The 43,694-nt window shown below is 62.1% G+C and carries 35 protein-coding genes; 15 read left to right on the forward strand and 20 right to left on the reverse strand.

The genetic code is table 11. The annotated features are described in order from the left end of the window. Positions 1–70 precede the first annotated feature (70 nt). The 4 genes from KBB36_RS13555 to KBB36_RS13570 all read left to right on the forward strand — a co-directional run bounded on the left by KBB36_RS13555 (position 71) and on the right by KBB36_RS13570 (position 6,540). A complete protein-coding gene (locus KBB36_RS13555) occupies positions 71–1,864 on the forward strand; it encodes an acyl-CoA dehydrogenase C-terminal domain-containing protein (protein ID WP_290981712.1) in 1,794 nt (597 codons plus the stop codon). Between the two features lie 55 nt (positions 1,865–1,919). Then, positions 1,920–3,068 (forward strand): acyl-CoA dehydrogenase family protein, encoded by a 1,149-nt coding sequence (locus KBB36_RS13560; RefSeq protein WP_290981715.1) that lies wholly within the window; start codon positions 1,920–1,922, stop codon positions 3,066–3,068. 129 nt (positions 3,069–3,197) lie between these two features. Further along, complete coding sequence (locus tag KBB36_RS13565) at positions 3,198–4,406, forward strand: acetyl-CoA C-acetyltransferase (protein ID WP_290981718.1); 1,209 nt, start codon at positions 3,198–3,200, stop codon at positions 4,404–4,406. 10 nt (positions 4,407–4,416) lie between these two features. Next, complete coding sequence (locus tag KBB36_RS13570) at positions 4,417–6,540, forward strand: 3-hydroxyacyl-CoA dehydrogenase NAD-binding domain-containing protein (protein ID WP_290981721.1); 2,124 nt, start codon at positions 4,417–4,419, stop codon at positions 6,538–6,540. A gap of 50 nt (positions 6,541–6,590) precedes the next feature. On the opposite strand, the gene KBB36_RS13575 is transcribed toward KBB36_RS13570, so the two are convergent. The 13 genes from KBB36_RS13575 to KBB36_RS13635 form a co-directional block, all read right to left on the reverse strand. Continuing rightward, the gene (locus KBB36_RS13575) at positions 6,591–7,934 is read right to left on the reverse strand and encodes a HAMP domain-containing sensor histidine kinase (protein ID WP_290981724.1); all 1,344 of its coding nucleotides are present in this window, start codon (positions 7,932–7,934) and stop codon (positions 6,591–6,593) included. After that, positions 7,927–8,607 carry a response regulator transcription factor gene (locus KBB36_RS13580; RefSeq protein WP_290981727.1) on the reverse strand — a complete coding sequence of 227 codons (681 nt, stop codon included), beginning with the start codon at positions 8,605–8,607 and terminating at the stop codon, positions 7,927–7,929. Before KBB36_RS13580 ends, KBB36_RS13575 begins: the two co-directional genes overlap by 8 nt. A 50-nt stretch (positions 8,608–8,657) precedes the next feature. Next, positions 8,658–10,136, reverse strand: a complete 1,479-nt coding sequence (locus KBB36_RS13585; protein WP_290981730.1) for a DegQ family serine endoprotease — start codon at positions 10,134–10,136, stop codon at positions 8,658–8,660. 84 nt (positions 10,137–10,220) lie between these two features. Then, positions 10,221–11,711, reverse strand: a complete 1,491-nt coding sequence (locus KBB36_RS13590; protein WP_290981733.1) for a TRAP transporter large permease subunit — start codon at positions 11,709–11,711, stop codon at positions 10,221–10,223. Then, entirely contained in the window at positions 11,708–12,319 is a 612-nt protein-coding gene (locus KBB36_RS13595) for a TRAP transporter small permease subunit (protein WP_290981736.1), read from the reverse strand. Before KBB36_RS13595 ends, KBB36_RS13590 begins: the two co-directional genes overlap by 4 nt. 98 nt (positions 12,320–12,417) lie before the next feature. Next, positions 12,418–13,578 (reverse strand): TRAP transporter substrate-binding protein, encoded by a 1,161-nt coding sequence (locus KBB36_RS13600; RefSeq protein WP_290981740.1) that lies wholly within the window; start codon positions 13,576–13,578, stop codon positions 12,418–12,420. A gap of 162 nt (positions 13,579–13,740) precedes the next feature. Further along, complete coding sequence (locus KBB36_RS13605; RefSeq protein ID WP_290981743.1) at positions 13,741–14,682, reverse strand: AEC family transporter; 942 nt, start codon at positions 14,680–14,682, stop codon at positions 13,741–13,743. A gap of 26 nt (positions 14,683–14,708) precedes the next feature. Continuing rightward, positions 14,709–16,064, reverse strand: a complete 1,356-nt coding sequence (locus tag KBB36_RS13610) for a thioesterase family protein (protein ID WP_290981746.1) — start codon at positions 16,062–16,064, stop codon at positions 14,709–14,711. 52 nt (positions 16,065–16,116) lie between these two features. After that, the gene (locus KBB36_RS13615) at positions 16,117–16,716 is read right to left on the reverse strand and encodes a TetR/AcrR family transcriptional regulator (protein ID WP_290981749.1); all 600 of its coding nucleotides are present in this window, start codon (positions 16,714–16,716) and stop codon (positions 16,117–16,119) included. A 46-nt stretch (positions 16,717–16,762) separates the two neighbouring features. Next, entirely contained in the window at positions 16,763–17,617 is an 855-nt protein-coding gene (locus KBB36_RS13620) for a crotonase/enoyl-CoA hydratase family protein (RefSeq protein ID WP_290981752.1), read from the reverse strand. A gap of 59 nt (positions 17,618–17,676) precedes the next feature. Further along, positions 17,677–18,153, reverse strand: a complete 477-nt coding sequence (locus KBB36_RS13625) for a GNAT family N-acetyltransferase (RefSeq protein WP_290981755.1) — start codon at positions 18,151–18,153, stop codon at positions 17,677–17,679. Positions 18,154–18,270: 117 nt separating this feature from the next. Continuing rightward, positions 18,271–19,071, reverse strand: a complete 801-nt coding sequence (locus KBB36_RS13630; protein WP_290981757.1) for a PhzF family phenazine biosynthesis protein — start codon at positions 19,069–19,071, stop codon at positions 18,271–18,273. 25 nt (positions 19,072–19,096) lie between these two features. Continuing rightward, on the reverse strand, positions 19,097–19,363 hold the full coding sequence (locus tag KBB36_RS13635; RefSeq protein WP_290981759.1) for a DUF1127 domain-containing protein: 267 nt from the start codon (positions 19,361–19,363) through the stop codon (positions 19,097–19,099). Positions 19,364–19,467: 104 nt separating this feature from the next. On the opposite strand from KBB36_RS13635, the gene KBB36_RS13640 reads away from it, so the two are divergent. Both KBB36_RS13640 and KBB36_RS13645 read left to right on the forward strand, forming a co-directional pair. Further along, the gene (locus KBB36_RS13640) at positions 19,468–20,880 is read left to right on the forward strand and encodes a PLP-dependent aminotransferase family protein (protein WP_290981762.1); all 1,413 of its coding nucleotides are present in this window, start codon (positions 19,468–19,470) and stop codon (positions 20,878–20,880) included. A gap of 6 nt (positions 20,881–20,886) precedes the next feature. Further along, a complete protein-coding gene (locus KBB36_RS13645) occupies positions 20,887–22,320 on the forward strand; it encodes an L-lactate permease (RefSeq protein WP_290981765.1) in 1,434 nt (477 codons plus the stop codon). Here KBB36_RS13645 and thiD read toward each other — a convergent pair. The 3 genes from thiD to folP form a co-directional block, all read right to left on the reverse strand. Beyond that, positions 22,317–23,126: a bifunctional hydroxymethylpyrimidine kinase/phosphomethylpyrimidine kinase gene (thiD, locus tag KBB36_RS13650; RefSeq protein WP_290981768.1), complete on the reverse strand. Its 810-nt coding sequence runs from the start codon at positions 23,124–23,126 to the stop codon at positions 22,317–22,319. The two genes, KBB36_RS13645 and thiD, sit on opposite strands and share 4 nt — an antisense overlap. Next, positions 23,123–24,472 carry a phosphoglucosamine mutase gene (glmM, locus tag KBB36_RS13655; RefSeq protein ID WP_290981771.1) on the reverse strand — a complete coding sequence of 450 codons (1,350 nt, stop codon included), beginning with the start codon at positions 24,470–24,472 and terminating at the stop codon, positions 23,123–23,125. The genes thiD and glmM overlap by 4 nt, the downstream gene beginning before the upstream one ends. A gap of 74 nt (positions 24,473–24,546) precedes the next feature. Next, on the reverse strand, positions 24,547–25,410 hold the full coding sequence (gene folP / locus KBB36_RS13660; protein ID WP_290981774.1) for a dihydropteroate synthase: 864 nt from the start codon (positions 25,408–25,410) through the stop codon (positions 24,547–24,549). A 382-nt stretch (positions 25,411–25,792) separates the two neighbouring features. Between folP and KBB36_RS13665 the strand changes: the two genes are divergently transcribed. The 7 genes from KBB36_RS13665 to KBB36_RS13695 all read left to right on the forward strand — a co-directional run bounded on the left by KBB36_RS13665 (position 25,793) and on the right by KBB36_RS13695 (position 34,531). Further along, positions 25,793–28,954, forward strand: coding sequence for a CHAT domain-containing protein (locus KBB36_RS13665; RefSeq protein ID WP_290981777.1), 3,162 nt, complete (start codon positions 25,793–25,795; stop codon positions 28,952–28,954). A gap of 11 nt (positions 28,955–28,965) precedes the next feature. After that, on the forward strand, positions 28,966–29,622 hold the full coding sequence (locus KBB36_RS13670; RefSeq protein WP_290981779.1) for a hypothetical protein: 657 nt from the start codon (positions 28,966–28,968) through the stop codon (positions 29,620–29,622). 101 nt (positions 29,623–29,723) lie between these two features. Beyond that, positions 29,724–30,992: an MFS transporter gene (locus tag KBB36_RS13675; protein ID WP_290981782.1), complete on the forward strand. Its 1,269-nt coding sequence runs from the start codon at positions 29,724–29,726 to the stop codon at positions 30,990–30,992. Positions 30,993–31,049: 57 nt separating this feature from the next. Continuing rightward, positions 31,050–32,180, forward strand: coding sequence for a bifunctional DNA-binding transcriptional regulator/O6-methylguanine-DNA methyltransferase Ada (gene ada / locus KBB36_RS13680; RefSeq protein ID WP_290981785.1), 1,131 nt, complete (start codon positions 31,050–31,052; stop codon positions 32,178–32,180). Between the two features lie 159 nt (positions 32,181–32,339). Then, the gene (locus KBB36_RS13685; protein WP_290981788.1) at positions 32,340–32,810 is read left to right on the forward strand and encodes a Dps family protein; all 471 of its coding nucleotides are present in this window, start codon (positions 32,340–32,342) and stop codon (positions 32,808–32,810) included. Positions 32,811–32,892: 82 nt separating this feature from the next. After that, a complete protein-coding gene (gene msrP, locus KBB36_RS13690; protein WP_290981791.1) occupies positions 32,893–33,873 on the forward strand; it encodes a protein-methionine-sulfoxide reductase catalytic subunit MsrP in 981 nt (326 codons plus the stop codon). Positions 33,874–33,877: 4 nt separating this feature from the next. After that, entirely contained in the window at positions 33,878–34,531 is a 654-nt protein-coding gene (locus KBB36_RS13695) for an HAD family hydrolase (RefSeq protein ID WP_290981794.1), read from the forward strand. A gap of 279 nt (positions 34,532–34,810) precedes the next feature. On the opposite strand, the gene KBB36_RS13700 is transcribed toward KBB36_RS13695, so the two are convergent. The 4 genes from KBB36_RS13700 to KBB36_RS13715 form a co-directional block, all read right to left on the reverse strand. Beyond that, complete coding sequence (locus tag KBB36_RS13700) at positions 34,811–37,012, reverse strand: ATP-binding protein (RefSeq protein WP_290981797.1); 2,202 nt, start codon at positions 37,010–37,012, stop codon at positions 34,811–34,813. Between the two features lie 6 nt (positions 37,013–37,018). Then, positions 37,019–37,906 (reverse strand): LysR family transcriptional regulator, encoded by an 888-nt coding sequence (locus tag KBB36_RS13705; protein WP_290981812.1) that lies wholly within the window; start codon positions 37,904–37,906, stop codon positions 37,019–37,021. Positions 37,907–37,948: 42 nt separating this feature from the next. After that, the gene (gene trxB, locus KBB36_RS13710) at positions 37,949–38,914 is read right to left on the reverse strand and encodes a thioredoxin-disulfide reductase (RefSeq protein WP_290981800.1); all 966 of its coding nucleotides are present in this window, start codon (positions 38,912–38,914) and stop codon (positions 37,949–37,951) included. A 98-nt stretch (positions 38,915–39,012) separates the two neighbouring features. Then, the gene (locus KBB36_RS13715) at positions 39,013–41,028 is read right to left on the reverse strand and encodes a hypothetical protein (protein ID WP_290981803.1); all 2,016 of its coding nucleotides are present in this window, start codon (positions 41,026–41,028) and stop codon (positions 39,013–39,015) included. Between the two features lie 158 nt (positions 41,029–41,186). On the opposite strand from KBB36_RS13715, the gene KBB36_RS13720 reads away from it, so the two are divergent. After that, positions 41,187–41,684, forward strand: a complete 498-nt coding sequence (locus KBB36_RS13720) for an Lrp/AsnC family transcriptional regulator (RefSeq protein ID WP_290981806.1) — start codon at positions 41,187–41,189, stop codon at positions 41,682–41,684. A 382-nt stretch (positions 41,685–42,066) separates the two neighbouring features. Then, on the forward strand, positions 42,067–43,694 hold a 1,628-nt coding region (locus KBB36_RS13725), incomplete at its 3' end, for a DUF4118 domain-containing protein (protein ID WP_290981809.1).

Genomic DNA, 43,694 nt, shown 5'->3' on the forward strand with positions numbered 1-43,694 from the left:
GTATCGAACACATGCTGACCAAGGGCAAGCCGCTCCGCAATTGATCGAGCGAAGCTGAGGAGAGACAGCCATGCCGACCTATACCGCTCCGGTTAAGGACTTCCAGTTTGTTCTGCATGATGTGCTGAAGCTGGAAAGCTACCAGTCCATGCCCGGCTTCGAGGAAGCCAGCCGCGACACCATCGACGCCATCCTGGAGGAAGGCGGCAAATTCATGAGCGAGGTGTTGCAGCCGCTCAACCAGGTGGGCGACCGCGAGGGCTGCCGGCTGGAAAATGGCGTGGTCTACACGCCGACCGGCTTCAAGGAAGCCTATCAGCAATATTGTGAAGCCGGCTGGGGCGCGCTGACCGGCGATCCGGAATATGGCGGCCAGGGCCTGCCGCATGTGATGGGTTTTGCCATGGCCGAGATGCAATCGGCCGCCAACATGGCCTTTGCCATGTATCCCGGCCTGACCCATGGCGCCTATGAGGCACTGCATCGTTATGGCACCGAGGAGCAGAAGCGCACCTATCTGCCCAAGATGCTGAGCGGCGAATGGACCGGCACCATGAACCTGACCGAGCCGCATTGTGGCACCGATCTGGGTCTGATGCGCACCAAGGCCGAGCCGCAGGGCGATGGCAGCTATCTGATCTCCGGCACCAAGATTTTCATCTCGGCCGGCGAACATGATATGTCGCAAAACATCATCCATCTGGTGCTGGCCAAGATTCCCGGCGGCCCGGAAGGCATCAAGGGCGTCAGCCTGTTTGTGGTGCCGAAATTCCTGGTCAATGCCGATGGCTCCCTCGGCCAGCGCAACGGCGTGGCGGTTGGCTCCATCGAGCACAAGATGGGTATCCACGGCAATTCCACCTGCGTGCTGAATTACGATCAGGCCAAGGGCTGGCTGGTCGGCGAGAAGCACAAGGGCATGCAGGCGATGTTCGTGATGATGAACGCCGCCCGCCTCGGCGTTGGCGTGCAGGGCCTGGCCCAGGCCGAAGTGGCCTACCAGAATGCCGTCACCTATGCCAATGACCGCCTGCAAGGCCGCTCGATCACCGGCACCAAGGCGCCCGACAAGCCGGCCGATCCGCTGATCGTGCATCCGGATATCCGGCGCATGCTGATGAGCATCAAGGCCTTCACCGAGGGCGCCCGCGCCCTGGCCTTGTGGACCGGCCTGGAAATCGACTTTGCCGGCAAACATCCCGATCCGGAACAGCGCCAGGCTTCCGACGATCTGGTGGCCTTCCTCACCCCGATGGTGAAAGCCTATCTGACCGAATATGGCTATCAGAGCTGCACCATGGCGCAGCAGGTTTATGGCGGCCATGGCTATATCGCCGAATGGGGCATGGAGCAGTTTGTGCGCGATGCCCGCATCGCCATGATCTATGAAGGCGCCAACGGCATCCAGGCGCTGGATCTGGTGGGCCGCAAGCTGCCAACCGGCATCGGCCGGCTGGCCCGCCGCTTTTTCCATCAGGTGGACAGCTTTGTGCAGGCCAATATGGCCGACCCGAAGATCGGCAAGGATTATGTGCTGCCGCTGGCGAAATCCTTTGCCCGCTTGCAGACCGCCACCGGTTTCATCAGCGAAAAGGGCATGAAGAATCCCGACGAGGCCGGCGCCGCTTCCTGGGATTACCTCTGCATGTTCGGCCTGGTCGCCATCGGCCTGATGTGGTGCCGCATGGCGCAGACCGCGCATGAAAAGCTGGCGGCGAATGACGGCGACAAGAGCTTCATGGAGAACAAGCTGGCCACCGGCAAATTCTTCATGGACCGCATATTGCCCGACACGGCGGCACAACTGGCAAAAATTCAGGCCGGCGCAGGCTCGACTATGGCATTGGAGGCGGCTAATTTCTAACATACGTTAGGCGACTAGGGTTGAGGCCCGAGTCTAGGGAGCAGGGAAATAAAAAATGACTGAATTTGCCATTCCGCGCACAATTTTCAGCGACGAGCATAACCAGTTCCGCGAATCGGCGCGGCGCTTCTTTGAGCGCGAAATCGCCCCGCACCATGCCAAATGGGAAGAGGACGGCATCGTGCCGCGTTCAGCCTGGCTCAAGGCTGGTGAGGCCGGTTTCCTCTGCCCCACCATGCCGGAGGAATATGGCGGCGTTGGCGCCGACCGGCTCTATTCCACCATCCTGATGGAAGAACAGGGGTATATCGGCGCCACCGGCCCGGGCTTTTCGCTGCATTCCGATATCGTGGCGCCGTATATCCTGAATTACGGCACCGAGGAGCAGAAGAAGAAGTGGCTGCCCAAGATGGCCACCGGCGAAGTGATCGGCGCCATCGCCATGACCGAACCCGGCACCGGCTCGGATTTGCAGGGCGTGCGCACCACTGCGGTGCGCCAGGGCAATGAATTTGTCATCAACGGCCAGAAGACCTTCATCACCAACGGCCAGAATGCCGATCTGGTGATCGTGGTGACCAAGACCAATCCGAAGGAAGGCGCCAAGGGCATGTCGCTGTTCCTGGTGGAAGCCGGCCGCGAGGGCTTCACCAAGGGCCGCAACCTGGAAAAGCTCGGCCTGCGCGCCCAGGATACCTCGGAGCTGTTTTTCAACGACGTGCATGTGCCGCCGGAAAACATGCTGGGCGGCGAAGGCCAGGGTTTCTACATGCTGATGCAGGAACTGGCCTGGGAGCGCCTGCAAATCGCCATCATGTCGGTGGCCGGCTGCGAAGCGGTGCTGAAATGGACCGTCGATTACACCCGGAACCGCAAGGCTTTCGGCAAATCCATCCTGGATTTCCAGAATACCCGCTTTGAACTGGCCGAGGTGAAAACCGAGACCCAGGTGGCGCGCGTCTTTGTTGATAAATGCATTGAGCTGGTGGCACAGAACAAGCTGGATGTGGCCACCGCCGCAATGGCGAAATACTGGTGCAGCGACCTGCAAAACAAGCTGATCGACAAATGCCTGCAATTGCATGGCGGCTATGGCTTCATGTGGGAATACCCGATTGCCCGCGCCTATGCCGATGCCCGTGTGCAGCGCATTTATGGCGGCACCAACGAGATCATGAAGGAACTGATCAGCCGTACGCTGTGATCGGTTCACTTCCGTTACGGCAAGGCAGTTCGCCCCTCCATTGAGCGCGTTCCGCCTTGCCGCCAAACGTTTGTTAGGTTTTAATCGCTCAGTTAAATTCGGTAGCCAATTCGATCCCGGGAGAGAAACATGACCGAAGCCTTCGTCTACGACACCGTGCGCACGCCGCGCGGCAAGGGCCGCGCCAGCGGCAGCCTGCATGAAGTGACCCCGATGCGCCTGGCCACCACGGTGCTGGAAGCCATGCGTGATCGCAACGAGCTGGATACCAGCCTGGTGGATGATGTGGTGCTGGGCTGCGTCGAGCCGGTGGGCGAACAAGGCGCCGATATCGCCCGCGTGGCGGTGATCCAGTCGGGCTATGCCGAAAGCGTGGCCGGCGTGCAGATCAACCGCTTCTGCGCCTCGGGCCTGGAAGCCTGCAACATGGCGGCGGCGCAGGTGATGAGCGGCCAGAGCCAGATGGCGATTGGCGGCGGCGTGGAAAGCATGAGCCGCGTGCCGATGGGCATGTCGGGCGGCGCCTGGGCGCTTGATCCGGCGGTGGCGATCCCGACTTATTTCATCCCGCAAGGCATCTCGGCCGATCTGATCGCCACCAAATACGGCATGAGCCGCGCCGATGTGGATGCCTATGCAGTGGAAAGCCAGAACCGCGCCAAACGCGCCTGGGATGAAGGCCGCTTCAAAAAATCCATCGTGCCGGTGAAGGATATCAATGGCCTCACCATCCTGGGCCATGACGAGCATATGCGCCCGGAAACCACGATGCAGACCCTGGCGCAGCTTGACCCGGCCTTCACCGTGCCGGGCGAGCAATTCGGCTTCAACAGCGTGGCCTTGCAGCGTTATCCGGAAGTGGAGCGCATCGAACATGTGCACCATGCCGGCAATTCATCCGGCATCGTGGATGGTGCCGCCGCCGTGCTGATCGGCAATGAGGAAGCCGGCAAGAAAGCCGGCCTGAAGCCGCGCGCCCGCATCCGCAGCTTTGCCTCCATCGGTTCGGAACCCACCATCATGTTGACCGGGCCGTCCTTTGCCGCCGAAAAGGCGCTGAAGCGGGCCGGCATGACGGCTGCCGATATCGACCTCTATGAACTGAACGAGGCTTTTGCCTCAGTGGTGCTGCGTTTCATGCAGGTGCTGAATATCCCGCATGACAAGATCAACGTGAATGGCGGCGCCATCGCCATGGGCCATCCGCTCGGCGCCACCGGCGCCATGATCCTGGGCACCGTGCTGGATGAGCTGGAGCGCACCGGCAAGAGCACCGCGCTGATCACGCTTTGCGTTGGCGCCGGAATGGGCACCGCCACCATCATCGAACGGGTCTGAGGCAAGCATCATGATCGATTACACTGTCGATGGCGACGGCGTCGCCACTATCACCTGGAACATGACCGACCGGTCGATGAACGTGCTGAATGACGGCTCGATCGCTGCCTTCAAAGAAGCGGTGACCAAGGCCATCGCCGACAAGGCGGTGAAGGGCGTGATCGTTGCCTCGGCCAAGCCCGATTTTGTTGCCGGCGCCGACCTGATCAACCTGTTCAAGGATGTTGAACCGGAAACCATGTTCGGCTTCTCGATGAACCTGCAGAAGCTGTTCCGCGACATCGAGAAGGCCGGCAAGCCGTTTGTGGCCGCCATCCCCGGCACGGCCTTGGGCGGCGGCCTGGAAATCTGCCTAGCCTGCCATCGCCGCATCGCCGCCGACAATCCCAAGGCGCTGATCGGCCTGCCGGAAGTGACCATCGGCCTGCTGCCGGGCGCCGGCGGCACGCAGCGCCTGCCGCGCCTGATTGGCGTGCGCAACGCATTACCGATGCTGCTGGAAGGCCGCAAGGTGGATGTGAAAACCGCGCTGGGCATGGGCATCCTGGATGAAGTGGTGCCAGCGGCCGAGCTGCTGAGCCGGGCCAAGGCCTGGATTCTGGCCGATGGCGCCGCCAATTGCGCCAAGCCATGGGACCAGAAGGGTTATCGCATGAAGGACGCGGCGATGACCCCGGCCGGTGCGCAAACCTTCACCGCCGGCAATGCCATGCTGCGCGCCAAGACCCAGGGTAATTATCCGGCGGCGCAGCACATCATGTCCTGCGTCTATGAAGGCAGCCTGGTGGATATCGACACCGCCTTGCGTATCGAGAGCCGCTATTTCATCGCCTGCGCCCGTTCGGATGCGGCGCGCAATATGATCCGCAGCCTGTTCGTTTCAGTGGGCGAGGCCAACAAGCTGGCCAACCGGCCCAAGGGCGTGCCAACCCAGAGCTACAGCAAGATCGGCATCCTCGGCGCCGGCATGATGGGGGCGGGCATCGCTTTTGCCGCCTCTGCTGCTGGCTTGCAGGTTGTGCTGCTGGATAGCAGCCAGGCCGCCGCCGACAAGGGCAAGAGCTACAGCGCCGGCCTGCTGGACAAGCGCGTGGCCGCCAAGAAGCTGAAGCCGGAGCTGCGCGATGCGCAACTGGCGCTGATCACGGCCACCACCGACTATGCCCTGCTGCAAGGCTGCGAGATGGTGATCGAGGCGGTGTTTGAGGATCGCAGCATCAAGGCCGATGTGACCAAAAAGGCCGAAGCGCAACTGGCTGAAAACGCCATTTTCGCTTCCAATACGTCCACCTTGCCGATCACCGGCCTGGCCGAAGCCAGCGCCCGGCCGGCCAATTTCATCGGCCTGCATTTCTTCTCGCCGGTAGACAAGATGCCGCTGGTGGAGATCATCCGTGGCAAGCAGACTTCGGACGAAACCCTGGCCCGCGCCATGGATTTTGTGAAGAAGATCCGCAAGACCCCGATCGTGGTCAACGACAGCCGTGGCTTCTACACCAGCCGCGTCTTCGCCACCTATGTCAATGAAGGCCTCACCCTGCTGGCCGAGGGCGTCAACCCCGCGCTGATCGAGAATGCCGGCAAGATGGCCGGCATGCCGGTGGGGCCGCTGGCATTGGCCGACGAAGTGTCGCTGGAACTGATGCATCGTGTGCGGCAGCAGACCAAGAAGGATCTGGGCGATGCCTACAAGGCCGATGGCTCGGAACCGGTGCTGACGCTGATGGTGGAAAAACTCGGCCGCCTGGGCAAGAAAGCCGGCAAGGGCTTTTATGACTACCCAAGCGACGGCAAGAAGCGGCTCTGGGCCGGCCTGGCCGAACAGTTTCCGCAAGCCGCCGAGCAGCCCGATGTGCAGGATGTGATCAAGCGGCTGGTTTTCATCCAGTCGGTCGAGACCGCACGCTGCCTGGAAGAAAATGTCGTGGTGGATGTGCGCGATGCCGATGTCGGCTCGATCATGGGCTGGGGCTTCCCGCCCTTCCGCGGCGGCACGGTGAGCAATATCGACACGGTTGGCGTGAAGCCTTTTGTTGCCGAATGCGACAAGCTGGCGCAGAAATTCGGCACCCGCTTCACCCCACCCAAGCTGCTGCGCGACATGGCTGAACAGGGCAAGCGCTTCTACGCCTGATCCTGACCCCAGAAAATGAAGAAGCCCCGGGCGCAAGCCCGGGGCTTTTTTCATGCCTGAAATTCCAGCGAAGCGCGCAGGCCGGGCGCATTATCTTCCAGCCGCAACACACCGCCATGCAGCCGGGCGATGGCTTGCACTAGGCTGAGGCCCAGGCCAAAGCCGGCGGTTGAGCGCGCCGTATCGCCGCGATAGAAGCGCTCGGCGGCACGCTCGCGCTCTGCCACATTCATACCTGGGCCGTTATCCGCCACAGTAACCCCATCCGGCCGCGCCAGCAGCAGGATACGGCCACCGGGCGGGGTGTATTTGATTGCATTGTCGAGCAGGTTGCCGATGGCCTGGGCCAACAGCTGACGATCACCGGTCAGCCGCAGGCCGGGCGGCGCATCACAATGCAGTTGGATACCCTTGGCCTCCGCACTCGGCGCATAAAGCTCTGCCGCCTCCTCCACCAATGCGGTCAGATCAAGTTCGGCAAAGCCGGCGCGGCGCAGGCCGGAATCCAGTTCAGCCAGCCGCAGCAGCGCATTGAACACGCCAATCAGCCGGTCGATATCGGCGATGGCAGCGGCGATCTGCTCCTGCGCAACACTGTCCGGCAGGTCGTGCAGCAAGCCCTCAAGCCGGAAGCGGGTTTCAGCCAGCGGCGTGCGCAGATCATGCGCGATGCTGTTGGAAACATGGCGCACACCATCCACCAACTGCTCAATCTGATCCAGCATGTGGTTGATGGTCACTTCAAGCTGATCAAATTCATCGCCGCCACGGCTTTGCGGCAGGCGCTGGCTCAAATCGCCCTGGCGGATTGCCGTAGCCGTGCGGTTGATACCCTCCACCCGATGCAGCAAGGCGCGGCGGATCAGCCAGCCGCCGAGCAAAGCCAGCAGCAGCACCAGCAACCCGGCCCAGAGCAGGCTGCGCAGCACCAGATTGCGGATTTGCGCCCGGTCCTGCACATCACGCCCCACCAGCAACTGGAAATTTCCCGGCAACACCACATGCAGCAGGCGGGTGGCATGCAGCTTGTCGTGCTGCACCAGTTCGATCTCATACCAGCCCGGCGCGGCACCGATACGCAACGGCCAAGCCGCCACATTGCCGGCCAGCGGGCGCAGGCGCGGATCGGCCAGCAGGTAGATGGCACGGCGGTCGGCATTGGGTGCGGCAGCGCTGCGCTCCTCGATCATCTGCACCGCCCCGGCCAGGCCAAAATCGCGCAGCCGGTCGCCGATGGCGCGGGTATCGGCGGCAATCACTGCATCGGTCTCGCGATCGAGATAGCCAGTGGTGTTCCACCAGATCAGGCCGGCCAGCAGCAGATTTGCCAGCACAAACAACGCGGCGAATAGCAGTGCCAGCCGCAGCGAGGTGGAGCGCCAGAGTTCAAGCATCGGGACCCAGGCGATAACCAGCGCCGCGCACGGTATGCAGCAATGGCCGCTCAAAGCCGGCATCGATCTTCTGGCGCAGATTGCTGATATGCACGTCGATCACATTGGTCTGCGGATCAAAATGATAATCCCACACCGTCTCCAGCAGCATGGTGCGGGTCACCACTTGGCCGGCATGTCGCATCAGATATTCCAGCAGCTTATATTCGCGCGGCTTGAGCTGGATCGGCTTGCCGGCGCGGCTGGCCTTGCGGCCAAGCAGGTCGAGCGTCAGATCGGCCACTTGCAGACTGGTTTCCTGGCCGCTTGACTGATGCCGCCGGGTCAAAGCCAGCAGGCGCGCTTCCAGTTCGCCATAGGCAAAGGGCTTGGTCAGGTAATCGTCGCCGCCGGCCTTGAGGCCACGAATACGTTCATCCACATCCGATAGCGCGCTCAGGATCAGGATCGGCGTGGCATTGCCGGTGCGGCGGAGGGCTTCGATGATGCCCAGGCCGTCAATGCCGCCGGGCAGCATACGATCAAGGATGATGGCGTCATAGGCTTCGCTGCTGGCCAGAAACAGGCCGTCGCGGCCATTATCGGCATGGTCCACCACATGGCCCGCCTCGCCCAGACCCTTGCGGACAAACTGCGCCACCTGTGGATTATCTTCAACGAGCAGGAATTTCATGGCCAATACGGAATTGCGGTCGGGGCGGCTTACGCCGCCCCGACAGGCGTTCAAGCAAGTTGCAGGGCAATATAATAGGTGGTGCCGCCGCGCATGACCAGCAAGGCCACCGCCTCGCGCTTTTCATGCTGGGCCTGGCGGATCGCCGCCACCGCTTCGCCGGGATTCGCCACCGGCTTGCCGGCCACACCCACGATCACATCGCCGCGCTGAACGCCGCTTTCATCGGCCTTGCTGCTTGGCGCCACGTCGGCCACCACTGCGCCGCGTGCATCACGCTCCAGGCCAAGCTGGCCGCGCGCGGCCGGATCAAGCGGCGCCAGTGCCAGGCCAACCTGTGCCTCGCCAGCTTCATCCTGGTTCAAGGCCGCATTCTGCTCGGCGGGCTGGCTGCCGATAGTGACGGCCAGCACCTTCTCCTTGCCGTCGCGCCAATAGGTCAGCTTGGCGGTATCGCCGGCCTTGAGCCCGGCTATCTGGGTCGCCAGATCGCGGCCATCGCGCAGCGGTCGACCATTCAGCGCCGTAATCACATCACCCTGGTGCAAGCCGCTCTCGGCCGCCGGGCCATCCGGCAACACACTGTTCACCAACACGCCTTCGGTATTGGGCCGGCCCATCGCCTTGGCCAACGGCTCGGTCAATGGCTGCAAGCTGACGCCGAGCCAGCCACGCTCCACCTTGCCGCTGGCCTTCAACTGCTCGGTCACGCTGGCGGCCAGGTTCGCCGGCACGCCAAAACCGATACCGATGCTGCCGCCATTGGGCGAATAGATCGCGGTGGCAATACCGATCACGCGGCCCTCGGCATCAAAGATCGGGCCACCGGAATTGCCCGGATTGATCGGCGCGTCGATCTGCAAAAAGCTGTCATACGGGCCGTTATTGAGATTACGCCCGCGCGCCGAAAGGATCCCTGCGCTGACACTGCCGCCAAGCCCAAAGGGGTTGCCCACCGCCACCACCGCATCACCGATGCGCGCCTTGTCGGAATCACCAAAGGCAACATAGGGCAACGGCTTGCCGGCCTCGATCTTGAGCAATGCTAGGTCTGTCTTGGGATCGCGGCCCTGCACAATGGCAGGATGTTCACTGCCATCTTCCAGCGTCACCACAATCTTGGCGGCGCCATCCACCACATGGTTGTTGGTGACGATATAGCCCGCCGGATCAATGATGAAGCCCGAACCCAGCGCATGCTGCGGGCTGCGGCCGCGCCCCTGGCCCTGCTGCTGCTCCATGAACTGGCGGAAAAATTCCTCCAGGCTGCCGGGCTGGGCATTGGGGCCACGTGGCCGGGCCTGCGGCTTTTCGGTGGTGGCAATATTCACCACAGCCGGCTTCACTTTCTCCACCAGATCGGCAAAGCCCGGGCGGGCGGTCAAAGCTTGCGCCTGGGGTGCCAGCACGGCCGGGGCATTGAGCGGGGCGGTATTGGCGGCAAAGGCCCGGGCGGCCAGATAGCCGCCGCCGGCCGATAGAATCGTACTCGCCAGTAACATGGCGGCAAGGCTGCGTTTGAAGGTCATGGCTCTGCTCCTGTTTGCAGGTTGGGTTGCCCGCAGAATAGGAAGCCACCGCTTCAGCCAGCCTGAACGCCGGATTAAATCTTTTTAATCTTCCTCATCCGGCAATGGCACCTCGCCATTCTCCTCTTCCTCGCTGGAAAAGCCGTCAGTGCCGGTATTGTCCTGTTCCGGCACTTGCAGGTTGGTCGCCGGTTCGCTGTCAAATCCGGCCGGCAGGCCATCCACAGGAATCACATTCTCACTGGCACCGCCGCCGCCGCCATAAAGCTGATCGGGCAGCCACAGCGCGATTTCCGGGAACCAGTAGAGCAGCGCCATCGACAACAGCACGATGCCGACAAACGGATAGATACCCTGGAAAATCTGGGTGATGGTGATGTGTTTAGGTGCCACACCCTTGCAGTAGAAAGCCGCCATCGCCACTGGCGGGGTGAGGAACGAGGTTTGCAGGTTGAGCGCCACCATGATGCCGAAGAAAAGCGGGTCAACGCCATAATGTTGCAACAGCGGCAGGAAGATCGGCACGAAGATGATAATGATCTCAGTCCATTCCAGCGGCCAGCCGAGCAGGAAGATCAGGAATTGGGCCAGAAGCATGAATTGTGTGCCGGAAAGATCGAGATAGTCGATCAGCTGGCGCACCACTTCATGGCCGTTGAGATAGGCAAACACTGCCGAGAAAGTGGCCGAGCCGACAAACAGCCAGCACACCATCGCCGCCGAACGCGCAGTGAGATACACCGACTCACTGAGCTTGGCCCAACTGAAACTGCGATAGGCCACCGCCAGCACCACCGCGCCGGCAGCACCTACCGCCGCCGCCTCGGTCGGCGTGGCGAGGCCGGCGAGAATCGACCCCAGAACGGAAACGATCAGCAAGGCCAGCGGCAGGAAGGAAGTGGCCAAAGCCCATAAAACCTGGGCAAACGGCACGTCGAGGATTTCCTTCGGCGGCTTGGGCGCAATCTGCGGATTGATGATGGCGCGGCCCACCACATACGCCACATAAAAACCTGCCAGCATCAGGCCGGGAAAAAAGGCGCCGGCATAGAGCTTGACCACCGACACGCCGGCCGTGGCGCCATAGAGGATCAGCAACACGCTGGGCGGAATCAGGATGCCGAGGCAGCCGCCGGCACAGACCACGCCAGTGGCCAGCTTCGGATCATAGCCGGCGCGCAGCATCGAGGGCAAAGCCAGCAGGCTCATCAGCGTCACCACGGCGCCAACGATGCCGGTGGCAGTGGCAAACATGGCGCAGGTCAGCAAGGTTGCCACGGCCAGCGAGCCCGGCACATTCTTGGCCGCCAGTTCGATACTGAGGAATAATCGGTCGAGGATATTGGCACGCTCGACGATATAGCCCATGAACAGGAAAAGCGGCACCGAGATCAGCACGTCATTCGACATCACGCTGAATGTGCGCTGTACAAAAAGCTGGAAGATATGATCGCCCATGGCGTAATAGCCAAAGCCGACACCCATCGCCATAAGAGTGAAGGCGATGGGAAAACCAAGCGCGATGGCGAACAGAAACGCCACCAGCATCAGAATGCCAACCTGCGGGTCAGTCATCGGCCGGCCTCCACGCTTTCGGCCTCGGCAGCGCCATACTGCTTCTGCAACACCTGCTCCAATTCCTCCACATCGCCGAGGCGCGGCGGCCAGGCATTATTGCGGATGCAATACAGGCAGCGCAGAACTTCAGCCACGCCTTGCAGCAGCAGCAGCACACCGGTGATCGGGATGATGGTTTTGAAATGATAGATCGGCGGGCCGTTTGGCGTGAACAGGCTGCGTTCCTTCATCACCCAGGATTGCGCCGCATAATCCCAGCCGGAATAAATCAGCGTGATGATGCCGGGAAAGAAAAACAGGAAATACAGCAGCAGATCCCAGCGCGCCTGAATACGTGGCTGCCAGCTACGATAGAGCCAGTCGCCCCGCACATGGCCGTTGCGCGCCAGGGCATAGGCACCAGCCATCATGAACAGGATACCATATAGGATATAGGCCGCGTCAAAGGCCCAATCGGTGGGTGCCTTGAGCACATAGCGGGAGAACACTTCGTAGCTGGTGGCAAGGGTTAGAAACACGATGCTCCAGCCGAAGAATTTACCGACCCAGGTATTCAGGCTGTCGATCCAGAATACCAGCCGGCCATCAAAACTCTGCCTGTCCATACGCGCTCCCTGTTTTACGCTTTTGTTATATGCCGTCCCCCCGGCAGCAGAACGGGAACCGCCAGTCCCCAGCGGTTCCCGTCCCGATACGCTTTGCCTTAACCCTTCTTCTTGGCGGCGAAGAAGTGGTTGTAGGCCATCTGCTTGCTCGGCGTGTTGAGCAATTCATACCGCACCGTGCGGCGCACCCAATCAAGCTGCGACTTGATCACCTTCTCGAAGAACGGCTCGGCCCGCTGCGCCTTCAACACGGTATCCCAGGCATTGAGCTGGGCCTGCTGCACCGCGCGCGGCGTGGTGTAGACCTTAACCTTGTCCTTGGTCTGCAATTCCTGCAAATCGCGGGAATAGCGGTCCAGGGCCTTCCAAGACATATCCGACGATGCCGCCTCGGCGGAGTATTTCAGGATCGCCTTCTGCTCGGTGGAGAGGCTGTCAAACTTGGTCTTGTTGAAGATGATCTCGAAGCATTCCGCTGCCTGGTGCCAACTTTGCAGCATGAACACCTTCGACACATCAGGGAAGCCAAGCAGCCGGTCGGAAGACGGGTTGTTGAATTCCGCCGCGTCCAGCAGGCCACGATCCATCGCCGGCACGATTTCGCCACCGGCAACGATGGTGACCGCCGCACCCATTTCCTTGAACACATCGGCCGAGAGGCCAACAGTGCGGTATTTCAGATTCTTGAGATCGTCGGCGGTTTTGACTTCCTTCTTGAACCAGCCGAGCGGCTGGCACGGCATCGGGCCGGAAACAAAGCCGACGATGTTGAGCTTGAGGATGTCGTTGACCAGTTCGTTATAGAGCTTGTTGCCGCCACCATAGGCCATCCAGGCCAGCACGCCATTGGCATCCCAGCCAAAAGGCGGCACGGTGCCAAACAGCGAGAAGGCCTTGTGCTTGCCATACCAATAGGCGGTCACGCCATGGCCGGCATCCAGCACACCGCTATGCACGGCATCCTGCATGCCAAATGCCGGCACAACCGAACCGGCAGCCAGCACATCCAGCTTCAGCCGGCCGCCTGACATCTCGTTGACCCGGGTGGCGAAATCCGCCGCCATCTCATGGAAGATGTCTTTGGTCGGCCAGGTGCTCTGGTATTTCAGTGTCACGGTCTGGGCGCGGCTGACATTGGGCATCGCCACCGTGGCCACAGCAGCACCGGCTGCCAGGCCTGCGCCGCCAAGAAAGCCACGACGACTGCTCTTTTTCGACACGACCGCGCCTTTGGCGGCCGAGCTGTTATGCTCGCTCATTGTTTCCTCCGTTGCGCCGGCTGCCCTGGCAACCGGATTCTTATTATTGTTGACTCGAAGCGAATACTTGAGTGCAGGAATGATTACGGACGCACCGGGAGACTGGCAAGCGTAAATGTTCGCCTGCTCAATAAATTCCTGCCTTCGCAGATGCGAACAGGATCAATAAGCCGTGAATAGCACCATGAAGGCGGAAACCGTTATCGTTGCAATCACCGTGGTCACCAGGATGGTGCTGGAACTGCGCTCGACATAGGTATTCTGCGTGCTGGCTAAAATATAGACATTGGCGGCAGTGGGCATGGAAGCCTGAATAACCGCCACCGCAGTGAGGAACGGATCAAGTTTGAGCACCAGGCTTGCCAGCATCCACACCGCCAGCGGATGCAACGCCAGCTTGCCGATGGTGGTGAGGGTCACCTCCTCCAATCCGTCGGAAAGCGGCCGGCCCACCAGGGTGAGGCCGAGCGAAAACAATGCGCAGGGCGCCGAGGCGGCGGCAAGCAGACTGCCGAAGGCATCCACCGGCGCCGGCAGGCTCCAGCCGGTGAAGCCCCAGAGCAGACCGGCGAAGGTGGCAATAATCAGTGGGTTGCGTGCCATGCCAAACAGCACACGCTTGAAGATGGCCGGCAGCGAGGCGTGTCGCCCGCCCGTCCCCTCGATGATCGCGGTGGTGAGTGGGATCAGGATCACATGGTCAAACACGATCACCAGCACTGCCGGCAGCACGGCGGCATCGCCGAACAGTGCAATCAGGATCGGCAGCCCCATATAGCCGACATTGCCAAAACCAGCGCCCATGCCCTGCACCGCGCGCTCGCCCCAGGTCAGGCGTGGCAGCAGCAAGCGGCTGAGCAGCATCACACTGCCATAGGCGATCAGGCCGCCACCGGTATAGGCGGCGACAAAGCGCGGATCAAAGGCTTCCACCACCGGTGCTTCTGCCATCTTCATGAACAGCATCATCGGCAGCGCAAACCAGATCACAAAGGCATTCAAGCCAACATGGGCGCTGGCCGTGATGAGGCGGAAATGCCCGGCGGCATAGCCGGTGAAGATCAGGCCGAAGAATGGCAGCGAAACCGTCAGCAGTGTTTCCATGGCTTCGTCCCCTCTCGGCCTGCGGCTCAGACCGGCGGCAGCAGATGCCGGGTGAAACCGGCGCGCACCGGTTCCGGCATGGTGATCGCCTTGCGCGTCTTGAGATCAAAAAACACCGCCACCACTTCGGCGGTGGCCAGTGTTTCGCCGCTATTGCTATCCAGCAGCAGATGGCCGAAGCGCCAGGTCTTGTCGCGCAGTTCCAGCACCCCGGTCTGGCAGTGGAAAGCCTGACCAACCCGCATCATCTGCTTGATGTCGATGATATAATCCAGCGCCGCCGAACCCAGCCCGGCCTCACGCATACGCGATGTGTCAAAATCCGCCGCCACAAACACATTCATCGCCGCAGATGAAAAGCGCGCCATATAGAAGCGCGTCGCCATACGGCCATTCTCGTCGCATTCCCATTGATCAACGCCACCCCGGCAGGTTTCATACATGCCATCGCGCAGGCTTAACGGCGGCGGCGGCGAACCGGCGGGCGGCAAGGGCGGACCACCGGGAAAGGCCGCAACCCATGGCTCGGCCAGGCGCTGCGCCGCAGCCGGCAATGCCGCCTGACGCCCGCTGGCCAGCTCTTCCACCGTCAGCCGCGCTTCCACCACGGCGGAGAGCACACCGGTTTCAAAATCGTGCAATTCATGCAGCAGGGTGACGCCCTCGGCATCGGCGCTGCGGATCGCACTGCGCATCACGGTGATGGCGGCATTATGCAATTCGCGGCGGAACTGGATACGGTAACGCTGTGGCCGCAGCGCCAGGCCAAGCGCTGCCAGGGCGCGTGGCCCCAGCCCCAGGGCGGTGAAAACATGGCGATCAGCATCGGCAGCGCGGGCGAGATAAAACTGCACATTGAGATGGCCCATGCGATCGCATTCCCAGGCATTCACCGGGCTGCGATGCGACATCATCCAGCCCGGCTCGGCCTCGGGCACAGCCTGCTGCACCAGAGCTTCTTCACCGTTGAGCAGCAGGCCGGCAAAGCCTTGGCGCAGATCGTCCGGCAGCGGCACGGATTTCCGCGCCTCCAGATCAAAACACAGGCCCAGCACATCGGCGCGCATGGCCAGTTCGCCGCTTTCGGCATCGAACAACCGATGATGCAGTACCAGCTTGCGGCCCTCCACCGCCTTGATCGCGCTTTCCATGCGGATCACACTGCCGGCGCGCAATTCACGCAGATAGTCGATATTCTGGTTCACCGCCACGATGCCCAGCCGGCGCTGTTCCAGCCCGATGCGGCCCAGGCCGCCGGCATGCAGCAGGCTGGCGGCGGCATCACTGATGCGGCCAACATAGAATTGCACATTGTAATGGCCGTATTGGTCGCATTCCCAGGCTGCGACCGAGCCGCGATAGGTTTCGCGAAACGCTGGCACGATATTCTCTTTGTTTTATGGCTGCGCAAAGGCGGGCGACCATGTTCGCCGCTTATCGCGGCGCGTGCAAGCGCTCGACTAGATGGCCGACCTGGCGCTGTATCACCGCCTCGCCGTCATCGCCCAGCATCCGCAGCCGGCCGGTGGCCTGCAACAGCAGCGTGCCGCAGATGCTGCCCACCAGATCAACGGTTTCGCGCCGCACCTGCTCCGGATCATTCAAACCACTGGCCTGGATCGCCTCGCCCAGCAGGGCAAAACACTGGATCAGGCGGCCATTCAGCATGCGGTCCAGTGCCGGGCTGAGGCCGGTCGGCTTCAGCCCCTGGGCCAGATACAGGCCCAGATGCAGATCCTCTGGCCGGTGCTGGTAGAAGCGGTAGAAACCAAGCGCGCCGGCCAGCAGGCGCTCAGCGGGCGGCATGGCGGGCGCCACCGCTTCGCGCAGGCTTTTCAGCAGGTCGGCCAATGAAGCGGTCAGCATCTCGGCATAGATCGCCTCCTTGCTGTCGAATTGCAGATACACCGTGCCGGGCGCGATGCCGGCGGCTTCGGCAATGGCCCGGATGGTGGCGCCTTCCAGGCCCTGGGCGGCAAAAACCTGGCGCGCGGCCGTGATGATCGCATCACGCTTGAAGGTCGCCAGTGCCAAGCGGCGTTCACCCTTGGGGCTAGCCTTCGTGGCGCCACGCCCAGGATCAGCGGGCATTTTTCCACGATAACGGATCGCCGCCATCGCGCTCCTTCACCGCTGCCTTGAAGCCCACTTGCTCGCAGCGCGCCTTGAAGGCCACACCTTCCGGGCTATGCCGGGTGATGCCGTCAAACACCGTGGCCAGGGTCTGGGTCGAAGTCAGGCCCATATTATCAAGCGCCTGATTCACCATCAGCTTCTGCATCATCAACTGGTTCTTCGGCACACTGGCGATGCGGCCGAGCAGGTCTTCCACATAATCGTCCAGTTGCGCCTCCGGCACTGCATCGATCACCAAACCATATTCCTTGGCGGTGCGGCCATCGATCAGATCGCCGGTCAGCAGCATGCGCTTGGCACGTTCAGCACCCAGGCGATAAACCCACATCGCCGTGGTGGGGCAACCCCAGATGCGCGCCGGCGGATAACCGATGCGGGCATCATCCGCCATCACCACCAGATCAGAGCAGAGCGCGATATCGCTGCCGCCGGCCACGGCAAAGCCGCGCACCTTGGTCACCACCGGCTTGAGCGAACGCCACAGGCTGAAATAACAATCGGTGCAATGGCGCATCCACTGGTAATCCACCATTGGGTCCCAGGGCATGTCCTGGCTGCCCTTCACCGGGCGCGGCGCCTCGGCATAGGCCTTCAGGTCATAACCGGCGCAGAAGGCCCGGCCGGCGCCGGTCAGCGCGATGACATGCACCTCGTCATCCCAATTGGCACGCTCCACGGCGGCCTTCAGCGCATCGGGCAGTTCATCATTGATGGCGTTGAGATGCTCGGGGCGGTTCAGGGTGATGCGGGCGATGCGGCCATCACGCTCGTAAAGCACCACTGGATTGCTGTCGGTCATGGTTTCCTCCCAGTTTCTGGTGAGGCCACTTTATCATCGTTCATTAGAATGAACAGTGTTCATAATTTTAACTCGCGGTAGCGGATATCCGGCATCGGATTATTATAATATGGCGCAATATCGCCGAAGCCGAGGCGGTCATAGAGCCGGTTGGCGGCCTGCATGCGCTGTAGGCTATCCAGCCGCATATAGGCATAACCAAGCCGGCGCGCCTCAGCGATCACCGCCTCGGCCAGCAGCCGGCCAAGCCCGCTGCCGCGCCCCTCGGGGCCAACATAGAGCCGCTTCATTTCGCAGATACCCGGTTCCAGCGGCCGCAAGGCCACCACGCCGGCGGCATTGCCGCCAAGCAGGCCGAGCAGCAGCGCACCGCCGGCCGCTTCGGCATATTTTCCCGGCAGGCCGGCCAATTCAGCCGCAAAATCCTGAAAACTGAGGCTGAAATCCAGCGAATCGGCATAGGCCTGAAACAGCCGCCGAGCGGTTAGCATGTCGGCCGCGCCGCTGGCTGGCCGAATCAGGATGGCATTGGTCATGCCGCTATCGAAAAGGGTTTGGGCGGGATGCGCAACAGGGACAGCGCACCCCGCCCTGACGGTCGCATCCTTCGGGGACATCGATGCGACCGGGTCCAAAGCCATATCAGGCGTTGTTTACAGGTGGACAACACCTTCCAGAAACAGCACGGCCTTGCCGGCCATGCGCACCCGCTCGCCTTCATGGCGGCAATAAAGCAGCCCGCCGCGCGCCGAAGCCTGATAGGCGGTTATCTCCGGGCGGCCGAGCCGAGCCGCCCAATAAGGTACGATGGTGCAATGCGCCGAGCCGGTGACCGGGTCTTCCGGCACACCGACACGCGGCGCGAAAAAGCGCGACACGCAATCGATACCGGGTTTGTCGCCCGGTGCTGTGGCAATGATGCCATAGCGCTCAATGGCAGCCAGCGCAGCCATATCCGGCCGCAAGGCGCGCACAGCTTCGGCGCTGTCATATACCGCCAGATAGGCTTGTGCGTTCAACACCTCGCGCGGCGCAGCACCCAATGCCGCCACCAGATCGGCAGGCGGCGCCACCGGCTGGGCAATACGGGCCGGAAAATCCATCGTCAGCCGGCCCGATTCACCATCCAGTGCCACGCGCAACGCGCCGCTACGGGTATCAAACACCACATCGGTCAGGCTTGGCGCCAGCTTGTTGAACACCACCCAGGCGCTGGCCAACGTGGCATGGCCGCACAGATCAACTTCCACCAATGGCGTGAACCAGCGCAGGCCATAACGGCCCGCTTGCTGATCCGATGGCACCAGGAAGGCGGTCTCCGCCAGATTATTCTCGGCGGCGATCGCCTGTAAGGTGGCATCGGGCAGCCAATGCGCCAGCGGCATTACGGCAGCGGGATTGCCACCAAACACCGCATCGGCGAAAGCATCAACCTGATAGATCGGCAAGCCCATAGCCGGTTTCCTTGCTGCCTAAAACTTATCGAAGCCAGAACGGCTTGCCGGCCTCGCCAGCGATATCCGCCCGGCTCAGACCCACATCCCGCAGCATCTCATCAGACAACGTCTGCAACGTCGCCCGTTCATCGGCCCGCCGCTGCCATTCCAGCAGCCCGAGCACCATCGCCACCATACCCTCGGCGGCGGACTTGCCGATCCGATCCACGGCCCGACCGAGCGAGCCGAACAGCCGCTCCGCCGGACCTAAATAGGGTGACTGTCCAATTGTATCGATACATTCTGCCATGACACTGCCTCATTCTCCTTGGATTGCGTTACATTGAAGGGCTTCAATGTGTGAGGCGCATTTGACATTGACACATTGATGCAGTCAATGTAAATATTGTCACCATGACAATATGGACGCCCAACCTCGAACAATTCCCCGGCCCGCGCTACCAGGCACTGGCCACGGCCATTGAAACTGCGGTTCGCTCTGGCGAATTGCCGCCGGGCAGCCGATTGCCGCCGCAACGCGATCTGGCCTGGAAGCTGGGCGTCACTGTGGGCACGGTCAGCCGTGGCTACATGTTGGCGGAGCAGAAGGGCCTGCTATCAGGCGAAGTCGGCCGCGGCACCTTTGTACGCACCAGCAATGACGATGCACCCTCGGCGGAACCGCTGGGTGATCTGGTGCCGATCCAGAATCTGCGTGTGCCGGGCCTGATCGAATTGTCGCATAACGAGCCGGTGCTGCCGAATTACGATGCCATCATGCGGCGTTCGCTGCGCACTTTGGCTGCGCGCGGCGGGCTGGAGCACCTGCTCGGCTATAGCCGCTCGCTGGGCGATCCGGCGCATCGTGCTGCCGCGGCACAATGGATCGGCCGCACCGGGCTGAAACTGTCGCCGGAACAGGTGATTGCCACCGCCGGCGCACAGCAGGCCATCGCCATCGTGATGGCGGCGCTGGTGGATGACGGCGAAACCGTGCTGGTGGAATCGCTCACCTATGGCGGCATCCACGAGAATGCACAATTACGCTCGGCCACGCTGCATGCCGTGGCGATGGATGATCACGGCATGCTGCCGGAAGCGCTGGACGAAGCCGTGCGGCAGACCGGCGCACGCACTGTGATGCTGCAACCAACAATCCATAACCCGACCAATGCCAGCATGCCGCTGGAGCGGCGTCAGGCCATCGTGGATGTGGCGCGGCGGCATGATCTCACCATCGTTGAGGATGATGTATATGGCTTCATCGTGGCGGAGCGGCCTGTGCCGATTGCCACGCTGGCACCGGAGCGCACCATCTACATCACCAGCGCCTCAAAATGTATGGCGCCAGGCCTGCGCGTTGGCTGGCTGGCGGCACCGTTGGCGCTGATCGAGCGCTTTGCCGATGCCCAGCATGCCATCGCGGTGAATAACCCGCGGCTCAACCAGGAAATTGTGCGGCAATGGATCGAAGACGGCACCGCCGTTGAGATGCTGGAGCAATTGCGCGAGGAAACCGCTATACGGCAGCGCATGGCGGAAGAAATCTTCGCCGGCTATCGACTGAAAAGCCATCCCGCCAGCCTGCATTGTTTTGTTGAACTGCCCGAGCCATGGCAATCCAACGATTTCACCGCCCAGGCATTGATGCAGGGGGTGCGCATTGCCGGCTGCACATCGTTTGTGCCGGATCATCGCACCAACCCGGCGCCCTGGGTGCGTGTTTCGCTCGCCCCATCGCCCAGCCGCGAGGAATTGCTGGAAGGCCTGCGCCGGTTGCGCAGCCTGCTTGACCGCCGCCCCGAGGCGCGGCGCGGCATTGTCTGAGCCAGCTTGTTTGAGCTGATCGCCTATCTGGCGCCGATCCTGCTGGTTGGCGCGCTGGTGCTGGCAAGCCGGCTGCCGCTGCTGCATGCCGGCGCCTGCGGCCTGGCCGCCACCTTATTGGCTGCCTTGCAGGCGCCTTTGCCCTATTGGCCGCTGGTGCTGACCGAAACCCTGAAAGGTGCCTGGCTGGCGCTATTCTCTGCCGGCGTGATGCTGGCCGGGCTGGTGTTTCACCATGCCTTGCAAGACAACACGGCCCAGCCTGAGGCAGACAGCACACCGCGCCGCCCGCATCTGGCCGCCTTCATCCTGTGTTTCATCGCCGGGCCACTGGTGGAATCGGCCATCGGCTTCGGCGTCGGCTTTGCCGTCAGTATCGCCGGCCTGCTGCGGCTGGGCTTCAAGCCACTGCCCGCCGCCCTGCTGAGCCTGATCAGCCAGATGCTGGTGCCATGGGGTGCGCTGGCCATCGGCACATTGATCGGCGCCGCCCTGGCGCAATTGCCGCTGAGCAGCTTTGGCCTGCATATCGCCTATGCCACAATCCCGGTGCCGCTGTTGCTGCTGGGCTGGTTCTGGCAGCGGCTGCGCCGCGCCGGCATCGCCGCAACCGGGCGGGAATATCTGATCGAACTGGCTTTGGTGCTGGCGCTGATCGGCCTGCTGATCCTGGGCAATGCCAGCGGCGCGGTGGATGCCGCCGGCCTGCTGGCCACGGCGCCGTTGCTGGCGCTGCTGTATTGGCGCGAAACCCTGGCCGGCCGGGTGCCGTGGCGCCTGGTGTTGCCCTATGGCCTGCTGATCGCGCTGCTGCTGCCGACCCGCCTGCTGCCCGGCCTGAGCGACACGCTACGCCCGCTGCTGGCCTGGCAGCCCTGGCCCGACATGCCGGCCCTGCCGCCATTTTACTATACTGGCACGCTGCTGCTGCTCACCGCCCTGGCCACCCTGCTCGGTCGAGGCGAACTGCGCCAACTGCCGGATATCCTGCGCCGTTCCTGGCGCGGCGGCCGCATTGCCGTGCTATCGACGCTGATTTTTCTGGTGATGGCGCGGCTTTACACCGGCGGCGGCATGGCCGAAGCGCTGGCACGCGGCTGGGGCGAGCTGACCGGCGCGGCGGCACCGCTTGGCAGCCCGGCCTTTGCCGCCCTGGCCGGCTGGCTCACCGGCAGCAACACCGCCTCCAACAGCCTGCTGTTGCCGATCCAGGCCGCGCTGGCACAGCAGACCGGGCTACCGCTGGCCTGGCTGGCCGGCCTGCAAAGCAGCACCGCCAGCCTGATAAGCTGCCTGTTCGCCGGCAAGCTGGCGCTGGCCTGTGCCTTTGCCGGCATTCCGGGCCAGGAGCGCCACCTGCTGCGCGCCGCCCTGCCTTATGCCGGGCTGATGCTGCTGCCCGGCTTTGGCCTGGCCGCCGCCTTGCTGCTTATCTACTAAACCAGCCGGTGGCCGTGATTGAGCGGGCCATGGCCATGGCCGAAGCCGGGCGCGGTTTCCATCGCCCGGCGCACATAGCGCCGCGCATCGGCCACCGCCTCGGCCAGAGGCTGGCCCAGCGCCAGGCCGGTGGCAATCGCCGAGGCCAGGGTGCAGCCGGTGCCATGGGTGGAGGTGGTATGCAGCCTGGTGCTGCTGAAACGCTGCATATCCTGGCGGGTGAGCAGCAGATCCACCAGTTCATCACCTTCCAGATGGCCGCCCTTGAGCAACACCGCTGCCGGCCGCAAGGCCAGCAGGTCACGCGCCGCCTGCTCCATCGCGGCAATACCTTCGATCGGCCGGCCGATCAGCGCGGCAGCTTCCGGCAGGTTGGGCGTGATCACGGCGGCGCGCGGAATCAATTGCTCGATCAGCGCCACCTCGGCCTCAGGCTGCAACAGCCGGGCGCCGCCCTTGGCCACCATCACCGGGTCCACCACCAGCGGCACATCGGCGGCCAGTTCATCCAGCACCGAGACAATGGCAGTTATCACCTCGGGCCGGTTCAGCATGCCGGTCTTGATCGCATCGGCGCCGATATCGCGCAAAACCACGCGCATCTGCTGCGCCACAAATTCGGCCGGCACATCATGCACCGCATGTACGGTGACGGTATCCTGCGCGGTCAGCGCGGTGATCGCGGTGGCGGCATAGCCGCCCAGCGCGGTCACGGTCTTGATATCGGCCTGGATGCCGGCGCCGCCGCCGGAATCCGAGCCGGCCACGATCAGCACGCGGCCACGATTGCGGTTATTCACGCTCATGCCGCCGCCTGTTCCAGCGCCGCCACGATGCTGCTGACCACATCATCCACCAGCGCTTCATTTTCGCCTTCGGCCATCACGCGGATCAAGGGCTCGGTGCCGGAAGGCCGGATCAGCACGCGGCCATTGCCAGCCAGGCGGCGCTCGCCGGCCTCGATCACGGCACGCACGGCGGGCAAATCCTGCGGCTTGCTGCCGCGCGCAATGCGCACATTGCGCAGCACTTGCGGATAAGGCTCAAAACGGCGGCAGAATTCCGATGCCTTGCGGCCGGAATCAACCAGGGCCGCCAACACCTGCAAGCCGGCAATCAGGCCATCGCCGGTGGTGGCGAAATCCGACAGGATGATATGGCCGGATTGTTCGCCGCCCAGATTGAAGCCAAACTCGCGCATCGCTTCCAGCACATAACGATCCCCCACCTGGGTGCGCTTCAATTCCAGCCCCAGGCGGTTGACGAATTTCTCCAGGCCGAGATTCGACATCACCGTGGCGGCCAGGCCGCCGCGTGCCAGCTTGCCCTGGGCGAGCCAGCTTTCCGCCACGATGGCCATAAGCTGGTCGCCATCAATCACCTGGCCACGTTCATCCACCATCATCAGCCGGTCGGCATCACCATCCAGCGCCAGGCCGATCGCGGCGCCATGCTCCAGCACGGCGGCCTGCAAGGCCTGCGGATGGGTGGAGCCACAAGCCTGGTTGATATTGAAACCATCCGGCTTCACGCCAATCGGGATCACCTCGGCTTCCAGTTCCCACAGCACGGCCGGCGCCACCTTGTAGGCGGCGCCATTGGCGCAATCCACCACCACTTTGAGGCCGCTCAGCTTCTGCCCCTTGGGCAAGGTGGCCTTGGCGAATTCGACATAACGCCCGCCGGCATCTTCCAGCCGCTTGGCGCGGCCAAGCTTGTCAGGCGCCGCCAAAGGGGCCGGCGCCTCACCCAGAATCATCGCCTCGATCTCACTTTCGGCGGCATCGGAGAGTTTGTAGCCATCCGGGCCAAACAGCTTGATGCCGTTATCATGATACGGATTATGCGAGGCCGAGATCATCACGCCGAGATCGCAGCGCAACGCCCGGGTCAGCATTGCCACGGCCGGGGTGGGCAGCGGCCCGACCATGAACACATCCATGCCCACGGCGGTGAAGCCAGCCACCAGGGCCGGCTCCAGCATGTAGCCGGACAGCCTGGTATCCTTGCCGATCAGCACCCGGTGGCGATGGTCGCCGCGGGTGAAATAGGCGCCCGCTGCCATGCCGACCTTCAGCGCCGTGGCCGCCGAAATCGGCTCGGCATTGGCCAGGCCGCGTATCCCATCGGTGCCGAAAAAGCGTCGTGCCATTAAAACCCTCGCGGAAAGCCGGTACTGACGGGGCGCCAGGCAACACCCGAATCGGCTGATTATCCTGGCGCGGACTATGCCATAGCGGCCAGACCCTGCCAAACCCGCAAAGCCTGCACGGTCTTGTCCACATCATGCACACGCAGGATATTGGCGCCCTGCACCGCGCCCCACAAAGCCGCCGCCACCGAGCCGGGGATACGCAGGCTGGGCTGGGTCTCACCGGTGAGATGACCGATCAGGCTCTTGCGCGACACGCCGAGCAGCAGAGCATAACCATCGGCGCGGAAACGCGGCAGCGCCTGCATCAGCGTGATGTTATGCGGCTGGGTTTTGCCAAAGCCGATGCCGGGATCGAGGATGATGCGCTCCGGCGCGATGCCGGCAGCGATGCAGGCCGCCGCCCGGGTTTGCAGATAGGCCAGCACTTCCGCCACCACATCATCATAGCGCGGCGCCTGCTGCATGCTGGCCGGCTGGCCCTGCTTGTGCATCAGCACCACGGCGGCCTGGCTTTCGGCCACCACCGCAAGCGCCGCCGGATCGTCTTCCAGCGCACTGATATCATTGATGATCTGCGCCCCGGCAGCAAGGCAGGCGGCCATCGTGGCGGCATGGCGGGTATCCACGCTGAGCGGCACGCCGCAATCCGCCAGCGCCTGCACCACCGGCAGCAGGCGGTCGATTTCCTGCGCCACAGAAACCGGCGCGGCGCCGGGCCGGGTCGATTCCGCGCCCAGATCGATCAGGTCGGCGCCGGCCGCGATCATGGCGCGGGCCTGGGCAATGGCCGCCCCGGCCTCGCCTTTCAGGCCATCGCCGGAGAAACTGTCATCGGTGACATTGACGATGCCCATCACCAGCGGCCGCGACCAATCCCAACCCAGCAAAGGGCGCGGCATCGGCAAAGCTTCCGGGCGGTTCGGCAACAGGGTCATGCTGTCTCGCTATGGTTCAAAACGCTTCGCCGGGGTTCAAAACGCTTCGCTGGTATTCCCGCGTGCTCCCGGACATTCGTGCAAGTTTGTCTGCCGTTCAAGTTTGTCGGCGCTCATCTGGACGACATAAAATTACCAATCTTACGCCATTATGTTCTCACATTGTTTCATTAAAGCAAGCCAATAACTCAAAAATGGCTTAGATTGTTGCAACGGCCCGGCTTCATCTGGCTATTGCAACCGTTTGATTGATATTTGCCGGAATACAATCCATTTTAGACGCATTACCACTCACATGATTAAAACCGAAGGATGTTTCCGAAACAAGGATTGTGACTTTTCGCATAATTGCAAATGAGCCGAACCGGCCACAGGGGGGCGTATGGTCAAGGCAAAAGATGCAGCAAAGATTGCCGTTTTTACCCTGGCTGCCGGCCTGATTGGCTGCGAGGCGCAAAAACCTGCCATTACAATTGATCAGGCCCGGCAAATCGCCCCCACAATCAGCCGTGAAAGATCTGCCACGGCGCCACCCCCAAGATCAATTGTCGATATCGCCGATCTGGTTGGCAATAATAGCGCCGAAACACCGCTCGTGGCGGAATTCAGGCAAAGATATGAAAAGCTAATCAGCGAAGCACCCCTGCCCCGCAACACCGATGCCAAAATCCTGGTAGATTTTCATTTGCGCCGTATGGAGGCATACTTCCTGCTGGGGTATTTGGATCGCAGCCTGATCGAAGCCCGCACGGCTTATAGCGTGGCGCAGGCAATAAAAACCTCCTTACCATCGCTCTACGATCACGCGGCAAACTTGCTCAGCCAGATTGAGCGCTATGCTGGCGATATGCGGCGCGCAAAGGAATTGCGCATCGAACGCATGCTCAATCGTCCCAGTCTGGGACGCCGGCTAGTAATAATCACCAGCCTTGTGGCGTTAGAAGCTGAATTCGGTAGTCTTGCGGAAGCGAAAACCTATCTGGCAGAGTCCGAGCGGCTCTACACCACCTCGCTTTCCTGGAATGACAATAACATCTGGGGCAATGACCGACGCGCGCAGCTACTCTATGCGCGTAGCCATGTTGCGATAGCCGAAGGTCGCTATGCCGATGCCGAGGAGATGCTGCTGGAAGAAGTAAGGCTGCGGGAACTCGATATCGAGCGCGTGAGCAAAACCAACACCAGCATTGTCAACAGGCTGCTCTATTCCTCGCATCGCGATTACACAATGCGCAAACTTACGGAGGTCTACATCCATCAAGGCCGCCTGCTGGAGGCTGAAACTATTGCCCGGAAAATACTGACAAAAAAATTTCGCGGTGGTGAGCGCCAAAGCGCAACAGCAGCAGAGGCGCTGGTAACTCTGGCCGCCACATTGGTAGAACAAGGGCGTTTGGCCGAGGCCGAGAAAATAACCCGCTATTCGCTGGATACATTGCTGAAAACCGGCCTCTCTGGGGAAACACGGCTGATGGGCTGGCCGACTAGAATACTCGCTTCCTCATTGCTGGGGCAGAAACGCTTTGATGAAGCGGCGCGAATCTACACAAAGATGGTTGCGGACTTTTCCAGCGACCCTTGGGCCATGCGGTCGCATGTTCTGGGCAATCACGATATCGGCTTGGCACTTATAGGCAGCCAGCGGCATGCAGAAGCTTATGACAACCTGGATAAAACATATCGCGATCTGCGGGAGAGGCTGGGCGAGAAGCATATCACAACAATCGAAGCCAGAGGATTGCGGGCTGTAGCAATCGCTAAAAATGGTGAAGCGGCACGCGCACGCGCTGAATTTGATGCTGTGTATCTGCCCTTACTGGCACCACAATCAGATGAAAATCGGAATCTGCCGGCATTAAAAGATGTGCGCAGAAAGATCATCATCGAGGCATATCTTGCCATCCTGACCGGCGGCAATGCCGAAGATTGGGAGCGGGCATTCCAAATCGCCGATACAATGAAGGGGCATAACGTACAGCGCGCCATCGCCGAATATTCTGCGCGGGCAAAAAGCAATGATCCGTTTCTGACTGAACTGATCCGCCGCGAGCAGGACATACGCAACAAGATCAGTGCTTATTCCACATTGCTGACCAACCAGTTCGCCTTGCCCGCAGAGCAGCGCGATACTGGAGTGGTGGATGGCTTTCAGCGTGATATTGAAGCCTTACGTAATGAAAGACTGGATATACGGCAGCAAATTGAGCGGCATTTTCCTGACTATGCCAACCTCACCGCTCCCAAAATGACGAACTATCAGCAGGCAAGAAATGCGCTGAAACCAGGCGAAAGCCTGATTGCCATCTATGCCGGAGAGGATCAAAGCTATGTCTGGGCTTTGCCACATACTGGCCAGATCGCCTTTGCCCGGATCAAAAGCAACCGCGCCGAGTTGGCGGAAAAGGTCCGCCTATTGCGTGTTGCGCTTGACCCACAAGCCGCCACGCTGGGCGATATTCCAGATTTCGACCTGACGACTGCGCATACTTTGTTTAATCTTCTGCTGGCGCCTGTGCGGCAGGGTTGGGCGAATTCCAACAGCCTGATCATTGTTCCGCATGAAGAACTAAGTCAGTTGCCATTTTCGCTCTTTCTGACCGACCCAGCACCGCCGCAAACCCAGCCGACAATATTATTTGCGCAATACAGAGATGCATCCTGGCTGATGCGCAAAACGGCCATAACCCAGGCCCCCACGGTCTTCTCACTCACCCTGCTCCGCGGCCTGCCATCCGGCGCACAAAGCCGGGGCAGATTTATCGGCTTTGCGGATCCTATTTTTTCCGACAAGAATGACGAGGCCAGCTATGAAACCATTGCCGATCTTGGTCCAACCAGAGGCATAAAACTGCGGCGCAGGAATATACCCGATACAACAAAACAATCCTCGGCTGATCTGAGCCTGCTGCCCCCGTTGCCTGAGACGGCAGAAGAAGTGCGCAGTGTTGCGGCCAGTCTTGGAGCCGATACAAATCTGGATGTGCGCATTCGCGAGCAGGCTACGGAAAAATCAGTGAAAAGCGGCCTGGTGGCCAATCGCCGCGTCATCATGTTTGCCACACATGGCCTGATACCAGGCGACCTGGATGGTCTGTCGCAGCCAGCCTTAGCGCTGACCCAAAATGACGCGGCCGACCCGGAAGACGATGGCCTGCTGACAATGGAAGAAGTGCTCAATCTCAAGATTGATGCTGACTGGGTTGTGTTATCGGCCTGCAACACGGCCGCAGGCGACGGCGCCGGAGCGGAAGCAATATCTGGCCTGGGCCGTGCGTTTTTCTATGCCGGCGCCCGAACCATGCTTGTATCTAATTGGCCGGTTGAAACCACAAGCGCCCGCATATTTTCGACGGATTTATTCAGTCGCCAAGCGCGCAATCCAGGCATCACAGGCGCTGAAGCGGCACGGCAGGCGATGGCTGCGTTGATTGACGGTCCAGGAGCCAGCAACAGCAATGGCCAGCCGTTATTCTCGTATGCCCATCCAATATTCTGGGCGCCTTTTACGGTTGTTGGGGATGGCGCAACCGTGATGACACAGTGAGGCCGTGCATCATGTCATTTCAATTATGGAAGTTGACCTTGCCGCTGCTGCTTGGCGCGACGGCTCCGGCATATGCTTCGTCTCTGCCGGAGCCAGTGGCAATCGTCGAGAGTGTTCAGGCTGCCGGCATCAAGTTGGCAGCTTTCGACTATCTCGTTGAAGGGCAGAGCATCAAATTGCACCCCACCGATACAATTGTGCTGGGCTACCTGAAATCCTGCTTGCGGGAAATCATCAGTGGTGGCGTGATTCAGATCGGAGCAGAAAACTCCCGGGTTTCCGGCGGGGAGGTTTTTAGCGAAAAACTCCAATGTGGTGGCGCATTGCACCTTTCAGCCGCTGAATTGTCGAAAAGCGCCGTCATGGTTTTTCGCCAGAAAAACAACCGGGAACTGCCCAGTGCAGCAATAACCCTGCTGTCAACCACACCGCTGGTAACCCTGCCACAGCCTGGCAGCATGAAGCTTGAGCGATTAGACAAGGCAGAACGTATCCGCCTATTCAAGGCATCAAGGGTACGACTGGATTTTGCCAGCCTCGGCGTGTCATTGGCTCCTGGGGGCCTCTACAAAGCCAGCTTCCTGGGCCAAGAGCTTGTTTTTGAGATTGCCGATGACGCTGAGCGTGCGGTCGCCCCGTTGTTGCTTCGCTTGCTAAGACTGCATTAGCAATTGCACCCCGACAATCCCGTGCCGGCCGGCATATTGCCAGCCGGATTGCACCTGCCTACCGTGGAAAATGGAATAGCCGGGAACAAGGATAACGAGCCGTGTCGCCACAGACCGCGCCGCATCACCAGACTGAATCCCAACCAGACTCGCTGATTGAATCGCGTTATGCCTGGGCGCGGCTGGGGGCCAATATTGCTATTGGCACCATTGGCGGCGTGGGCATGTGGTCGATCGTGGTGGCTTTGCCGGCGGTGCAGGCGGAATTCGGCGCGTTGCGCGCCGGGGCCTCGCTGCCCTACACGCTGACCATGCTGGGCTTTGTGGTGGGTGTGGTGCTGATGGGCCGGCTGGCTGATCGCTTCGGCATCGTGGTGCCGGTGGCTTTGGGCGCCACGATCATGAGCCTGGGTTATGTGCTGGCTTCCTTTGCCACCAGCCTGACCATGCTGGCGCTGATCTATGGCATCGCCATCGGCATGCTGGGCGCCTCGGCGCTGTTTGGCCCGCTGCTGGCCGATGCCTCGCTGTGGTTCGACAAACGGCGCGGCCTGGCCATCGGCTTAAGCGCCAGCGGCAATTACTTTGCCGGTGCGATCTGGCCGCCGGTGGTGGAGCATTTCATCGCCGAATTCGGCTGGCGCCAGACCCATATCGGCATCGGCCTGTTCTGCCTGGTCACCATCCTGCCGCTGTGCCTGATGCTGCGGCGCCGGCCACCGCGCCAGGCGCCGATGGCGGCCACGGCGCGCAATCCGGGCAATGCCGCGCGGCCGCTGGGCCTGGCGCCGAATACGGTGCAGGTGCTGCTGCTGTTTGCCGGCCTGGGCTGCTGCGTTGCCATGTCGATGCCGCAGGTGCATATCGTGGCCTATTGCGTTGATCTGGGCTATGGCCCGGCGCGCGGCGCCGAAATGCTGGCGCTGATGCTGGGCTGCGGCATTGTCAGCCGGCTGGCTTCGGGCTGGATTCTGGACCGTATCGGCGGCCTGGCCACCCTGCTGCTGGGCGCGATCCTGCAAGGCCTGGCGCTGAGCTTCTACCTGCCGTTTGACGGCCTGGCCTCGCTCTATGTCATTTCCGGCCTGTTCGGGCTGGTGCAGGGCGGCATTGTGCCGAGCTATGCCTTCATCGTGCGCGAATTGTTTCCGCCGCAGCAGGCCGGCCTGCGCGTCAGCCTGGCGATCTCATCCACCTTGGGCGGCATGGCGCTGGGCGGCTGGATGTCGGGCTATATCTTTGACCTGACCGGCAGCTATCAGGCCGCCCTGCTCAACGGCCTGGCCTTCAATTTGCTGAATGTGAGCATCATCGGCTGGATGCTGCTGCGCCAGCGTGGCCGGCAGCGCGAAGCGCTGGCCGCCGCCTGAGATATAGATGGCAGAAAGCGGATAGCCGGGCGGCGCCGGCCGGCTTAGCTTCTGGGCATGACACAGACACGCCAGACCCCACCCACCGCCGGCAGCCCCACCCCCGGGAAGCAGCCCCATATTGGCAAGCAGCCGAACGATGCCGAATTTGCCGCGATCCGCGCCAATGATGCGAGCCAGGATGGCCGCTTCCTGTATGGCGTAAGCTCAACGCGGATTTTCTGCCGCCCCTCCTGCACCAGCCGGCTGCCGAAGCGTGAGAATATCCGCATCTTCAGCGACCAGACCGCCGCCGCGGCGGCCGGCTACCGGCCCTGCAAACGCTGCCGGCCGGAAACCCTGCCGGATGCCGACAAACGGCTGGAACGGGCGCGGCAATTGATTGATGCCCGGCTGGCCGCCGGCGAGCCGGCACCGAGCCTGACCGACCTGGGCAAGGCGGCGCATATCAGCCCGACGCATCTGCAACGGCTGTTTGCCGCCGCCTATGGCCTGTCGCCGCGCGCCTATGCCGAGGCAAGGCGGGTGGAATTGCTCAAAACCGGACTGAAACAGGGGGCCGATGTGACCGATGCAATCTATGGCGCCGGCTTTGGCGCACCGAGCCGGGTTTATGAAAAAGCCGACCGCTGGCTGGGCATGACCCCGGCGGATTACCGGCGCGGCGGCGCTGGCTTGGCACTGACGGTTTCGATCCTGCCCTCTCGCTTCGGCGGTGGCTGGCTGGGCCGCGTGCTGGTGGCGCAGAGCCCACGCGGCATTGCCGCCTTGCTGCTGGGCGAGACTGACGCAAGCATGCTGGCGGAATTGCAGGCCGAGTTTCCCGCCGCCACGCTGGAACGCGATGATGCCGCCGGCAGGCCGGTGGTGGCGGCGCTGGACGACCTGCTGGCCGGCCGCAAGCCCAAAGCCGCCCTGCCGCTGGATTTGCGCGGCACGGCATTTCAGATCCGGGTGTGGCAGGCGCTGGCGGCGATCCCGCGCGGCGAGACCCGCAGCTACCGCGAAATCGCCATCGCCCTGGGCGAACCCAAGGCGGCCCGCGCGGTGGGTTCGGCCTGCGGCAGCAATATCCTGGGTGTGCTGGTGCCGTGCCACCGCGCCTTGCGCAGCGATGGCGGGCTGGGCGGCTATCGCTGGGGCCTGGCGCGCAAGCAGGCGATCCTGGAGGCGGAAGCTGCCGAATGATCCGGCGCACCTGTCCATTTGCGCCGGATCATGCCAAAATATGATTGAAAAGCCGGCGCGGATGCGGGCATTGCTCTTGCGTTTCCATGCTGCTGCCACATTCTTCAAGTAATTCCGGAAAGGTAAGCCATGAAGAAATCCAAACAAAGGAGTGCCCCAATGGACATCGATATCGGCATTGCCGAAAAAGACCGCAAGAAGATCGCCGACGGCCTGTCGCATCTGCTGGCCGACACTTACACGCTGTATTTGAAGACGCATAATTATCACTGGAATGTCACCGGCCCGATGTTCCAGACCCTGCATCTGATGTTTGAGCAGCATTACACCGAACTGGCGCTGGCGGTGGATGCCGTGGCCGAGCGCATCCGCGCCCTGGGCTTCCCGGCACCCGGCACCTATGGTCAGTTCGTCAAGCTCAGCTCGATCAAGGAAGAGGCGGAAATCCCCACCGCCACCGACATGATCAAGAATCTGGTGAAGGGCCACGAGGCCGTGGCGCGCACCGCCCGCACCATCTTCCCTGCCGCCGAAAAGGCCAGCGACGAGCCGACCGCCGACCTGCTGACCCAGCGTTTGCAGGTGCATGAAAAGACCGCCTGGATGCTGCGTTCGCTCCTGGAGAAGTGAGCCGGCCTCACTCAAGCTTGATTGGCGCCCGGCGCGGGAGGGGTTACCTTCTGCCCGGGCGTTTTTTATTTGGAGGCGGCAGATGTTGATCCGGCAGCGGCGTATCTGGGATGTGAAGGCAAGCGAGATCACGCCGGAGAAATTTTTTCTGGATCGGCGCCAGGCGATTTTCGGCCTGGCCGGTGCGGCTGCCGCCGGTTTTGCCGGCCTGCCACGCGCCGGCTTTGGCAAGGACAAGGCGGCGCAACTGGTGGCGCCCGAGCTTTATCCGGCCAAGGTGAATGCCGGCTTTGATCCCGGCCGGCCGCTGACCGAGGAAAAGGTGGCCACCACCTATAACAATTTCTACGAATTCGGCACCACCAAACGCATCTATGACACAGCGCAGAATCTGACCATCAAGCCCTGGCGCATCCAGGTGGATGGCCTGGTGGAAAAGCCGTTTGAGATCGATGCCGAGGAACTGATCCGCAAGATGCCGGTGGAGGAACGCGCCTACCGCTTCCGCTGCGTCGAGGCCTGGGCGATGACGGTGCCGTGGAGCGGCTTTGCCCTGCGCCATCTGGTGGAACTGGCCAAGCCCAAGGATGGCGCGCAATTCCTGCGCATGCAGACCTTTGTGCGCAGCGACGAGGCGCGCGGCCAGCGCCAGGATTGGTATCCCTGGCCCTATACCGAGGGCCTGACCATGGCGGAGGCGATGCATGACATGGCCTTCATGGTCACCGGCGCCTATGGCAAGCCGCTGCCGAAGCAGATGGGCGCGCCGATCCGCCTGGCAGTGCCGTGGAAATACGGCTTCAAATCGGTGAAATCCATCGTGCGCTTCAGCTTCACCAATGAGCGCCCGCGCACCTTCTGGGAAGGCCTGGCGCCGGATGAATACGGCTTCTGGGCCAATGTGAACCCGGCCGTGGCGCATCCGCGCTGGAGCCAGGCCACGGAAGAGATCATCGGCACCGGCAAGCGCATCCCGAGCGTGATCTATAACGGCTATGGCGAGCAGGTGGCGGCGTTGTATAAGGATATTGATGGCGGCGCGGGCCGCAAATTATTCATGTGAGTGCATGACCTTTCCAGCCTTGGTGATTTTTGACCTCGACGGCACGCTGGTTGATTCGGAGCCGTTGGCGAACCGGGTATTCTACGAAAAGCTGGTCGAGGCCGGCCTTGATGCGGCGATAGACGAAGCCCGGGTGACGGCGGATTTCACCGGGCTGAGCCTGCAAAGCTGCTTTCGCCATGCAAGCGAGGTGTATGGCCTGGCGCTGCCCGAGGGCTTTCGCGACGTTTTGCAGGCCGAAACCTATGCCCGCATGCGGCGCGAATTGGTGCCGATTCCGGGCGTGCCGGCTTTGCTGGCCGGGCTGACCCGGCCGCGTTGTGTCGCCTCCTCCTCGGAACTGGAGAAAATCCGCCTCAGCCTTGATCTGACCGGGCTGGCGCCGCATTTCGGCGCGCATCTGTTCAGTGCCGAGCAGGTGCAGAACGGCAAGCCGGCGCCCGACCTGTTCCTGTTCGCCGCCGCCCAGTTAGGCGCCCGGCCGGAAACTTGCTTGGTGGTGGAAGACAGCCTGCCCGGCGCCACGGCCGGCATCCGCGCCGGCATGCAGGTGCGTGCCTATCGGCCACAGCCTTCAGATGCCGACGAAGCTTTTGCGGCGATGGGCTGCGTGCTGCTGCGTGACATGCAGGAATTGGCCGCCGAACTGGCCGCCTGAATTTGAAGCTGGCTGAATTTTGGACAAAAAAAACCGGCCAGCAAAAACTGGCCGGTAAGTCTTAACAGGGAGGCTCCGCGCGCGAGACGCGCGGACGACCGTGATGGCGGGGGAGCCATCGCGGCCATGATTCTTGGCCGAAGCCAAAAACCGTAAGATGCTGCGACGCAACATCTGACAGGGAGATAAGTAATGCCGTTACGGCATTTTGAGTATCCATTGATTTGGCAAGCCAGCCATGCATCAAGCGCATAGCGAACCAGGGGCGGCGGGAGCAGATCAGCTTCGCTCAACCGGCCCGGCCGGTTCTACCGGGAAATGCAGCCTGACGATTGTGCCACGGCCCGGCTCGGAGTCAATCTCCAAACTACCGTTATGCAATTCAATCAGGTTCTTAACCAAGGGCAGTCCGAGGCCGGTACCGCGCATCTGCGATACCAGGGCGGTATCGGTCTGGCCAAACGGCTCCAGCGCCTTGGCGATATCCGGCGGACTCATGCCCGGGCCGGTATCCGACACCACCAGACTGACGCCACCATCCTCGCGGATTTCCGGGCTGAGCGTGACACGGCCGCCGGATGGCGTGTATTTCACCGCATTGGACAGCAGATTAACCAGCATCTGCTTGGCCAGCCGCTCATCGGCGGTGATCGGCAGGCCGTCCATGTCATTGGGCGCCACCAGCTGCACCAGGCGGTCGGCGGCGAGCGGCCGCACCAGGGTGAGACAATCGGCCTTGAGCTGGCTCCAGGGCAGCCGGGTCAGATGCAGCTTCATCTTGCCGGCCTCGACCTTGGACAGATCGAGGATATCGTCGATCACCGCCAGCAGATGCCGGCCGGCCGAGAGGATATCGCCGGCATACCGATCATATTGCGGCACCCCGGATGCCCCGAGCAGCCGCATCGCCATGATCTCGGAAAAGCCGATAATGGCATTCAGCGGCGTGCGCAATTCATGGCTCATATGGGCCAGGAATTGTGACTTGGCGCGATTCGCCAGCTCGGCTTCCTGCAAGGCCTGGATCGCGGTGCGGCGCGCCGCTTCCAGCGTCTCGGTACGCGCCGCCAGCACCTCGGCCTGCTGGCCCAGGCTGGTATTGGCGATATGCAGATCTCGCTCACGGTTTTTCAGTTCGGTGATATCGGTGATCAGCGAGGCGGTGCCGCCATCGCTGAGGCGGAAATCGCGGATTTGCAGCCAGCGCCGGTCGCGCGTGTCGTAGAAGATATGCGGCTCGCCGCGCGCTTCGCTGAAGGTGCGCACCCGCTCGGCCACCCAGCCGGCATAATCGGTATGCACCCCGGCCTGGGCTGGCGCCGGCCGCGCCCGCACCGATGCCTCGCATACCTCGGCATGATCCAGGCCACGCGCCGTAGCCGGGGTCAGGCCAACAATATCGGCATAAGCCTGATTGCAGATCAGCAGATGCTGGTCCGGGCCAAACAGCGCCACGCCATCGGGCACCGCACCCACCGCATCCAGCAGGCGCTGCTCCACCTCACGCAGCTTGACCTCGGATGTGCGCCGCGCCGTGATATCGTTCACCACCACCAGCGCGGCTTCCTCGTCGGCATAGCGCATCTGTACTGCCGCCATGGTGGCCCAGATCACTGCGCCCTGGGCGGTGATAAGCTGGAATTCCTGGCCGGCGCCGGCATTGTCGAAAATCCGCGCATGATGCGTCGGGTCGAGCCGCGAGCCGAGCAGGCCGGCACCGATGGCAATGCCGAACAGCGCCGCCGCCGGCCGGTTGGAATAGAGGAAAGCGCCGTCACTACGCCGCACCACCACAATCGGAAACGGCGCATTATCCAGCACCGAACGCAGCCTAGCCTCGGTTTCCTGCGCCGCCAGGCTGGCATTGTCGCGCTCACGCAATGTGGCACGCAGCCGGCCGACCAAAGCGGCGCCACGTGTGTAATAGCGATTGAGCCGCCAGGCGAAGGACAGGATCAACACCAGCAGCACCAGACCAACCAGCGCCAGCAGCAGATCATCGCGCTGCCCGCTCAAGCCCATCAGCAGGATCGAAGGCAACATCGCCGGCACGGCAATGGCTACCGACAGGCCAATATGCGCCGCCACGGTGAGCGCGCCGGAAACCGCCATGCCGATGACGCAGAGCAACGCCAGCATGGTGGCTTCATTCCGCGGCGCCAGCAGCGTCGCCAGCAGCATGCCGCCGATCAGCAGGCCATTGAGGCCATAGACGATGACAAAGCGGCGGCGCCAGGCCAGCGCACGGGCCATCTCCCGCCGGCCACGCTCGGCCAGAAAGGCGCGATGCAGCAGATATTGCGCTGCCAGCACCAGCAGCACACCGCCAAAATAGACATAGCGCCACAGCGCCGGCACATGTTCAGCCAGCAGCAGCACCACCAGACCGGCAACGATGGCCTGCGCCACCATGTCGATCGGCCGGCGCACCCGCACCAGCAATTCATTCAGCCTTGGAATAACCAGCGCAGTTGTTTCCATTGCCGGTCAATACTGCCAATCGGCAACTTTGCGCAGCAGGAAATCCCTGAATACCGCAAGTCGCTTGGTGGCGCGTAATTCCTCGGGATAAACGAGGTAAGTATCAAAATTCGGCCCATCCAGATTGGGCAGCACGCGCACGATGCGCGGATTGCCATGCGCCAGATAATCCGGCAGCGCAGCAATACCCAGGCCGCTGACCAGCGCCTGCATCACGCCATACACATTGTTGACGGTCAGCACCGGTTCGCGCGGCCGCGCCGGTTCGCCAAAATTGAGCAGCCAGTTGATATTGTTGAAATGCGCCGGCGCCTCTTCGCCATAAACGATCAGGCGATGATGATCCAGATCGTCAACATTCTGCGGCGCGCCATGGCGGGTGACATAATCCACCGAGGCATAGAGGTGGTTATGCACGGTGATCATCTTGCGCTGCACCAGATCGGATTGGGTTGGTTTCCACATCCGGATCGCCACATCGGCTTCGCGCATCGAAAGATCAAGTTCGTGGTCATCCACCACCAGCGAAATCCGGATATCCGGATAAAGGTCCATGAACTCCTTCAGCCGCGGCGCCAGCCAGACAGTGCCGAAGGTGACGGTGGAAGTGACACGTAGGTCGCCCGAGGGCTTGTCCTTACTGTCGGCAATCATTGCCTCGGCGACGGCCAGGCGGCTGAAAATGTCACGCGCAGTGCGAAACAGCAATTCGCCCTGCTCGGTCAGGATCAGGCCGCGGGCATGGCGATGAAACAGCGTGGTGTTAAGCTGCGCTTCCAGCGCGCCGATCTGGCGGCTGACAGCGGATTGGCTCAGGCCAAGCTGCTCGCCGGCATGCGTCAGGCTGCCGGCCTCGGCCACGGCATGGAAAATGCGCAGCTTGTCCCAATCCAGCGCTGACATCCGTTGCTACGCCCCCCGCCCGGTTGCTACCGGTCAATCCGCCGCTGCGGCATGATGGCCGATGCCGGCAATGAATTTCTCCGCATCCAGCGCCGCCATGCAGCCGCTGCCCGCCGCCGTCACCGCCTGGCGATAAATCTTGTCCTGCACGTCGCCGGCTGCAAACACGCCGGGAATGCTGGTTTGCGCCGTACCCGGCCGGGTCAGCAGATAACCTTCCGCATCCAGCGGCAACTGGCCCTGGAACAAGGCGGTGTTCGGTGTGTGGCCGATGGCGATGAACACACCATCGGTGGCAAGCGTCTGCGTGGCGCCGGTCTTCACATGCTTCAGCCGCACGGCATTGACGCCCTTGGGATCATGTTCGCCGAGGATTTCATCAATGGCATGATCCCACACCACCTTGATCTTCGGATTGGCGAATAGGCGATCCTGCAAAATCTTCTCGGCGCGGAAACTGTCGCGGCGATGCACCACGGTCACTTCGGCGGCATGATTGGTCAGGTAGAGCGCCTCTTCCACCGCCGTGTTGCCGCCGCCCACCACCACCACCTTTTTGCCACGGAAGAAAAAGCCGTCGCAGGTGGCGCAGGCCGACACGCCGAAACCCTGGAATTCCTGCTCGCTGGGCAGGCCGAGCCAGCGCGCCTGGGCGCCGGTGGCGATGATCAGCGTATCGCCGATGTAAAGATCACCGGAATCGCCCTTGGCGACAAAAGGCCGCTTGGAGAGATCAAGCTCCACGATGATATCGTGGATGATCTCGGTGCCGACATGCTTGGCCTGGGCTTCCATCTGCTCCATCAGCCAGGGGCCCTGGATCACATCGGCGAAGCCGGGATAATTCTCCACATCGGTGGTGATGGTAAGCTGGCCGCCCGGCTGCAAGCCATGCACCAGGATCGGCTTCAGCGAGGCGCGCGCGGCATAAATCGCCGCCGTGCAGCCGGCCGGGCCGGAACCGAGGATAAGGACTTTGGTATGATGGGTCTGCGCCATAACACAATTCTCTCAGAAAAAGCCGCGCGGCGGCACGGCCATTATGGCAGCGCACCGCCGCGCGGCAAAGCCAAAACCCGGAATCGGCCAGCGGGATTTCAGAAGCCGAACATATGATCGAGGCAGAAACTCTGCTCGCCCATTTCCAACCCGTGGAAGCCGAATAGCCGGCAGGTGATATCGCGCACCTGCACCCAGCCGCCGCTGCCGGCCTCGGCCCGCGCCGCCTCGCCAAACAATTCCGATACCCGGAAGAAATAGGAACCGCCCTGGGGAATGGCAATCGGCCGTTCCGCCACGCGGCGGTATTGCGCATCAAACAGGGTCAGCATGGTTTGCGACTGGCCCGGGCCATAACTTTCCGCCGGCAGCGAGGCCGGATAGAGCAAATGGCAGATCGAGTCGAAGGGCGCATCGCCCAGCCGAAGGAATAGCCGCGTGGTCAGCCCGGGCGGGCGGTGCGTGTAGCTCTGCGGCTCGTCGCGATAGGTGATCGGCATGTTGTAGATATGGGCGCCGAAAATCGTCTCGGCCTGGTGGCCGGAGGCGCGCTGTTCATACAGCCCAAGCGCATGCAGCCAGCCATCTGCCTCGCCGCCCTCGCGGAAATCATACAGATATTCCACATGGCCATAACCGGATTTGAGCTCGCCCCCGGCGGCAGCCAGCCAGGCATCGATATCGCTGGGCCGCGATTCGCGCCGCGCCAGCCGGCCAAGATATTCCTCGGCCACCATCTCGCCGCTGGCATCCACCAGCACGGCGCGCAACGGCAATTCGGCTTGCGCCGTCGACATCGGGGTGGGCAATGTCACCGAGCGCCAGCGCTCCAGCGGCAGCACCGGCAACGGCATGATATAGCCCTTGCCGATCAGCCCGCCCAGTTGCGGCAGGCGGGGATCGGGCTTGAGATCGATGCGTTCCACATTGGCATGGGCGATGCGACGCCGGCCGGGCTGGCCTGGCTGACCGGGCTGGTCCGCCTGCACGATCTCATAGCGCGGCCGCACGAAATAGCGCCCGGCCTGGATTTCGATCTGATCCGGGAAACGCGCCTCGGGCAGCAAGGCGCCCAAATCGACGGCCACAGTGCCGAAAGGCGGCACTTCGGCATCGTAATATGAAATAGCCTGGCCACCCATCAGGTTGGCGCCGATGGCGCCGGCCGGGATGGTGAGCGGGTGGCTGTTCTGCACCCACAGCATCAGCTTTTCGCCAGGTCTCGGCGCCGGCACACCGGCATAAAGATCAGCCGGCCAGGCATTGGCATCATGGGTGCAGGAAAGCTGGCGCCCCGAATCAGAGAAACTGTCGAGCGCGTATTTCACCACGTCATGGCCCTTCACGCGCAGGGCATGCAGGAACAGCGAACCGGCGAAATCTTCCAGGCCGAAACGCTGCCGCACTTCGCGGCTGTCGATCACGATGGTGTGGAAGGCCTCGCCGAGCTTGTCCTCGGTCCATTCCGCCAACACGGCGCCATCGCTGCCGAACAGGCAGCACCACAAGGCCGGCGCCTCGGCGCCATAGCCTTTCCAGTAATTCGCCGTCACCAGTTTGGTATGCAGCCCGTCGCCGCCGGTCTCGGCAATGCCTGCGGTGTCGCGCAGGAAAGCGAAATTGGTGGCGAAGTTATTCGGATCGAGATAACGCGCCCGATTGCTGAGCCAGCTATCCGGCAGGCGCATTTCATCCAGTGTGTGCACTTTGCAGCCGGGCGGCAGCAGGCGTTCGATCTGCTTGGCCAGCGTATCGGCATCAAAGGCGGCGATCAGCAGGCCATCCGGCGCCAGCGCCTTCAGGTCAGTGACCGGCCGGGTGGGCAGGCCGAGCCGTTCTTGGCCCAGATCTTCCACCCTTTGCACCAGCACAGCAGCCAGATTGGCGCGCGGGATTGGGAAGAAAGCATCAAAATGCTCGGCCGCCGGCGCCGGCTCGGGGTCATACACCACCAGCCGGCCATAACCGGACAGGCTGGCCGCCAGGGCGCGGCCCTGGGCCATGGTTTTGGGATGTCCCAGGGCTTTGAACAGGCTATGCCCGCCAAAATTGTTGCCCGGCCGCCACCCGTTGCGGGCATCCTGATTGCTGAAAGTCTCAAATTTGAGCGCCATGCGGCCCGGGCCCTGCTTGCATTTCAATGAGCCGGGACGGTATCACCTGCGCCGCTTGGCGAAAATCACTTAGGCCGTGAATTTTCCCGTTCCAACCCTTGGCCCCCGGGTCATTTGTATAATATTATTGCGCCAACAGGCCGTTATCAGGAAATTTCATGCAAAAGGTTAAACTCGATCAGATCGACCGCAAGATCCTTGCCGATCTGCAAGCAGATGGCCGCATGACCAATGTGGAACTGGCTCAGCGCGTGGGCATTTCCGCTCCGCCCTGCCTGCGCCGGGTGCGGGCGCTGGAAGAGGCCGGCTATATCAAGGGCTACCATGCCGATCTCAATGCCCAGTTGCTGGGCTATGGTGTTACCGTGTTTGCCATGGTGGGGCTGAACAGCCAGGCCGAGCATGATCTGGTGGCGTTTGAGCAGACCGTTGCCGGCTGGGCGCAAGTGCGCGAATGCCACATGCTGGCCGGCGAGAATGACTTCATCCTCAAGATCGTGGCGCGCGACTGGGATGCCTATCAGACCTTCCTGACCCGGGAGTTGACCGCGCTGACCAATGTGGCGCATGTCAAAACCGCGCTGACCATCCGCTGCTCCAAGGCCGAGCCGGGCGTGCCGGTGGATATGCCGAGCGAGGAAATGGTGGCCGAATAGGCTGCCGCCCCTCCCCTCCCAGCGCTGCAAATAAAAAAAACCCGGCCGAAACGGGTTCGGCCGGGTTCATGCCAGGGCAGGATTGCTCATTCAGGCATGAAGGTTGCGGCCCATCTTGTCGCGGAGGAACAACGAACCAACGACAAGCGACATGGCCGCAATGGCAGGAACTGGATCGGGAACCAGCACGGAATCATGCCGACTCGCTTAAATCCAGCCCACAGCGAACCACACTCCCATATAAACTCTCCATCACGTTCGGCAGGCAGGCGTATAAACAAAAAGTAATATCGCGGCAAAATTCCCGGCTGGGGTTGCGGCGCCCGCTGGTTTGGGAAACACTGCGGCATCGCCGCCGGGATCCCTGCCGAGCAGCCCTGTCATGCCATTCATAATCAATCAGATCACCACCGAGGCCAAAGCCGCCGGCGCAGATGCCGGCATTTCAGACGGCGCCGGTTCCGGCAAGGCCGGCCAGAGCAACATAAGCATACGCTGGGTTGGCCATCGTGTGGCACCGTTGCTGGGCAGCGCCGCGCTTACCGCATTATGCGGGCTGATCGCGCATGGCCTGGAATTACTGCTACCGGTGGATCACTTGAGCGTGGTCTTCCTGCCCGCCGTGCTGGCCAGTGCGATTGCCTGGGGTTTGGCCCCATCCCTGTTTGCCGCTGTGATGGCGATTGCGGCATCCAGCTATTTCTTCTACCGCCCGCTCTACAATCTGCATATCGGCGAACCGCAGGAATTGGTCGATCTGGTGATCTTTGCCGCCGTGGCGGTGGTGGCCAGCAACCTGGCCGCCTATGCCCGTCGCCACGCCCTGGAGGCACGCCGGCGAGAAGAGGACATCGCCGATCTGCAACGCTTCAGCCGTCGCCTGGCCGATACCGCCGAACCAGCCGCGGTGGGCCGCGTGATCGTGCAGCATATCGGCGGCCCAAAACAGCCGGTGCATCTGTTTGAACCACGCCACAGTCAGAGCCAGGGCAAGCCCCCGATCCGGCCCAAATTGCAACCCTGGCGCGGCCCCTTGGAGGCCACCGCGTCCAGCGGGCATGACGCACCACCGCTGGAACAGGCCCGCATGGTGTGGCACGAGGCGCTGACCAGCAACACCACACGGCAGCAGGTGGATAACGGTGAATGGCGTTTCCATTTCCTGCGCGCCGGCGGCCATGCCATCGGCCTGCTGGCAAGGCGCCGCAGCGATGCGTTGAATGACAGTGTGCCTGACTATGCCGCCGCGCTGCTGGATCAGGCCGCCACCGCGCTGGAACGCGCCCAGCTTACCGCCGCGATGGAAAATGCCCGGGTTGCCAAACATGCCGAGCGGCTGCGCGAAGCGGTGATCGGCGCCATCAGCCACGACCTGCAAACGCCGCTGGCCGCGATCATCGGCGCCGCCTCGACATTGGAGAGTTTTGGTGCGCTGTGCGGCGAGGCCGAGCGCGCCGAACTGCTCGGCACCATCCGCGAGGAAAGCGAGCGGCTCGGGCGCGATTTCAGCAAGCTGTTTGACATGAGCCAGATCGGCTCGGGCGAATTGGTGCCCAAGCTGGAACGGCTGGAACTGGCTGATATCGTCGACGCCGCCTTGCGCCATTCGGCCCGGGTGCTGCGCGCGCATCACATCGAGGTGTCGCTGCCGGTAGATTTGCCGATGCTGCAATTGGATGCGCTTATGCTGGAACATGCGCTGGAAAACCTGCTGGAAAACGCCTCGAAATATGCCCCCGCCGGCAGCATTGTGAGCCTGACGGCGCGGCAGCAGGGCGAGCATGTGCTGATCGAGATAAGCGATCAGGGCATCGGCATTGATGGCGCCGAGATCGAGCGCATCTTTGAGCCATTCTATCGCGCCGGTCGCGGCGTTGGCCCGGATGGCAGCGGCAATCTGGAACCGCGCCCGCCCGGCAAGGGGCTGGGGCTGATGATCAGCCGCGCTTTTGTTGAAGCCAATCGCGGCAGCCTGACGGCCGAAAGCCCCGGGCCTGGCCAGGGCAGCAT

The sequence above is a fragment of the Ferrovibrio sp. genome (assembly GCF_017994015.1).
Lineage (GTDB): Bacteria > Pseudomonadota > Alphaproteobacteria > Ferrovibrionales > Ferrovibrionaceae > Ferrovibrio.

What these genes read in the sequence shown, in the direction of transcription:
- KBB36_RS13590 (WP_290981733.1), bottom strand. Translation starts at nt 11,711, where the DNA reads ATGACTGACCCGCAGGTTGGCATTCTGATGCTGGTGGCGTTTCTGTTC.
- ada (WP_290981785.1), top strand. Translation starts at nt 31,050, where the DNA reads ATGACACAGACACGCCAGACCCCACCCACCGCCGGCAGCCCCACCCCC.
- KBB36_RS13640 (WP_290981762.1), top strand. Translation starts at nt 19,468, where the DNA reads ATGACAATATGGACGCCCAACCTCGAACAATTCCCCGGCCCGCGCTAC.
- KBB36_RS13555 (WP_290981712.1), top strand. Translation starts at nt 71, where the DNA reads ATGCCGACCTATACCGCTCCGGTTAAGGACTTCCAGTTTGTTCTGCAT.
- KBB36_RS13700 (WP_290981797.1), bottom strand. Translation starts at nt 37,012, where the DNA reads ATGGAAACAACTGCGCTGGTTATTCCAAGGCTGAATGAATTGCTGGTG.
- KBB36_RS13630 (WP_290981757.1), bottom strand. Translation starts at nt 19,071, where the DNA reads ATGGGCTTGCCGATCTATCAGGTTGATGCTTTCGCCGATGCGGTGTTT.
- KBB36_RS13595 (WP_290981736.1), bottom strand. Translation starts at nt 12,319, where the DNA reads ATGGACAGGCAGAGTTTTGATGGCCGGCTGGTATTCTGGATCGACAGC.
- KBB36_RS13665 (WP_290981777.1), top strand. Translation starts at nt 25,793, where the DNA reads ATGGTCAAGGCAAAAGATGCAGCAAAGATTGCCGTTTTTACCCTGGCT.
- KBB36_RS13565 (WP_290981718.1), top strand. Translation starts at nt 3,198, where the DNA reads ATGACCGAAGCCTTCGTCTACGACACCGTGCGCACGCCGCGCGGCAAG.
- glmM (WP_290981771.1), bottom strand. Translation starts at nt 24,472, where the DNA reads ATGGCACGACGCTTTTTCGGCACCGATGGGATACGCGGCCTGGCCAAT.
- msrP (WP_290981791.1), top strand. Translation starts at nt 32,893, where the DNA reads ATGTTGATCCGGCAGCGGCGTATCTGGGATGTGAAGGCAAGCGAGATC.
- KBB36_RS13605 (WP_290981743.1), bottom strand. Translation starts at nt 14,682, where the DNA reads ATGGAAACACTGCTGACGGTTTCGCTGCCATTCTTCGGCCTGATCTTC.
- KBB36_RS13715 (WP_290981803.1), bottom strand. Translation starts at nt 41,028, where the DNA reads ATGGCGCTCAAATTTGAGACTTTCAGCAATCAGGATGCCCGCAACGGG.
- KBB36_RS13585 (WP_290981730.1), bottom strand. Translation starts at nt 10,136, where the DNA reads ATGACCTTCAAACGCAGCCTTGCCGCCATGTTACTGGCGAGTACGATT.
- KBB36_RS13570 (WP_290981721.1), top strand. Translation starts at nt 4,417, where the DNA reads ATGATCGATTACACTGTCGATGGCGACGGCGTCGCCACTATCACCTGG.
- KBB36_RS13720 (WP_290981806.1), top strand. Translation starts at nt 41,187, where the DNA reads ATGCAAAAGGTTAAACTCGATCAGATCGACCGCAAGATCCTTGCCGAT.
- KBB36_RS13685 (WP_290981788.1), top strand. Translation starts at nt 32,340, where the DNA reads ATGGACATCGATATCGGCATTGCCGAAAAAGACCGCAAGAAGATCGCC.
- KBB36_RS13600 (WP_290981740.1), bottom strand. Translation starts at nt 13,578, where the DNA reads ATGAGCGAGCATAACAGCTCGGCCGCCAAAGGCGCGGTCGTGTCGAAA.
- KBB36_RS13575 (WP_290981724.1), bottom strand. Translation starts at nt 7,934, where the DNA reads ATGCTTGAACTCTGGCGCTCCACCTCGCTGCGGCTGGCACTGCTATTC.
- KBB36_RS13620 (WP_290981752.1), bottom strand. Translation starts at nt 17,617, where the DNA reads ATGACCGACAGCAATCCAGTGGTGCTTTACGAGCGTGATGGCCGCATC.
- KBB36_RS13695 (WP_290981794.1), top strand. Translation starts at nt 33,878, where the DNA reads ATGACCTTTCCAGCCTTGGTGATTTTTGACCTCGACGGCACGCTGGTT.
- KBB36_RS13580 (WP_290981727.1), bottom strand. Translation starts at nt 8,607, where the DNA reads ATGAAATTCCTGCTCGTTGAAGATAATCCACAGGTGGCGCAGTTTGTC.
- thiD (WP_290981768.1), bottom strand. Translation starts at nt 23,126, where the DNA reads ATGAGCGTGAATAACCGCAATCGTGGCCGCGTGCTGATCGTGGCCGGC.
- KBB36_RS13625 (WP_290981755.1), bottom strand. Translation starts at nt 18,153, where the DNA reads ATGACCAATGCCATCCTGATTCGGCCAGCCAGCGGCGCGGCCGACATG.
- KBB36_RS13560 (WP_290981715.1), top strand. Translation starts at nt 1,920, where the DNA reads ATGACTGAATTTGCCATTCCGCGCACAATTTTCAGCGACGAGCATAAC.
- KBB36_RS13670 (WP_290981779.1), top strand. Translation starts at nt 28,966, where the DNA reads ATGTCATTTCAATTATGGAAGTTGACCTTGCCGCTGCTGCTTGGCGCG.
- folP (WP_290981774.1), bottom strand. Translation starts at nt 25,410, where the DNA reads ATGACCCTGTTGCCGAACCGCCCGGAAGCTTTGCCGATGCCGCGCCCT.
- trxB (WP_290981800.1), bottom strand. Translation starts at nt 38,914, where the DNA reads ATGGCGCAGACCCATCATACCAAAGTCCTTATCCTCGGTTCCGGCCCG.
- KBB36_RS13635 (WP_290981759.1), bottom strand. Translation starts at nt 19,363, where the DNA reads ATGGCAGAATGTATCGATACAATTGGACAGTCACCCTATTTAGGTCCG.